Source organism: Nostoc sp. KVJ20, from assembly GCF_001712795.1.
Classification (GTDB): domain Bacteria; phylum Cyanobacteriota; class Cyanobacteriia; order Cyanobacteriales; family Nostocaceae; genus Nostoc.
Genome location: NZ_KV757583.1, coordinates 1 through 57,671, shown reverse-complemented (window position 1 = coordinate 57,671; position 57,671 = coordinate 1). Strand labels below are relative to the sequence as shown.

Here is a 57,671-nt window from a genome sequence, read left to right as displayed (position 1 = left end):
TATTATTGTTAGTATGCTGGTGTCAGTGGCGATCGCAGCCATCCTGGCTTTCTACACAAGTAAAATCATCGCCTATCCCATTAACGCGGTGACGAATATTGCCCAAAGAGTTACTCAAGAAGCTAATTTTGACTTGCAAGCACCTGTAATTACACAAGATGAAGTCGGAGCGTTAACTAGCTCCCTCAATCAGCTTATTCAACAGGTGAAGCACCTTTTAGAAGAACAACAAGCCGAATCCCAAATCCGACTCATTCAAAGTGAGAAAATGTCTAGTTTAGGAAGGATGCTGGCTGGTGTCGCCCACGAAATTAATAATCCAATAAATTTCATTTCTGGAAACCTCGTACACGCGAAAACCTATACTGAGGATCTATTAGCGCTACTGCAAACATACAAAGCCGAAGTTCCTCACCCTTCCCCTGCGGTGGAAACATTAGCAGAAGAAATTGATTTGGAATTTTTGGAAGCAGATTTGCCAAAACTCTTCAACTCAATGACAGTTGGCGCTGACCGCACGCGAGAAATTGTGCGGAGTTTGAAAGATTTCTCTCGTTTAGATGACGGGGAAGTGCAGTTAGTAGAGCTACACGCTTGTCTAGATAGTACACTGTTGATTCTGAACAATCGCCTGAAAAATGGGATTAGCCTTGTTCGCAATTATGGAGAGATTCCACCGATTCCAGGCTATACAGGTTTACTTTATCAGGTATTTATGAATCTTCTCAGCAATGCCATCGATGCATTAGAGGAAAAATTGGCTGAAAATCCCGAATTTTTACCCGAAGTTACCATTATCACAGAATGTTGGCAGAATGATTTAGCGATCGTGCGAATTGTGGATAATGGCCCTGGTATTTCACCAGAAAATCAGCAAAAGATATTTGAAACATTTTTTACAACCAAACCACGCGGTATTGGTACAGGTTTGGGGCTAGCGATCGCATATCAGATTGTGGTAGAAAAACATCAAGGTAAAATTACTTGCAAATCTGAGCTAAATCAAGGAACAGAATTTGCGTTGGCTTTACCAATTTCTCATCCTTAAGCTAGTAGCTTTCAAAATTTTATTCGTTCATTATGAAGCTTGCGTGTCTTAATGTTTTAGAATACTGACGCAAGTCTGCCTATACATAAAGACTCGAAGCTAGTTTTGGCATAGCTTTTTGAGAACAAAGGAAAAAACAAACTTATGGGACTTTTCGATCAAATTCTCGGTGCCGTCGCTAATCCCAATCAACAGGGCAGTTTAGGTCAGTTGGGAAGTATTGTTAACACTGTACAGCAGTTGAGCGATCGTACAGGTGCAGACCCATCTACCATCCAATCAGTTTTGTCAATTGTGGGTGGTCAAGTGCGTTCTGCTTTACAACAAAAGCAAGCCACAGATGGGAATGAAGCCGCACAAAGTATAGTGAATCAATATGCTGGGACTTCTCCTAACCCCCAAGCCGTCAACTCGCTATTTTCTCCTCAGATACAACAACAGGTAGCTCAGATTGCTGCCCAACGCACTGGGTTAGATGCGGGGATAGTTCAACAATTGCTACCTTTAGCCGTACCTTTGGTACTGAATTTTTTGCAATCAGGTGCTAATGCTCAAAATCCCCAAGCTGGCGGAAATTCTGTACTGAATTCCTTCTTAGATGCTGACGGTGATGGTGATGTCGATATTGCTGATGCCATCCAAATGGCTAGTCGATACATCAGACGGTAACACTTTTCTCTACTCCCCACTCCCCTCCAATAAGCCCCTTGTCATCAGACATCGGCAATTAGGCCTTGCTAGATTCTGAGCTAAGACATAGGCTGAGAAGATAGGAAATTTGCAAATATAAATCAGACAGTCTATGTCTAAAGTTTTTGACTGTATTACTGAGGAAATGCAAGCCTTTATTGCTGCCCAACACCTTTTCTTTGTTGGCTCTGCACCTTTGAGTCCTACGGGCCATATTAACCTGTCTCCTAAAGGTCTGGATTGCTTTCGCATTTTCTCTCCCAACCGAGTAGGTTACGTAGACCTCACAGGTAATGCTAACGAAACATCCGCCCATTTGGAAGAAAATGGGCGGATAACCTTTATGTTTTGCGCCTTTGAGGAACCTCCCTGTATCCTGCGTCTTTACGGTCAAGGAAGCACGATTCTACCGAATTCTCCAGACTGGAACTCTCTTTACTCTCAGTTTTTGCCGATACCTGGAACTCGTCAAATTATCGTTGCTGATATTGAAAAAATACAAATATCCTGTGGTTTTGGTGTACCACTCTATGAATATCGAGGTCAGCGCCAGACTCTAGTAAACTGGGCTAATAAAAAAGGCGAAGACGGAGTTAGAGAATATCAACAGCAGAAAAATCTCGTCAGCATTGACGGTTTAGCAACACCACTGAGTAAATTAACCTAAATTTGCCTTATGGATTATTCAGATTTTAGAGTGAACATTATCATGCCCAACTTACGAATTACTTAAACCGATGCCTCCTTTAGCGAATTCTTCAACAGTTTTTTGTGAAAATTCATGAGTTGCGATCGCTTGCAACATTGCCAGTGGTAAAGTCAAATGATGCGCCCCGGCTTGCAATGACGCTGCTGCTTCTTCAGGAGATTTGATACTAGCTGCCAAGATTTCCGTATCACTGCCTTTGAGTACGCTAGCCATATCCCGCACCAAAGCAATACCATCACCCAATAACCGAGTAGCTCGATTTACATAAGCTATGGCAATTTTAGCTCCTGCTTCCCGTGCTACTGCTGCCTGTGCTGCACTGTAAATCGCTGTCACTGAACAGGTAATTTCTGGTGATAGACTCGCCACCACTTCAAAACCTAACGGTGTTGCGGGAATCTTTAAAATCGTTTGTGAACCAATAATCTCGAAAGCTTTTCTACCTTCAGCTAGCATCCCAGCTTTATCAGATGCCATAAGTTGATAGTATAACGGGCCATTCGTCAAGCGAACCAATTTTTTCAGCGTGGTTTCTGGTGGAGTATCGCTTTGAGACAACAGCGTGGGATTTGTGGTAATACCTTTCACCCATCCCCAAAGTTTAACAACTTCAGCTTCCGATGCGATCGCTGAATCCAGATATAGTGCCATAATTTTTCCTGAATCGATTGTTAAAATTAATTTACCAGATGTGCAACTTAAACTTTCTTACCTATCAAAATATTCTGTCTTATTTCCTAGCCCGTAGCATACTATAGGAATCCGCTTTAATTTCTGAACTAATTTGCGTAGGCAGGCAATAGGCAATAGGCAATAGGCAACAGTCAAGAAGGCTTCTTAGTTGTACTGATTTTTTAAAAAACAACGTACAACTCAAAAAGCCTATTTTTCGCCAACGCAAGTAAGTTCAAAAATCAAACCGGATTCCTATATTGATTCAGGACTGCCATCCGAAACTAGTTCATGAGCAAGATATTTTCATTAATTATGGCTGCTTAATTTATTCTTGACTATTACTGTTCCCTGTTGGGGAAATTTTATAGTGAAACTTGTTCCACCTCCTATCTCAGTATCTACATAAATTTCTCCATGATGTATTTCTAAACATTTTTTCACCACAGCCAGTCCTAGTCCACTACCAACAATCTTGCCTACATTATTAGCACGATGAAAAGGCTCAAACAAATGCTGATGAAATTCTGAAGGAATTCCTATCCCATTATCTTTGACTTGGAAAATTATTGCGTGTGGTTCACAACTAAGAATTAAAAAAATATTTCCCTCTGGAGGTGAATATTTCATTGCATTTGAGAGTAAATTAGTCAAAATCGAATACAGTATATTTTCATCTAATTTGGCATGAGTACAGTTACCTTGACTGATAAATTTAATAGTATGCTGTTGTTGATTACAAAATTGGAGGTCTTCTATTAAATTAATGCAAAATGCTTCTAAATCCATCAGTTCTGGATTAAATTCCAATTTACCAGCTTCTGCCCTAGTCAAAGTTAAAATATCGGTTAGTAACTGGTTCATTGACCTAGCTGAAGATTGAATGCGATACAGATTTTTAAGTTTCTTCTCTTCTGTCCACTGCTGATTACTTTGAGCCAATAGTTGAGCAGACCCTAAGATAATACTCAATGGTGTACGAAATTCATGGGATACCATTGAAAAAAAGCGCAATTTCAATTCACTAAGTTCTTTTTCTTGAGCTAGAGTTTTTTGAATAGTTTCTGCTTGCTGGCGCTTAACTAATTGTTGATAAAGCAAGGCATAAACCCCTAGTAAAATAGCAAAACTCAAGAAAGTACCGAGGAATTCAATTAACATCCGGTTGCGGATATTATCTTGAGAATCTCTAACCGAAATTTGCAATAACTGTTCCTCCCTAGCTTGCATTTGGGTAAGTATTTCACGGATTTGATTCCGGTTTTGATTGCCTTGAATAATTAGAGGTGCTTGAATAGCAAAGCTTGATTTACCTGTTTCTTTGAGATTAATTGACTGTTTAGATAACTCAACTCTTTGAGTAATGAAGAATTTTAGCTTCGTTAGTTGCTGCTGTTGAGAGGAGTCATCAGCAATTTGTTGCTGCAACTTTTGGACTTTAGTATCTAGGCTTTGCATTGCCTGATAGTAACGTTTTAGTTCTGATTGCTCTCCATATAGGATATAACCCCTACGTCCTGCTTCTGCATCGGTTAGTGTAGCAAAAATGTCGATAATATTTTTCATTACCTCATGCGTATCCTTCACTTGATTGCTACTTGCAATTAACTGAGTAGCATTTTGGTAAGAAATGAGACTAGCTGTACCCATTAATAATAAACACAAGCCAAAACCAGAGGCAATCCATTTTCTTTCCAGCGACCATTTCATAGAAACAATCAATTAATCGTTCAGAGTCCACATCTTATCCAAGACCTTATATCAAAGTAAATATTTTCCAACAGAAGCCTAGTACCGCAAGGTGGAATTAAAAATTAAAAATGAAGACAGCATAAGGGTTTTGTTGATTGGGAATGGGTGGTTTATTTCCGCCGTGCTGTACTAGTTCAGAATTACTTTTATGACTAACCGATTTCTACCCGATTTTTGCCTTTTATCTCCACAACTAGTTGTTAAAATTTTATACAAAATCAATCTCCTTGCACTAAAATGTCTCCAAATAAATTTAATTGTTTGTTTGGAGAATTTTAATTTTATCAAACAGAATTCAGGAGTCAGGAGCCAGAATTCAGGATGAATAAATGGGTTTAAGACCCCCACCAAATTGAAAATTTGGTAGTCTACAATGAGTGGCGGGTCAGAATCACTCTTGTGGGGGATTCTGACCGGAGCTAACGGAAACGTCTCCGGCTCCGCTCCTGAATTCCGGCTTCTGAATTCTTCTTCAAATATTTCCTCGTCCTAAATCAAATTGAAAGTATTAAAGTATTAAGGTTAGATATTGGGATTCATCCTAGTTTTTAATTCACAAATATTCTAACAATGCGGATTTTGGTAGTTGAAGATGATGTACAGCTAGCAGAAATGCTGATGGAAGCCCTAATTGATCGTCAATATGTGGTAGATGTGGCTCAAGATGGAGAACAAGCGTGGGATTGCATCAAAGTCTTGGAATATGATTTATTGGTGCTAGATATTACCTTACCCAAGTTAGATGGTGTGAGTTTTTGTCAACGCTTGCGATCGCCTATTGGGGAGCGGAGCATGTCGCGCAATCGCACAATACCTGTACTCATGTTAACAGCACGCGATACCCTTGGTGACAAAATTACCGGGTTGGATGCTGGGGCAGATGATTATATGGTCAAACCTTTTGAAATGTCAGAGTTAATGGCTCGTGTTCGCGCACTGTTGCGCCGTAATAATGCCACCACATCTTTCCTAGACTTTGGTTGGGGTAATCTGCGTTTAAATCCTAGCACTTATGAAGTCACCTATGCTGGCCAGTCCTTACACCTAACACCCAAAGAATTTGCTCTTTTAGAACTAATGGTTTCGAGCGGTCGGCGGGTGCTAAGTCGAGCCGGAATTATTGAGCGTATTTGGTCACTGGATGATCCACCCAGCGAAGAAACTGTTAAGTCTCACATTAAGAGTTTACGGTATAAACTTAAAGACGTAGGTGCTGCCGATGATTTTATTGAGACAGTTCATGGATTGGGCTATCGCTTAAAGCAGCTTTAGAAAACTAACCGATTTCTACCTTATATTTGCCCATTATCTCCACAATTGATTGTTAAACTGCAATTAAATTACTGAAATTAACCTCATTACACTACCAGTTCTCCAAATCGATTTAATTATTGACTTGGAGAATTTTAATTTTGACCTCCGCTAACCTGGATTTATCACAAGTGAGAAATCCAAGGAGTGTGGGGAGATAGAAAAAAGCAACAAACCTCACACACCTCCCACACTATGAGTGAGAAATCCGGGGCTAACACACCACAACTTTAGGATGCTGCATTCTCCTATCGCTAACATACTCTAAGTGGATTTAAAAAATAAAATATTAGTCCTAATATAGAGATTTATTTAGATAACATTACTTTTCTAATCACTGATTTTTCCCCCATTACTAACCGATCTTTCAACTTTTCAAGCGTAATATATCAGAACAAAACTACGTTGGGAAGTTTATATTTCCTAGAAGGTTTTTACACGTTTATTTGGATGATAGGTAACTTGTAAAATTAGAATCTTTACTACAAGTATCTCATTTGTGAAATTTTGTGTCCTTTACAAGGAAATTTTAATTATGAATACTCTTGCCTCTTTAAATTTAGTTAAATCTCTAGAAAATTCTGCTCCAGAAGCGCCAAATTCTCAACCCCAAAATTCTCAACCCCCAAATTCTCAACCCATATATGCGCTAATTTCAGTTCATGGCGACCCTACAGCTGAAATTGGCAAAGAAGGGGCAGGTGGTCAAAATGTCTACGTGCGAGAATTGGGGTTAGCATTAGCAAAACGCGGCTGTCAGGTTGATATGTTTACCCGACGCGAACACCTCAATCAAGAAGAAATTGTGGAATTAGCACCAGGATGTCGCACTATTCGTCTAAATGCTGGGCCAGCAGAATTCATTTCTAGAAATAATTTATTTGAATATCTACCGGAATTTGTAGAAGCTTGGCTGAATTTTCAAAACCGAACAGGGCACAGCTATGCATTGATTCACACTAATTATTGGCTTTCTGGTTGGGTAGGATTGGAACTTAAATCTCGATTGGAATTACCTCAAGTTCATACCTATCACTCTATAGGGGCAGTTAAATACCGCAATGTGGAGAATCCGCCGCAGATTGCTGCAATTCGTGATTGTGTGGAGAAAGCTACTTTAGAACAAGCAGATTATGTCATATCCACTAGCCCTCAAGAAGTAGAAGACTTACGTCAGTTAATTTCGCAACATGGACGTATTAAAGTTATTCCGTGCGGAATTGATACCGAACACTTTGGTTCTGTAAGTCAAGAAGTTGCTCGCCAACAGTTAGGAATTGCTCCAGATTCTCAGATTATCTTGTATGTAGGACGCTTTGACCCCCGCAAGGGAGTTGAAACCCTAGTAAAAGCCTGCGCCACTTTGCCTGATTCATTTCAACTCTATCTAGTTGGTGGTAGCCGCGAAGATGGAGCAGACTTCCAAGAACAGCAACGCATTCAAACTTTGGTGAACGAACTGGGATTGAAAGCAGTTACAGTTTTTACGGGACGAATTTCTCAAGCGCTCTTACCTACTTACTATACCACTGGGGATATCTGCGTTGTACCGAGTTACTACGAACCTTTTGGTTTAGTTGCGATTGAAGCAATGGCAGCCGGAACACCTGTAATTGCTAGTAATGTGGGAGGATTGCAGCATACAGTGGTGCATGGTGAAACCGGACTTTTAGTTCCTCCTTGTGATTCTAAGGCATTGGCGATCGCTATTCATAGTCTGCTAAAAAATCCGACCCTAAAACAGAGCTATGGCAATGCTGCACAAAATTGGGTTCAGTCCCGCTTTAGCACTCAGGGAGTTGCCGCTCAAGTTCAGGAGCTTTATCAATCTTTAACACTGGATACATTTATTCAAGAAATTATTCAAACTAAAAAGTTAACTCCAGATTTGGAAAAGCAAATACAAAATTTGTTAAAGTCGAAAGCTTTGAAATCAAATGAAATTAAAGCTTTAGAAAAATTAATTGACTCTTTTTCTAATGGCATTGTCCAGTGGGCAAGCAGTTAGGGACTTCAAACTAAAAAAATATCCCATCGCTTTCGCAAGCAGGGGAGGAAGAATCTAATGCCCAAATCTTGATTTTTGGAAAAAATAAGGTGCGTTAGCTCTCTTCATAACGCACCTTCTATTAGCGGTTGCAGATTAATAAATCCACATTCCTTATTCTTCTGGCTCTAAATCAACTTCATCCTCTTCATCTTCTTCACTGGCTTTAGCTACGGAGTTAGCAGAAACAACAGCGCCTTTATCTAACTTTTCCCGCACCAGTTTCTTAATTTCTTCAGCAAATTCCGGCTTTTCTTCTAGATACTTAATGGCGTTGTCTCGTCCTTGGGAGATATTATCGCCGTTGTAACTATACCAAGCTCCTTTGCGGATAATAATGCCAGTTTCTTCTGCTAGGTCAACAACACAACCCAAGGTAGAAATACCTTTACCAAAAATAATGTCAAATTCCGCTATTCTGAAAGGCGGCGCTACTTTATTTTTGGCGACTTTGACTTTAACCCGATTACCATATTCATCTGTACCTTTTTTCAAGGTTTGAATCCGACGAATATCCAAGCGCACCGAGGCATAAAATTTCAATGCGTTACCGCCAGTAGTAGTTTCTGGGCTACCGTAAGTAACACCGATTTTTTGCCGCAACTGGTTGATGAAAATTACTGTACAGCCAGATTTACCAATGTTGCCAGTAATTTTACGTAGAGCTTGGCTCATTAACCGTGCTTGCAGACCAACGTGGGCGTCACCCATATCGCCTTCAATTTCAGCACGAGGAACCAGTGCTGCTACTGAGTCAATGACTACAATATCAACCGCAGCAGAGCGCACAAGCTGATCAACAATTTCCAAAGCTGATTCACCAGTGTCAGGTTGGGAAATCAGCAAATTGTCAATATCTACACCCAATGCCGCAGCATAAGTAGGATCAAGGGCGTGTTCTGCATCAACAAAGGCAGCAATACCGCCATTTCTTTGCACTTCGGCGAGTGCATGTAGCGCTACTGTGGTTTTACCAGAACTTTCCGGCCCATAAATTTCAATTACCCGCCCCTTGGGTAAACCACCACCCAATGCTAAATCTAGGGTAAGCGCTCCACTAGAAATTGTTTCCACCCGCATCCGGGTAGCATCGCCCAGGCGCATGATTGCCCCTTTACCAAAGCTGCGCTCAATCTGGTTTAGCACCATAGTCAGTGCTTTTTGCTTGCCGGAAGTATCGGTGTTGATAGCCATTTCTGCCTCTAATGCCTCTAAATATATGGTTTTAAGGAGTGTTGATTTCGGAGTTTGAGTAGAACAGATATACTATTTTAACCAGAAAATTCTGGAATAGGACTTCTCAAATCAAAAAAGGGGTGTGACAAGATCGTAACTCGATCGCTACCAAATTAGGGTAGCTCTGCACAATGATACCAACTTGCATTCAGAGATAGCTTTTTTTGGCTGGGTAAGCAAGGGATTTTCAAAGAAAAATTATTTAAACAACACTTTCAGCAGAACCGTACTCGTGAGCATTTGCGGAGGTTGGTAAATTAGGAGCGATCGCCCATACCAATTAGCATATCATCTCCCCAAGAGTAGCAGTTTTTTGCGCCCAGTTGAAAAAAAACCTTACAACTATGCACTTTTTAGCGTTTTTTTTCTGCGTCACTTTTTTGAAAACAGAAAAAAGTGACGCAGTTTTGACGCACTTATTATCAGAAATATTTCCTAATAATGCATATTTCAATTTAAAAATTGTCAACTCTTTACACTATCTACTTTAAAGCCTATTTTTTCTACTTGTTTATTGAGAATACCTACCTTACCGCGATCGCACTCAACCACCAAAGCAAAACCCCACAGCTAGAGACGCGCTACGGGGTGAGAATTGGGATAACGGGGGAATGAGTGGGGTGGGTTTCTGGGTGGTGTAGGAGTTAGTTAGTTATACTTGGCGTTCATTTCACGCTTTAAAGATTTAAATTCTTCTAAATTAGCTACATTTTCTAATTCTCTAATTTGCTGTATTAAATCACTTTGAAGCTAACTATTTTTCCGTCTTCTAGGACAACTACAATCGTTTGGTTAGCTCCCTGAGTGGGTTTTGTAGGGGACTTTCCATTCTTTACTCGTAACTCATAGCTGAAACCTTTTATTAGTTCTTCACCTTCTTCTATTGTTTTGCCGTATAGATCATCGAATTTCAAAATACCACTCATGGGAATACCTCAATTAATAGTCCTAGTATTCCTTTATTACTTATCAGAACTGTAGTTGTCAACGTTTCCTCATAGAGAGCGCTAATGGTGTAGTAAGGGTAAAAAATTCCGGTTAATCGGGTGTCAAATCTTTGCAGGCTATAGCTTACAGGTTCAGACGTGCTACTGGGTATGAAGGGGATTGTGGGGGAATGGGTTCATGGATTGGATGCGGTGGCGTTAGCAGGGCTGATTCATTCCCTAAATAGCTAGAAAAATCAAGGGTTCTAGCAATTTTAAATTGGTTATTTTGTTACCAGCGTGCCGATAAAATGAACTATTTTACTGATATTTAAGTGCTTAAATGTTCATCTCTTCGTCACGCTTACTTACAATTTTCTCGCTAACCATCTTGACAAATCCTGTTTGAAATGGAATGAATCAGCCCTGGGTGGCGTTAGGGGGGTTTTTTAAGCGGTGTGTTTTTGCCGTTATGCAGAATATGTGAGCAGAATATGTGAAATTATGTTGACACAAGCACTTAAAAATATTTTGTGCTATGACATTGATAACAAATGCAACGGAGTTTATTAAAATGAGTAACCACAATATACAAAAATATACGATTGCAGAATTACAGCAAATGGAGAAATTAGAGCGGGAAAGTATTTTAAAAAATGGAATAACCGTTGGAGAATTTCATCTTTATTACCAACCAAGCAATTTAACTATTCAAATTGATAAAATATCAAAAACTGGTTTACGAAGCACGAGAAGAGAAGTGGATTTAGAGCTATGCTCAACTTCAAGTGATGTTTTAGAAGATATTTATTGTTTACATAATTTAGCGGACTCTACTGGTGAATTATTAGCTGCTTTTTTAACATTGTTTAGTGTTGCTTGCATCGAAAATTTTGGGGGGGGGAATCATGAAGTCTTTTTTAGAAACCCTGAAAAATTAAACTGGAAAAAATAATATCACTTTCATAAATCAATCCTATGTGATTTACGTATTTTACCTCCTCAATCGGATGCCTAAGCCTGGAAGTCACCAGTTGGAAAATTTTAGGAAATATCGGAATAAACACATTTAAATTATAGGGATTTTTCTACTTTATTCATCTGATCCAGTATATCCTCTTTTTTCCATCGCCTCGGCAACAATTTCATCAACAATTTCTGTAACATCAGCATATAATCCCATTAAGGGATCGTTCTTTTTCTGAACTTCTGATAAACGTTCAATTACGTGACTAATCAATTCCGATAAAGTTGATTGATTGACTATTGCCAGAGTTTTTGCTCGCTCAAAAGTGAGTCTGTCTAGTTCAATTTCTATTTTTTCCATTATACTTTTAAACTCTGTTTAGTGATTGATTTAAGTCTAATATGCTTTTAAACTCTATTTAGTGATTAATTTAAGTCTAATAGATTTTTTGGATATTTTCAGTTTGATTATTCAACAAAATAGCTATCAATTAACGTTATTTGCTAAAATTTGATTAGGCTTTTGCTTTCGTATATCTTTGATGACTTTCGACCTTCCCGACTCTCTGATTCTCGATACAGCGCTTTCGGTATCTGGATTAACTGACTATATCCGCTTGCTGTTAGAGCAAGATGAACAATTGCGGCAAGTTTGGGTAACTGGCGAAGTTTCCAGCGCTAACCACCATCGGAGTGGGTTATTTTTTACACTGCAAGATACCGATCGCACCGCCGGAATTAAGTGTGTGGTATGGAATAGCCAATTGCCAAAACTCGCCCAAATGCCTGTTCCCGGTGAGCAGATAATCATTTTGGGTAGTATTCGCGTGTATCCGCAACGGGGAGAGTATCAGTTATCAGTTTGGCAAACTCTACCTGCTGGCGTTGGTTTACAGGCGCTACGCTATCAACAACTAAAAAATCGTTTGCTGGCTGAGGGATTATTCGACGCGCAAAGAAAGCGATCGCTCCCCATCCACCCCCAAACGATCGCTGTCGTCACTTCACCAACGGCTGCTGCTTGGGGTGATATTCAAAAAACTCTCAAGCAAAGGTATCCAGGTTTACACGTTTTATTTTCTCCCGCCACAGTACAAGGTGAGCAAGCACCGGAATCTATCGTGAAAGCAATTGAGCGGGTGGAAAGAGATGGACGCGCCGAAGTGCTAATTTTATCGCGGGGTGGCGGCGCGGTGGAAGAGTTGGCTTGTTTTAATGATGAACGAGTGGTACGATCGCTGGCTAGTTGTTCCATTCCTGTAATTACTGGTATCGGCCATCAACGAGATGAATCTTTAGCAGATTTAGTTGCAGATGCTTGTGTGCATACACCCACTGCGGCGGCAGAAATGATTGTGCCAGCACTTTCAGAATTGTATACCGAGCATCGGGGGCGAGTTGTAGCTTTACATGAAGCGGTGCATGACTTTAGGGAAAATGCTGAGAATAAACTGCAAGGATTCCGAAACCGTTTGCGACGTTTGCGCTTAGATCGGCAAGTGCAGCAGGAAGTGGAAAAGTTAGCTTGGAAGCGTCAGCATTTAGTGCAAATTACGACGGGGCGATCGCAGCAAGCAACGCAACATCTAGAATTATTGCGGCAAAAGTTGGCTAGTCTTGACCCGAAAGCGGTGTTGCAGCGTGGTTATGCGGTGGTGAGAAGGGAAGATGGGGCGATCGCTCGTGATGCGGCAGAGTTGGCTGTGGGGCAAGAATTAGTAATCCAGTTAGGGCAGGGTGGGGTTAAAGTGAAGGTTATAGAAGTGAACGAACTGCAAAGGCGCAGAGGACGCAGAGAGGTTAATGGTTAAACGTAAGAGTGCTTCTAGTTCTGAGGAAGGTTGGAATTATGAGGCGAAGGTTGCTGAAATAGAGGGAATTATTACTCGCATCGAAGCGGGTGAGTTGGAGTTGGAAGCGGTATTTGAGCAATTTGCAAGTGCTGTTGAATATTTGCGCCAGTGTGAAAGTTTTTTGCAGCAACGACAGCAGCAGGTAGATTTGTTGATTGAAACTTTGAGTGATGATTGAAGAAGAATTCAGAAGTCAGAATTCAGGAGTCAGAATTCAGGAGTCAGAATAAAGACGCGACGCTCGCAGACTTGCTACCGCTCCGCTATCGTTCGCGTAGCGTGTCGTAGACAAGNNTCTACGAGACGCTAAAAGCGTAGCTTGCAACTCTTACAGAGTACGCTATCAGTCGGGGATTCAGACCGGCGCAGGAATTGTTGCACCACCAACTTGAAAATTTCGTGGGGGCTTAAGATTGGCAAATTGGAATTATGATGATGAATGTGGCTCCCTGCCCCAGTTCGGAAACGCACTGTAATTTGCCTTTGTGTTTTTCAGCCACAATCTGATAACTAATGGAAAGTCCCATTCCTGTGCCTTTACCGACAGGTTTTGTCGTAAAGAATGGATCAAATAATTTTTGCTTGAGATCAGCAGGAATTCCAGGGCCGTTATCTGTGATTTTAATGGCAACTTGTTTTCTTTCTACCAGGGTAGTGCAAATCGTAATGGTAGGAGTTAAGAGTTGGTGTTGATTGTTCGCTTCTTCTAGGGCATCAATGGCATTGCTCAAAAGATTCATAAACACTTGATTGAGTTGTCCGGCATAGCACTCGACTAGCGGTAACTCCCCATAAGCTTTGACAATCTCAATGCCTTGAGAATCAGGTTTAGCTTTCAGTCGATGTTGCAGAATCATCACTGTACTATCAATGCCGTCATGAATATCGACTTCTTTCATCTCGGCTTCATCCATGCGGGAGAAAGTGCGTAGAGAGACAACAATTTTTTGAATGCGTTCTGCTCCAATTCGCATGGAATAAATAAGTTTGGGTAAGTCTTCTACTAAAAACTCCAAGTCCATCGTTTCGGCTTCTTCTTGAATCTCAGAATGGGCGTTTGGGTAATGTTTCTGATAAAGTTTCAGGAGTCTGAGAATATTTTTGGTGTATTCATTGGCATGGCTAAGATTGCCGAAGATAAAGTTGACTGGGTTGTTGATTTCATGGGCAACACCTGCCACCAGTTGTCCCAATCCTGACATTTTCTCAGCTTGGATCATCTGGGTTTGGGTGTGCTGGAGTTCTTGCAGAGTTTGCTCTAATTCTACTGTGCGCTGGTTTAATTGGGCTTCGGCACGTTTGCGATCGCTAATCTCAAAGCTTGTGCCAATAATCCGGTAAATCCGTCCCTCATTATTCTTGAGTGGGTTGAAATTGATCATCCACCAAGTTTCTTGCCCATCAAAGGTTAGGCACTGCTCATGATAAACGGGCATTTCCGTTCTAGCGCACTCAGTAAGCTGTTGTTGCATAATTTCAGCCTGTGCTGCCTCAAGCACTTCAGCGGGCGTTTTGCCTACGGCATCAGCACTACGAATTCCACACGCTCGTTCCGAAAGAGCATTCCATCCAGCGTAATAGAAGCGACGATCTTCCGACACATCCACAACAAAAATGCTCATTTCGGCTCCGTTGTAGATGCTGCTCAGAAACTCCTCTTTCTCTTGTAGTTGCTGCTCTGCCAGTTTGCGTAAACGAAGCTCGTCGTAGACATTGCTAATATCAATCACCACCCCATCCCACACAATCAAGCCATCAGCTTGCTGTTCTGGTCGAGAAACACATTGAATCCATTTGGTTTTGCCTGAAGGAGTCACAATTCGCCACTCGTGACTAAAAGGCGTTAACATTCGGGCAGAATCAGCAACTAACTGTCCCAGGGTTGAGAAATCGTCTGGATGCGCCATGAGGTGAATGTTATGTACCCCTGCTATGACTGCCTTTGGATCAACCTCATACAAGTCATAGCAACCTGAACTGACGTAGGGTGTCCAGAAAGAACCATCGGTAGCCAAACAGAATTGGAATACCATCCCTGGAATATTGTCAGCCACCTTTTGGAAGCGGGCTTCACTGGCACGCAGTTCTAGCAGTGTTTGTTGTGCCTGCTCATAAAGTCGGGCATTTTCTAGAGAAATGGCGGCTTGAGTACATAACAGGTTAAGCAGTTCGACGCGATCGCTAGTAAATGCTCCTGTCGTCAAGTTATTCTCCAAATACAGGATACCCGCGAATTCACCCCGATAGAGAATTGGACTACATAATATACTTTTTGGCTGTTGGCTCAAAATGTAACTATCACTGGCAAAGACTGGATGAGTAGTGGCATCTGCCAACACCAAAGGTTGTAAGGAATGTTTGACGTGATAAATCACTCTCAAAGGAATATCCTGGCTTTCCTCCACTGGAATTTTTTGCAGAACGATGGGTTGAGTATTAACGGTGATAGCCCCTTTAATCACCAAGCGATCGCTTTGCAGCAGCATTAACACGCATTTTTCTGCCCCAGCATTTTCAATCACTATCTGAAGCAGCATCATTAGGAGTTTTTCTAATTCAATTTCACTAGAAAGAGTTTGAGAGGCTTTGAGAACGGTTGTCAGGTCGAGCAATTCTGTAATATTGCTTGAGCTAGAGGTTTGAGTAGAATTAAAAGATGGGGCAAAAATTGTGTTAGATGGACTAAGTAATGGTTGCGGGTGTTGCACAATTGCGGTCAAAAGCTGAGGATAGCGCTGTTCCAAGTCGGTGATTTTGGCTTTAGCTCCCCAACGGGCATAGCAGTAGTACGCTTCTTGCATATATGCTTGGGCAAGTTTTTCTTTGCCCCAGTTGAGGTAAAATTTCCCTGCTAGTTCATTGCTGAGGGCTTCTTCTTGAATATATGCATTTGCTTTGGCGGATGCGATTGCGCGATCGTAGTAATCCATAGCTTCATACATCTGTCCCAACACCCGATACTGCTCTGCTTCCACCAAATAAAATTTGTGTAAATGGTTTGTAGGGGCGTGGTTTGCCCATTCTTTGAGCTTCTTCTGGTTGCTAACAACTTCCTGGGGCAGTGATTCCTTACCTTGGGCGTTGGGTAACACCGCCAAATGAGTCAATGAATCGTAAAAGTGAAACACCGGAATCATGAAACAGCCGGATACACCATGCAAATATTGTTTGGCATCAACTGCCACTTTCATTGCTTGTTCCCACTCATTGAACAAGTAACAAAGAATTAATTTATTAATATACAGTGTTCCCATTGCATAGAGATCGTTAGCCTGCTGATGCTTGGGCAACATCATTTCTTCGTCATAAACCACACCTTTAATTTCCCAAGGACACTTACTCTGTCCCAATAAATTTAAAACTGATTGGTAAAAGACTCTCAAATAATTGTGAGCAACTTCCTGTTTAAGTTGATCCAATGCCTGACTGTAAACCTTCATCTCTGGTTCTAAGATTGACAAATCTTTTCCGAGAAAATAGGACAGCGAACAATAATTGTAGGCACAGTAGGCAGCATATTCTAAAGTACCCATCTCCAGACCGCTATGGTATCCGTCAAGCAAAGGAGCGAGTGAATTTTGAATATGATGTTTCCAGGGCTTCACAAAGGGATAAACCATGTTAATCGTGCTGGCTTTAAATTCTCTACTCTCGAAGCGTGATAGTAGTCCCATTGCCAGTTCGCTAATGCGATCGCCTAAATCTATTTCTCCAATACCGCACAAAATTACTCCATACCAAGCATAAGCCTGTGCTGATACCGCAGCATTACCATAAACAACCGATAATCTAACCTGCTTGCACACAATTAACGGCAGTAATGCTGGAACCGCTTGATAGACTGCTGCTGTTACAGTCGCTAAAATTCGGATCACTGCCAGACCTCGGAGGTCTTTCATCTCCGGCAGTTCCAACAAATCTTCTAAATGTTTTTCTTTTAATACATCTTGAGTCTGTTGCAAACTTTCAGTAATCTCTGCGTTAGTCGGCTGCTCTGGAAACGACACTCCAAATAATTCCAAAGCAGAAAGAGCGGTTTTAATGGCTTTGGGTTGCTGACTCTGGGCTACATCAGCCAGAATTTTTACTTCATAGACTTTCACTTTATCTAATAATTGACGAGCATTTTGCACTACCTCGTCAACTATCTGCTCCATTTGCCTAAAGTAACCGCTCAGACAAGTTAATTCTGCGGCTAAATCATGCAGAGCTAACGTTAATTCATAGGATTGCTGCCAACAATTTGCTGTGAGAAGTTCTATGCCTTTAGTGGTGTATTCAATTGCCGCAACGTAAGCGGTTGCAGATTTTGCTTTTTGGGCAGCAACTAGATTTAGCTTCGCTAATATTTCCCGTTCAGATTCTAAGACAATTAAATCGGCTCCTTTATTTAATTGATTAACAATCTCAAAGATTTTTTCCTCTTTTTCCGTTTCGTTCATTACACTTAAAAGCAATTGCCCAATTTTTAAGTGCATCAGTTGTTTTTGGTTATCGGGAATGAGTGAATAAGCAGCTTGTTGGACGCGATCGTGCAGAAACTTGTAGAAAACAATCACTTTATTATCTGCTTCTATCTGTTCATTCTCCTCAATCAACAACTCTGATTTTGATTGATAAAACTTGTAAATATCATTGCTGGGAATTACTAATCCTTCCTGAAGGGCTTTCCATAAGTCAGTAGCAGTTTCAGCTTGAGACTTTTCATAGACAATTGCCAGTGTTGCTAATTCAAAAGAGTTACCAATGCACGCGGCTAGTTTCAGGGCATTTTGAGTGACAATTGGCAACTTCTGCAACTGCATTGCCATGAACTCTACCACGTCATCTCTCAGAGAGAGCAATTGCACATCACTAATATCACACTGCCAATGCCCAGCTTGAGGATCAAACTCAATTGCTCCCTCTTCATGTAATGCCTTGAGAAACTGTGTGCTGAAAAAGGGGTTTCCTTGAGTTTTTTGATAGACTAGCTGGGTTAAAGGTTGCGCGATCGCTGCCGGACATTGCAATGTATCTGTAACTAGCAAATTTAAACTTTCTTGACTCAAGGGAGCTAGTGTGATTGTATTGACTGTAGTGCCAGCTTTATTAATTTCTTCTAACGTTAATGTCAACGGATGAGCAGGTGAAACTTCATTATCACGATATGCACCAATCAATAACATGAAACCGCTTTCTCTTTGTCCCATCAACACCTGAATCAAGTTTAATGATGCTGAATCTGCCCACTGCAAATCATCCAAAAACATCACCAAGGGATGTGTAACTGTAGTAAATACTTGAATAAATTTTTGGAACAACAGATTAAAACGGTTCTGGGAAGCACTTCCTGAGAGTTCCACCACTGGAGATTGTTGCCCGATAATCTCCTCTAACTCAGGAATCACCTCAATAATTACTTGAGCATTTTCTCCCAAAGCTGTCAGAATCTTCTTCTTCCATTGCTTTAATTGGGTGTCATTTTCGCCTAACAACTGCCCCATTAAGTCACGAAAGGCTTGGACAAAGGCACTGAGGGGAATATTGCGATTGAACTGGTCATACTTGCCTTTAATAAAGTAGCCTCGTTGCCGGACAATGGGTTTATGTACTTCATTCACCACTGCCGTTTTACCAATGCCGGAGAATCCCGCCACTAACATGAACTCCGATGCCCCATTGGCAACCCGCTCGAATGCTTCTAGTAGTATTTTAACTTCTTGCTCCCTGCCATAGAGTTTTTCTGCCATTACGAAGCGATCGCTTATATCTCGCTTTCCAATCGAGAAATTCTCAATTTTCCTGATTTCGTTTAGTTGTTCTATACATAGATGCAAATCATGCTTTAGTCCCAACGCACTTTGGTAGCGGTCTTCGGCATTTTTCGCCATTAGCTTGTGAATAATGTCTCCCAGAACCAAAGGGATCTCAGAGTTGACATCGCACACATTCAGAGGAAGTTTTGCAATATGACAATGCACTAACTCCATCGGATCTTGAGAATCAAAAGGCACTTTTCCTGTCAGTAGCTCAAAGAAACTTACTCCCAATGAATAAAAATCACTGCGGTAATCAATCCCCCGATTCATGCGTCCTGTTTGTTCTGGTGATAGATAAGCCAGAGTCCCTTCCAGGACATTGGGATTTTGGATTTCAGTGGTTTCTCTCGGTAACAAGGAGGAAATGCTGAAGTCTATCAGCTTTAACACCAAGGTATCTGGATGAATCAGGATATTAGCGGGTTTAATGTCTTTATGAATCACCCGTTGTTGATGTAACTGGTGGAGAATCTCTGTTAGTTGTAGGGCTATAATTAGGAATTGGTCTAAGTGTTGCGGCTGTTCTTTTGTAAATTGTCGCAGTGATATGCCACCAAAATCTTCCATCACCAAAGCATAGCCATTATTATAGGGTTCTAGGCTATAGGGCTTAATAATCCCAGGAATATCTAGGTTTTTGGCTAAGGCATATTGGTTGCGAAACTGTACGAGTTCGCTAAAGGTGGGGTATTCCCGTTTTAAAAGCTTGATCACAACTGCTTGGTTATCTGCTTCTCTGACAGCTCGATACACGAGTGTGCGTGAACCTGAGTATAGTTGCTCTCTAATTTGGTAGCCTGCCAGTGTCACAGTTATATCCACTTTTGCGCTCATAACTTTTTCAGGGAATTTTTTTAGTCAGTTTAGAATTCCCCATAGAATATTTTGTGTAACAAACCTTGGCAATTCTTTACTTTTTGGATGTATCGCTTGTAAGTAAGTTGGTGGGAATAAATCAAACTATAGGAATCCGCTTTGATTTCTGAACGAATTTGCGTAGACAGGCAATAGGAAAGAAGGCTTCTTAGTTGTACTGAGTTTTTTCAGAAATCAAATATGAGTCCTATAGATTAAGAGGATGTTTAAAAAGTCCTCTTGTCGGTATCAAAAGTTTTAGATCCCCTTAAATCCCCCGATAAATTGGGGGACTTTGACTCCGGTTCCCCCTTTTTTAAGGCTACGGTGTACACACAAATCCTAAAAACCTAGCTTGATAAGCATTTNNTCGTTCCCAGTCTCCGACTGGGAATGCATTCACTGAGTCTCTGACTCAATATTTGACTAGAGGCAGAGCCTAGTGTGTTGACTTTGTAACTTTTTAGGGGTCAAAAATTCATGCACAATCCTTTCCAATCCAAGAGGAGTAAAATTTGCAGTGGGGAAAGTTATTCTTCGCGTTTTTTAAGTAATGAGTAATAAGTAATGAGTAAATACCCATTACTCATTACTCATTACTCATTTAATTTGAGCATAGGAACGAGATAAACGAAAGAACAATGAGAAATTGATCTTTTTTCAACTTGTGTCTACACTGTAGCCTTTGCAAGGGGGGATCTAAAGTGCCTAAATTCACAGCGAAACACTTCTCTACATTGTTTTTTGGTGCTACGTCTCTGTAGACATCGCTCAAATTTAAACATTAGCTGTCAAAATTTGAGCGTTTGCAGCTAATGCTCTTTCATGTATAAGAAAGGCTTAAGCATTTGCAGGAAATGTATAATTGATTGTTGAAAATGCTTAATACTTTGCAACAAATACTCTTCCATGTATAAGAAAGGCTTAAGCATTTGCAGGAAATGTATAATTAGTTGTTGGAAATGCTTAATGCTTTGCAACAAATACTCTTCCATGTATAAGAAAGGCTTAAGCATTTGCAACAATCATTGTAATGAGCTTATAAATTTATCGAGGAAGGCAGGAGGCAGAGGGCAGGGTGGAAATATATGAGTAAAGGGTAAAACCTAAACCTCGTCTACCTTGAAAACAGTAGTTTTGTAGGTTAGGTGCAGCGATTATTAGTGTCAACTTAAGCCAAAAATAGCGTACTGATTAGGTGTTGTTCACCCGCCAGGAAATATAATTAAGAGACTAATTGCTCAAGTCTACTGAAGTAGACTGAAAATTTTCGCACTCTTTAGTCCTCTTCAGAGGACTTTAGCTATGAGACAGGGATTTACAATCCCTGGCGGACGTGAAGTTTCGCGTTAAGTTGACACCAATGTGCATTTAGTCCTCTTCAGAGGACTTTAGCTATGAGACAGATTTACAATCCCTGGCGGACGTGAGGTTTCGCGTTAAGTTGACACCAATGTGCAGCGATCGCGTAACCCAACATAATAAGGTGGTAATGTTGGGTTGCGTTTCACTCCACCCAACCTACACAAATAATTCAGCAAATAAATCTCTTGCAAAATTCTCTTCGCGCGGTAGAATAACGAAATTTTGCAAGAGCTTTAATTATGAAACCATTTCTTTTTGTAACCGATTTAGATGACACCCTTGTATACCGCACCGTTGGCGATGACAGCGCTTTGCCAGAACTAAATCAACTGCTGAAGAGACATCGCCAAGAATATGGCACTAAAATTGTTTATTCTACCGGGCGATCGCCTGTACTTTATAAAGAACTCCAAGCCCAAAAAAATCTTTTACAACCTGATGCCCTCGTTCTTTCTGTCGGTACAGAAATTTACCTTGATGGTACTGATACTCCAGATTCAGATTGGTCAGAAATCCTCTCTCTGGGATGGGAACGGGAAACTGTATTATCTATTACCCAGAAATACCGCGAGTTAGTTCGGCAACCAGATTCAGAACAGCGTCCCTTCAAAGTGAGTTTTTTTCTAGAACAAGAAGTATCTGCGAATGTTCTACCACAACTTGAAGCAGAGTTGCAGAAATCTAAATTAAATGTAAAGTTAATCTACAGTAGCGGTATTGACCTTGACATTGTACCCCATAGCAGCGATAAAGGTCAGGCAATGCAGTTTTTACGCCAGAAGTGGAAATTTGCAGCAGAACAAACAGTTGTCTGTGGTGATTCAGGTAATGATATTGCTTTATTTGCTGTAGGCAACGAACGGGGAATCATTGTGGGGAATGCCCGAAAAGAGTTACTCCAATGGCACGATGAGTATCCCGTTGATCATCGCTACCTGGCAAAAGGTTTTTGTGCAGGTGGAATTATTGAAGGCTTAAATTATTTTGGTCTCTTGTAATGATTAGTTATCTAAAAGGTATAGTCGCTGGTATCCAAACAATTGGCGCTAATCGCGTGATTCTGACCCTGGAAGTGAATGGCTTGGGGTATGATTTGCAAGTTCCCCAACGCCTAGCAAACCAGTTACCAGAGTCGGGAGGAGTGGCGCAAATTTTTACCCATTTGCAAATTCGCGAAGAAGTGCCCTTTCTTTATGGCTTTGCTTCGCCATCTGAACGCGATTTATTTCGCCACTTGCTGACTGTCACAGGGATTGGTGCAGCCTTAGCGATCGCACTCCTGGACACTCTGGAACTACCAGATTTAGTCCAAGCAATTATCGCTGGCAATACACAAATCTTAATTCAGGCTCCAGGTGTCGGTAAAAAAATCGCTGAACGCATCTGTTTGGAACTGAAAAGCAAATTAGTCGAGTGGCGCAAATCAGCCGGGTTCTTCGTCGCCACAGGTGGGCCAGCACCAGGAATTCTCGAAGAGGTGCAAATGACTCTCTTCGCCTTGGGATATACTGCCCATGAGGTCAGTCACGCCCTCCATGTAGTCAGTGAAGATATTGGACTACCCAAAGATGCCTATGTCGAAGATTGGATTAAACAAGCGATCGCTCATCTCAGTAGCGAACAAGTTTAATTGTCATTTGTCATTTGTCATTAGTTATTAAGTTATTCTCTCTTCCAATGCCCAATTCCCAATGCCCAGTCCCCAATCCCCAGTCCCCAATCCCCAATCCCTAATCCCCAGCGATCCTTATGCTTGGCTAGAACAGTCCTTAGCAACAATTCATCGGGCAGACTGGTATCGTTCGGTACAACCTATCAATGGTCGTCCGGGTGCAATGGTGGTTTTAGCTGGGCAAAAGGTAATTAATTTTGCCAGTAATGACTATTTGGGATTGGCTGGGGATGAGCGGTTGATGGCAGCTGCAACTGCTGCGATCGCCGAATTTGGAACTGGTAGTACTGGTTCTAGATTACTCAGTGGGCATAGAGAATTACACAGGGAGTTAGAGGAAGCGATCGCATCTACCAAACAAACAGAAGATGCCTTGGTATTTAGTTCAGGGTATCTAGCAAATTTGGGTGCAATTACTGCCCTCGTTGGCAAGCGTGATTTAGTTTTCTCAGACCAGTACAATCATTCCAGTCTGAAAAACGGGGCGATTCTCAGTGGTGCAGCAGTTGTAGAATACCCGCACTGTGATATTGCAGTCCTAAAAACTCAGTTGAGTGAACAGCGGCAAAACTACCGACGCTGTTTGATTCTTACTGATAGCGTCTTTAGCATGGATGGCGATTTATGTCCATTACCTGCACTGTTGGATCTCGCTGATCAATTTAGCTGTATGCTGCTAGTCGATGAAGCCCATGCTACTGGGGTCATAGGAAAAACTGGCGCTGGGTGTGTCGAGCATTTTGGGTACACGGGAAAACAGTTAATTCAAGTCGGCACTTTGAGTAAAGCTTTGGGTAGTTTAGGCGGATACGTAGCGGGAAGTAGCGCCCTAATTGACTTTTTGCGAAACCGCTCACCCAGTTGGATTTATACCACTGGGCTTTCGCCTGCTGATACCGCAGCGGCCTTAGCAGCAATCAAGATAGTGCAACAAGAACCGCAACGCCGTGCCCAATTGTGGCAAAACGTACATTACTTGAAAAATTTACTGCAACAACAGTTACCTAACTTAAAATTACTGCCTTCTGAATCACCTATATTATGTTTTCAATTGCCCAGTGCTACAGATGCACTCAAAGCTGGAAAACAGCTAAGAGAGGCTGGTATTTTTGCCCCAGCAATTCGTCCTCCTACAGTGCCCACAAGCCGTATCAGAATATCTTTAATGGCAACTCATGAAGCAGCACATATTGAAAAATTGGTAGCAGTGCTGAAGAATATCAATGAGAGAATGTTTTAAAAGTTTTTGGCGAATAAAATTCACTACTATAGAAATCCGCTTTGATTTCTGAACGAATTTGCGTAGACAAGCAATAGGCAATCTTGCTACAGTCAACAGTCAAGAAGGCTTCTTAGTTGTACTGAGTTTTTTCAGAAATCAAATATGAGTCCTATACATAAATTAAGTCCATCTCTGTGGACTAATCAAAATCAATAGTTTAAAAGTATCACAGACAACAAAAGTTTTCTTAATCACCGCACTCAAGAAAACTTTTCGAGTTATTCAACACTGATAGGATTGATCTAAAGACTTGTGGAATCTGCTCTTCCTAAACAGACTGGACTTGCATAAATTACTGTCAACAATTTTTGACTCACATCATGAATCGCTTTACCTCTATTTTGCTCGCCGGCTTGATAGCATCTGCTTCAGCCTTGGCTATTTCTCCAAAAGCTGATGCTAATACACCAGTGTCTTATCTGGCTGAGTTAGATAGCTACAGCTACGATCGCAACGATGATGGTAACTACGAACGTCATAGTCGTCGTTACAGAAATGGTGATGATGACCGTCGGAACGACTTTCGCAACATTCGCGACAATAACCGTCGTTATGACCGGGACAATAATCGCCGCTATGACCGCGACAATAATCGCCGTTATGACCGCGATAATAATCGCCGCTATGACCGCGATAATAACCGCCGTTATGACTGGGACAATAATCGCCGTTATGACCGGGACAATAATCGCCGTTATGACCGGGACAATAATCGCCGTTATGACCGGGATAATAACCTTCGCAACATTCGTGATAATTACCGTCGCTATGAGCGCGATCGCAAATGGGGTCGTGATTAATCCGTTTGCCTATCTATTAAGCTTAGTTCCAAGTGAACTGAGCATTGATTCTACTTGGGGGTAGGAGAGACACAATCTCTTTTTCTACTCATTGCAATATCTGACTTTTTACTATTCTCTAGAAAACCTCGCTTCCATTCCCTAGTAATGAAGTTTGCTCAGGGCTTAGGTTTAGCATTAGCTTTTCTACATAACGTGAGAAGTCAGATTTTTATTAAATCAAGAATTTGTCAACAGCAGGATAAAGGGAAAAAGGAAAAAGGGCGATCACTTTTTAATTATGTGCAGATACATTTGTATAATTCGTAATTCGTAATTTATTTAGAAATAAAGGCTGTTTCTGCCCTTTCCTTGGTAGGAAAAGAGAAGGGGGTTAGGTTTTTATTAGTAAATCAGGAATCGCTACAGTTATCTTTTTATCGTCTGATAACTCAACCTAGCCAGAAATGGAATATTAATGTAAATATTACAGGAATTTAAAAAGATACGCTCAGAGTATAGTATTGAGCTTCCTTGAGCGATGGTGCGACGCCGTAAGCGTTGCGTTAGCGAGTCCGCGAGCGTCATAGCCCGTCGTAGACATCGGCTACTCAAACCACTGCACGAGATAATAACAATACCTCGTTCAATTGTTAGCGATCGCAAATGTCTTTTGATAACCTTTGCAAACTACTGTCCGAAAAACATCCTGCTACCTTTGCCAGTTGGGTTTTGGGTACACCACAAACAAGCGTCACAGTCCTCAAAACCGAATTGAGCATCGAACCAATTCGCGCTGATTATGTAACATTTTTACAACTACAAGGACGCATTCTCCATCTGGAATTTCAGACCAAACTAGAATCTACGCCACCCCTACCCCTGCGGATGCTAGATTATTGGGTACGCTTGTACCGTTTGTATCGTCTACCGATAACGCAAGTTGTCGTATTACTGCTTCCCCCTGCACCAGGAACAGTAATTGAAACTGTCTTCTGTGTCGAAACTACCCGTCATGAATATCGCGTGATTCGCTTATGGGAAGAAAATCCTGAACTATTCCTCAATGAGCCAGCTTTGTTACCATTAGCACCACTGACCGCAACCACGCAACCTCAAGCTTTGTTGCAACAAGTTGTGGGAAAAGTTAATCAACTTGAGCCAAGACAACGACCAGAAATTTCCGCGTATACCCAAATCTTAGCGGGGTTAAAATACAATCAAGACTTGATTCGACAATTATTTCGGGAGGGTATGATGCGCGAGTCAGTAATTTATCAAGAAATTCTCGCTGAAGGTGAACAACGCGGTGAACAACGCGGACGGGAAGAAGGACGAAAAGCAGAAGGGCAATTGCTCATTCTCCGTCAACTTACTCGACGGGTGGGAGAATTACCCCAAGAGATGCTAGACCGGATTGAAACTCTCTCCTTAGAACAATTAGAAAATCTCGGTGAAGCATTGTTGGATTTTCAGGCGATCGCGGATTTAGAAGCCTGGTTTGCCATATTAGAGTTTAATTAACTTGAATCCCCAAGGTTTGAGAGCCGCTAAAGCTATTTCTTCATTTACACCCTCATAAGCCTCCCATTCCAATGGATGCTCTTTGGGATGTCCGTCGCCGACATTACCTGCAACTTTAATTATCGGACAGTTGGCGATGCGATCGCGCTCCAGCCCTCTTGGAATTGCTAGTTGGATTTTATGCCCGACAAACTTCGCTGTACTATCATTAGCTACAGATTCACGGATTAAACAAATATCACCAGCAGTTCCCCAAGTAGTCTGGTAAATGTGGAGGAATGATATATAAGTTGCAGGTTTGATGGATCTTTTTAGAACGTGCATTATCTGTAATCCTTACACTATGAGTCAAAAATCATAAATCATATAAGTATTTTCTATCACGTTCGTAGGGAAGAATGTTCTTAAATCACATTTTGCACCTAGCCCAGGCGATTAGAAACCGCCTGGTGGAGGATGTGAAGCTTAAAACACGATAATCGCCCACATACTAACTCCCAAAGCGATCGCAGCTAGGTGTTGCCAAAGGAGCGATCGCACTGGTTGCTTGGCAATCTTTTGCGTTAATAATATAGTCATTAACACTGAGAAAATTATGGTTGCACCTTGCAAGAAGGCAATCACTGCCGGGTGAGCAACTAATATTGGCAATTGTTCACCACTCAAACCAAGAGTAGCAAAAGTGACAGGTAAAATCCGCCCACCTTCACCCAAGCCCAAACGCAAATAGTGAGCTAAATTTCCCCCCAAAACTAATGGTAGGTAGCCGTATGCAAGCTCTACAAATGATCGAGGCTTACGGTTAAAGTTGAACACTTGGAGCAAGCCATAAGCCGCAAAAGTAAGAATCGCTGGGATAATTAACACTAGCAGCGATAATCCCAAATGTTGCCAAAACTGACTTAAATCCAGTTCTAACCCCAACCAAGACTGCAACTCTGGCAAGCGATGTAGATATATCCCACCCAAGAGCAAAAACAATAATGCTACTTCATAAGTGCGGGGTACATGAGTTGTCCACAGTTCAATACCAGGGGGACGCAAGTTAAATTCAACGGAACGATGGGGACAAGCTTTGAGGCAAGTCATACACAGTACGCAATCTCGGTTATCTTCTAACTGCGCTGGGTGGGAGTATAAAGGACATCCATTGGTTTCCAGCCCTTCCCCCTTTTGCGGCCCACCTTTATAACATTGATAAGTTGTGCAACTAGCAGAACAAATACCTTGCTGTGCCCGGAGTTCCGTCATTGAGAGTTTGGCAAATAAACCATTCATCCCGCCAATGGGGCAGAGATACCGACACCAAAATCGCCGCTCAAAAAGAGCCGAGAAAATCATCGCCCCAGAGGTAATTAACAATAGTAAACAAGCGCTGAGGTAGGCAGTATTTTCTAAATGCCAAAGTTCTTCCCATAAGAAAATTAGGGAGAACAAGCCAAAGAGGAACCATCCACCCCATTTCTCAGCTTGTTCTCTTGGCCAGCGTTTGAGTTTTCGAGGCCACAGCCATAAAGATAACTTTTGGGTAATTTCCCCGTAAATCATGAAGGGACAAACAGAACACCAGACACGACCCAAAAAGGGAAAGAGAAATAAGAAGAAAGGCCACCACCAAGCCCAAAATAGATTTAATACGAAATTGCGATCGCGGGTTTGTGGCCCAATAAATAATACTGCAACTGTGATCGCAAAAGCCGTTGCAGTAAAACCATAGTTAATGCGATCGGGCCACCAGGGACTACGTAAAAACCGCCGTAAAGAGGGATAGGCATTTAACAGATTCACCCGAAATCGTTTTTTCTTAGTTTCGGCTGGCCAGAAAATTTCTTCTGTTAATTCATTGGCACCCTCAGCCTGCACGATCGCCCTTTCAACCAGATTTTTCAATTCTTTGAGGTTGCCAGGAAAATCATAAGACTGGAGGCGACGCAAAGCTTCTGGGGTAATGTGGGGTTTTGGAACGCCTCTAGACCGAATGTAGAGACTGGTATAATATTCAACTTGTGTCTGAATATCGGCTTTCCGCACCCGTAGCGGTGGTACTTTAATAATATGACCAACAGAGCGTTCAATTGTCGGCTGAGTTTTTTCTGAAACAATCAGAATTCTGGCTTTACTGGGGCGAGGTTCGGCTACTGAATCTCCAGAACGACTGACGGGAGTATACGTACCAGTTTTGAGCAACTCCGTCACGGCAGGTAATAATTCTTCGGGCAATTCTTGAATATTGTTGAGAACTAGAGTGCCTTCTCCCAACCATTCCAACAATCCTGGTTTACCACCAGCGCGACCGAATAAATCTGCACCGCTCGTTTGGAGAATACCACAATTTACTTTAATAATTGGTTCTCGCCGTTTTGGAGAACCAAAGTGGATGAGGGCTGCTATATTGTCTTTTTCTAACCCTGGTTCTCCGAAAATATCCACAGATTTGCGATCGGCAGCCGATAAACGAATTTGCTCCCGCAGCCGAACAGCATAGCGACTTGTACCGACAATTCCCCGTTGCGCCTTGGTGACTAAATATGGCCGCAAAGCTACGGAACGCTCTTGTTCATAGCCAAGTGCAGATGTAACCTGAGCTAATTCTTGAGCCAATTGACGCGAAAAAGCTTGAGCAATTTCGGGGTATTGGGTGGCTAACTCACGAAATTTAGCAGCAGGCACAACCCACAAGTGACATTCCGTTACTGTAGTAATTGTGAATGGAGTTAATTCATCCAACAGCAATTCTTTGAGTTCAATCACTGCTCCTGGAAGGAATCCACAAGCTAAAGCTGGGTTGGTTTCATTGGTGCTATTGCTTTCGAGTTGACCTTCTACAAGAATATAAAGGGCTTCTGGAGGAGTGCCTTCGCTAACTAAGTCAGTTTCGGCACTCACTACTTGTTCTTCAATTTGTTGAGCGATCGCATTCAACACTTCCGGCGAGAGAATTCCTAAACTCGTGCGTTCTTGTAGCCATATAACCGTTTCTGGAGATGTCATATTAATTTCTCCGTGTAGGCTGCTGTATAAGAAGGATTATCCCTTGAAAGCTGCTTCAAAAATTCAGAATTTAGAACGAAGTTTATATCTGACTACACTTTACCTTTTCCCTTAACTTCTCTAGTAAGTTCCAAGACCTTTTTTCATTCTCCGAGATCAACAGAGGAAGTCAGTAGACAGCTTTTTGAATCAACATTAGTCCTTACGTATTGAGAGTAAAGACCAAATATCAATGTTTTGAAAAACCACATCTGCTGTAGGGGTAATTCATGAATTGCACCTACGGCGTTGATCTACTCACCATAAAAGAATAATTAATAAAACCCTAAAAAAAACTATTTTGGTAAGTGGATACCGCAATTATTTTTTACAGTTAGTAAGTTCTAAACTTATTACTATCATTATTTAAATCTTCAATCAATTTTACTACCGACTTAAATCCAAGTTTAGGAATTGCTAAAAGTCTTAGAGGGTGTTTGAAAAGTCTAAATTATTACTTGCCTCTGCGACTAGAAGTCGCTGCTACACATACAAAACCCGCCTACGCGGGTTATAAAACTCTTTGAAATGGCGCAAAAAGCTCGGAATACAATTCTTTTGACTTCCATCTTGCGGTACTAGGAGAATTGATCGCATTAGTACAGGACAGCCACGTTGCTAAAGGCAGAACCTCAAACAAAATTACCTTCCCTACTAGAAGCAGCGAAGGAGGAAAAAATATCGGAGTAGGGTTTTAGGCTTAGGTTGACACGAATGCCCAGCTATATGGTAATATTTCATGGCATTATGCTAAAAAACTTTGCCTAGAATCAAAGAGTAGCCAACCCATGAGTTTAGCTGTGATTAAGTTCTCTTCAGAAGAATGCGGCATCTGCCACAAAATGTCTTTTTATGACAAAAAGGTGGTAGAAGAACTGGGTTTAGAATTTATCGATGTAAAGATGCAAGATACAACTGCTTACCGCAAGTATCGCAAGATTTTATTAACTCAATATCCCGATAAATCAGAAATGGGATGGCCTACTTATATCCTCTGCAATTCTCCAGACGGGGAATTTAAGATTGTGGGTGAGGTAAAAGGAGGTCATCCCAAAGGGGAGTTTAGAAGCCGTCTGCAAGAGGTTCTGAATTCTACAGCTAATCAGAACTAATTACCTCAAAAGATTTGACCTCCAAGACAGGGCCAATCATGGCAGTAGTCATGATATCTTCGCGCACCTTTCCTTTAACTTTTGTCTTTTGTCCGGCTTTGAGTAAGTCTTTGTCAGCCCCTCTGAGGATTTCGTAAGTAACACCCTCTTCTGTGACTAACGCCCATGCGCCTGTGCCAATATCACGGCGTTCGATTGTACCTGTAAGTGTAATGCTCATAAGAGTGCTGAGTGGGAGGGAGTAGGGAGTAGGGAGTAGGGAGTTAGGAGTTAGGAGTTAGGAGTTAGGAGTTAGGAGTTAGGAGTTATAAAAATTGATTCCTCATGCGCTATGCCCAATGCCCCATGCCCAATGCCCCATTCCCCATTCCCCACTCCCCACTCCCCATTTATGCTATTTTTTCTTCGTTTTTCAATGCTAAACGAACAAGTCCATAACAAATTAGGGCATTAACAATTAGGAAGAGGCGTGCTAAGTTACCACTTCCTAATCCCCAAACTGCCGGATCTAAAAACGCACTTATAGTTAAGCACGCTGCTACACCTAAAGTTGAACCAATGGCAAACCATTTCCAACTCGGATGTCCCAGCAGCAATGCCATTAACACAATGGGAATCAGTACACTAGCAAATAGGGGATTCAAGGCATCAGTTCCCTGGAGGGTATTTCCTAGTTCGGGAATGGAACTGCCCAAAACCCGGAAAGGCCATTGGGGAAGATCAAAAATATAGATTCCCTTGAGGAAGAATAACCCAGAACTGCCAGCTATTAGTCCACTAGATAAAGACCAACTCCAAGTGAAGGGGAAGTAAACCCGTAAAAACCAAGCCAACAGATAGGAACCAACTACCATTAAAATCTTTGGTATTAGTGCGATCGCACCACCATCAATCCAAAAGCCTGGGTTAAGATAGCCACTATCCCGTAACCACCGAAAGAAATCTGGGAAACTGATTTGTCCGCTAAAGGCTAGTTTGACTGCTGCTTCTGCATTGAGTTGTCCAGCGCCATAATAGTTCAAACCATCATCCTGAATCACTCGTGCGGACTGCTTGAGGACTTTTAAAACTTCATCTGGTTCTTGAATGCCAGCAGCTTTGATTAATGCCGCAACACCAGCAACGTGGGGAGCAGCCATGCTTGTACCCTGGAAGCCCAGAAATACGCCTTCGCCCTTTTCATCGATGGTTTCTTGGAGAATCTTACCAGCTTCACTACCACCAGGAGCAGAGATATCTACCCCTGCACCAAAGTTAGAATAGGGCGCTCTTTCGCCATCTGGGCCAATTGCCGAAACGCCGATGACGTATGGGTATCTGGCTGGATAGCTTGCCCCATTAGCGTTTTCATTCCCGGCTGCGGCAATAATAACTACACCTTTTCTATGGGCATACTCGATCGCTTGTTTCATCAACTGGCTTTCACCGCTACCGCCCAAGCTCATATTAATCACATCTGCGCCTTTATCAGCAGCAAATTTAATCGCTTCGGCAATATCGGCAATGGTACCACCGCCATAAGAACTGAGTACCTTCAGCGGCATCAGACTGGCTTCGTAAGCAATTCCAGCTACGCCATATTTGTTATTTGTGGCTTGGGCAATAGTTCCGGCAACATGAGTACCGTGGCCATTATCGTCTGTGGCTTCTTCTCGATCGTTAACAAAATCATAGCCCTTGACGAATTTTGTCTCATACAAGTCGCGAACCTTGGTAATCCCGGTGTCAATCACTGCAACTGTGATGCCACTACCTTTGGTTTGACTCCATGCGCCTTCAATACCGATTTTGTGCAAGTTCCACTGCTTGCTGTAATATTGGTCATTGGGGCCAGTCAATGAAGGACTTGCTTCTTCATTTTCTTGGGGTCTTAAAAATTCTCCTAGCCAAGCGGCTTCACCTGGTTGAGGAATCTTGCTGTAGATATAGTTTGGTTCAATGAATTCTGTAGCTTGGGCAAACTGAGATTTTTTCAGTTCTTGGAGCCGTTGGCGATCGCCCTTGATAATATACACATTATCTTTTTTGGAAAACTTGTTGTCTAATTGGGGTGTAACGTTATATTGTTTGGCGATCGCTTGCAAATTCTGTTCCACCACAGATGATGGAATATCTTCCCGAAAATCAAGCAAAATCGTCTCAAACTCTCCTTTAGCTGCCAATCCCTGAAAATTCAGGAAACCAAATATGGCAGATCCCAGCCCAATGACAAACAAGCACAATAATATAAGTTTTCTCATATTAACTCATCACCGCTTTTTGCCAGTTTGCTCACTACCATAACTTATCTGCATCACTTGTTGGTGGATTTTGCACTTTTAGTTACAAGTTTCACTCAGGACTGAGGATTTTTTTAAACGATGGAACGTGGTCTTTTGTGGTTGCCCCTATTAGTAATGTTTTTCTGGTTGGCTTGGCAAGGCTCGAAGGAGTATCAAAAAGTTGAAGCCTATCGCGCCTGGGCAGAGCAATTTGAACGAGCTAAGTATGATATTTATTCCGTACTAGGTCAAAAAGGCAATAATCTAACTTGGGGAAAACCCACGCCTAAAGGGCCGATTAAACTAGAAACATTCTCTTTGCTTGATATCAAACAAATCCAGTTTTTAGTTGATGACAAATCAGTAGATGTAGAGAATCCACCGGAAAAAGGTCGTTCTATAGAATTAGAATTTCTATTTTCCGAATCTACTAACTCAGTGCGGGTTCCGTTTACAGAAATCCCTTTGGCGGCGGAATGGGGTAAATTTTTGCAGGGAGTATTAGAAGACTTGCGATCGCAACCACAGTTGTAACTGGAGCATCCCAATACTGCTCTGCTCGGATAAGCATTTGTGTGCTGATGTAGCTGTCGCTTTGCAACAACCCTTAGAACGTATTTCCCTGGAGATGGTTTTCCGCAGTTTATACTTTTTTAATCGCGCACGATGCCTACGGCGGGCTACGCCTACGCAAAACCCACAACTACATATTCCTTGGTTAGTAGAGCATCAGCGTTCTATAGGACTCATATTTGATTTTTGAAAAAAATTCGGTACACCTTAATCTTCTGAAATCCTATTGCCTATTGCCTATTGCCTACCTACGCAAATGCTTTCAGTAATCAAACCGGATTCCTATATGAGCTTGGTTAAAGCTATTCGCCGACGACACCGACGCAATGCCGCAAGGTCTCTTGACATCTGGGCTGAGGCTTTAACTTGACACCAATGGCAAGATGCCTACCCCACAAGAGTATTTAAGACAGAATCAAACTGCTGTAAGTCTTTTTAGTAAGGCTGGGGAGTGTGGAAATAGAAAAAGCGATCGCATCCTCGCTTTCCGAAATTCCTTAGTGTTACACTGTAGTCAATATCAAACCTCATCACAACTCCAACGAGATAGCACAAATGAAGTAGTACCAAACACCTGTTGCACCAAAGCAACAAATGTCAACGAAGAATAAACGCAACTAGTTTGACAGGGTTACTTCACATAGTCATGCACTAAAAATATTGTCATCATTCATATCTACAATAAACCGATTGACAAGTGTCTACGGCTACTTTTTTGTGTCTAATCTACCCGCAGATTTTGGAAAAATGCGGGTGATAATTTGCGAATTGAGGTTTGAGAAGAATGCCGAAAAAATCAATATTGGTAGCTGAGAATTTAGCCTATAATCTCAGCTTAGATAGAACTTTGTTTCAAGGAGTTCATGTGAGTATCGAGGCGGGCGATCGCATTGCTTTAGTCGGTCGCAACGGTGTAGGAAAATCAACCCTACTCAAGATAATTACAGGTCAAATTAGCCCTAATACAGGCTCAGTTTGGCGTAATGATGTTGTCTATTATTTGCCACAAATCAGCACTATCAGACAAGAAATAACAGCAGATACAGTACTTAATTTTTTGATTTCTACCTCTGATGAATGGTGGAAGATTGAGGAGATTTTACAAACACAATTCCACACAGCACTTGACTTATCTTTACCAATTACTAACTTGAGCGGTGGAGAAATTACTAAACTATTTCTGGCAATCGGTTTAGCTCAAGAACCAAACTTGCTATTACTTGATGAGCCAACAAATCACATGGATTTGGAAGCGCTAGAAAGCTTAAAGCAGTTTCTTCAAGATTTTCCCGGTGCTTTTGTAATTGTCTCACATAAGCCTTTTTTCCTAGATCAAGTGACAGATGTAACCTGGGAACTTACACCTGCTGGCGTGAAAGTATATGGCGGTAATTTCTCACACTATCGAGAACAGAAAGAAATCGAGTTAGAGGTAGCATTGCGATCGCACGAAGCCGCTAGAAAGGAACTCAAACGTACCCAAGCCACAGCTATGCAAGAACAGCAACGCGCAGCCCAATCTAACCGTAACGGTCGCGCCAAGTTCCTTAATGGTAGTATTGATAGAATGGCAGCCGGACTAATTAAAACTAAAGCTGAAGCGTCTACCGGAACTGCGAAGAAGAAACATGAAGCAGCAGTAGCAAAGGCTAATCAAAAGGTTGCAGAGACAAAGGTCAAAACTACCAAAGTCACGAGTATTCAACTAGAAGAAAAAAATCAAAAGCGCCGAAATCTAATTAATATCCAGGGTGCAAATCTGAGGATATCAGAACGTTTATTGATTCAAAATATTCAACTGCATATATCATCTGGCGATCGCATAGCTATTATCGGCGCAAACGGTTCTGGTAAATCGAGTTTGGTCAAAGCAATTTTGGGGATAGAAAACCAAACAGCAGTTTTGGAGTCAGGTGAGGTTTTGCTCACACCAGCGATGAAAGCTGTATATCTCGATCAAACCTACGAATTGGTAAATCGCCAATACACACTTTTGGAAAATATGCAAGCTGCCAATCCTAATCTCAGCTATCAGCTTTTGCGTCAACAACTGGGACACTTCCTTTTTAAATATAATGACGTTCACAAAAGCGCTTCCATACTGAGTGGGGGTGAGTTGGCAAGGTTAGCGATCGCTATGATAAGTATCTCAGAAATCGATTTACTGATTCTCGATGAGCCAACTAATAACCTGGATATTGAAACTGTTGAACAAATGGTAGTAGGTATCAATGATTACCAAGGAGCGCTTTGGGTAATTTCCCACGATATCGATTTCCTCAGCCGGATTAACATTACCCAAGGGTTCAAATTGAAGGAACAAACTTTGCAAATGACGACTTATTTACCGAGTACACCAGAGCAATATTATCGAGAGTTGCTGGAATGCCATCAATAAAGCGATCGCCAACGCCAAATTTCTAGCTCTACAATAGAAGCCGCAAAGCATACAGGCAAGTTATAATTCTCTTGCGGTGCAACGTAACAAAAATTTATGAGTAATCCCCTTGTGCAAGCCTTTTTCGTAGGCAGAGCGGTGGCAGAAGTAGTTAATGAGCGTTTAGAGGTCGCCTTGACCGATGCTTTGAGCGATCTGGGCAAATTTGATGCAGAAGCTAGAGAGCAACTGCGCCAGTTTACAGAAGAAGTCCTAGAACGGGCAAATCGGGCAGCAGAATCAGCTAATGCTGGTCAATCTACTACAGGTACTAGACAAACCAGTTCTGATTCCGGTGACTTGCAAGCAGATATTGACGAATTAAGAGCAGAAATTGCCCTGTTACGAACAGAATTGCAGCATTATCGCCGAACTTCTGCATAAATTTTAGTCATTAGTCATTGGTTATTAGTCATTGGTCAAAAATTATGTACAAATGACAAATGACAAAGGACACTTAAGAAAAAAACAGTTTAGGAATCAGAGTGTCTTTTCTTCCAAGTGATTCGGTCGCAAACCAACGGTAAACAAAGTATATGGAACAAGGTTATTCAGAGAAGGCATACCGTTGGAATCGGGAAAAATACTCTAGCAGACGGCGTTTTGTGGACATTTGGTCTTTTGTCTTGACCTTATTGTTCAAACTTTGGCTATACAACAAATCTTGGAGTTATCCGGGTGGTGTGAGTGACGCAAAGCAAGCTGCAAGACGCAAAACCCAAGCGGTTTGGATTCGCAATACCCTACTTGATTTAGGCCCAACCTTCATCAAAGTTGGGCAACTTTTTTCTACCCGTGCTGATATATTCCCTGGTGAATATGTAGAAGAACTAGCCAAGTTACAAGACAAAGTACCGGCATTTAGCTATGAGCAAGTAGAAGCGACCATTGAGAAAGAACTAGGCAAAAAAATTCCTGAACTCTTCCATAATTTTGAACCGATTCCCTTAGCTGCCGCTAGCTTGGGGCAAGTGCACAAAGCTGTGCTACATACTGGGGAATCGGTTGTTGTCAAGGTGCAACGTCCTGGACTAAAGAAGTTATTTGAAATAGATTTACAGATTCTCAAGGGAATTACCCGCTACTTTCAAAACCATCCCAAATGGGGACGGGGGAGAGATTGGTTGGGTATTTACGAAGAATGTTGCCGCATTCTTTGGGAAGAAATTGATTATCTTAACGAAGGTCGTAACGCCGATACTTTTCGCCGGAACTTTCGCGGCTACGATTGGGTGAATGTCCCCAGAATATACTGGCGTTACGCCACTTCCAGAGTACTGACTTTGGAATATCTTCCTGGAATTAAAATTAGCCAATACGAAGCTTTAGAAGCAGCGGGTTTGGATCGAAAAGCGATCGCTCGTCAAGGCGCTCAAGCCTACTTACTACAATTACTCAATAGTGGCTTTTTCCACGCCGATCCTCACCCAGGCAATATTGCCGTCAGTGCAAATGGCGCTCTCATATTCTACGATTTCGGGATGATGGGGCGGATTAAGTCCAACATCCGCGAAGGACTGATGCAAACACTGTTTGGCATTGCCCAAAAAGATGGCGATCGCGTTGTGCAGTCTCTCATCGATTTAGGTGCGATCGCCCCAACCGATGACATGGGGCCAGTCCGGCGTTCCGTCCAGTATATGCTGGACAATTTCATGGATAAGCCCTTTGAAAACCAATCAGTCGCGGCAATCAGTGACGACCTTTACGAAATAGCTTATAATCAGCCATTTAGATTTCCTGCAACTTTCACTTTTGTGATGCGAGCCTTTTCTACCCTAGAAGGGGTAGGCAAGGGTTTAGATCCAGAATTTAACTTTATGGAAGTTGCCAAACCGTATGCAATGCAACTTATGACCGATATGAATGGTTCTGAGGGGAATAGCTTTCTGAACGAATTAAGTCGCCAAGCAGCTCAGGTAAGTAGTACCGCCTTTGGTCTACCACGTAGATTAGAGGATACACTGGAGAAGCTAGAGCAGGGAGATATGCGCTTGCGCGTTCGATCTATAGAAACCGAACGCCTGCTACGACGACAGAGCAGTATTCAACTCTCAATAAGTTATGCTCTGTTAATCAGTGGTTTCACACTTTCAGCTACGATTTTAGTGGTTAGCAATTATGTATGGTGGGCACTAGTGCCTGGTTTAATTGTAGCGGCGCTCTCAGTGATCCTGATCCGACTACTTTTACGCCTAGACCGTTACGATCGTATGTATTAATTGTTGCAAAAAAAATTATGAAACTCAATTTCACGGGTTTTAGCGATCCGGGACTTATTCGTTCTACTAATCAGGATGCTTACTATATCGACCCAGAAGGTCGGTTTTTCGTCGTCGCCGATGGAATGGGTGGTCATGCCGGAGGTGAGGAAGCAAGTCGCATTGCTACTGGAGAAATTCAGGCGTATTTGGTAGCAAATTGGGAATCTTCTAAATCTTCTCAAGAATTGCTAGAGCAAGCTTTGTGGGGAGCCAATGAAGCGATTTTGCGGGATCAGCAAAACCATCCCGAACGCGCCGACATGGGGACAACGGTTGTAGCAGTGATTTTTCGCGCTCCAGAGTCGCCTTGGTGCGCTCATGTTGGCGATTCGCGGCTGTATCGCTTGCGGGAGTCGCACTTAGAACAGGTAACAGAAGACCACACTTGGGTAGCACGAGCAATCAAAATCGGTGACATCACCTTAGATGAAGCACGATTACATCCTTTTCGTCATGTATTATCCCGCTGTTTGGGACGTGAAGACTTACATCAGATTGATGTACAACCACTAGATGTCAAAGCTGGCGATCGCTTGCTGTTATGTAGTGATGGTCTTACAGAAGAACTTGTTGAGCAAAAGATTGCTAGCTGTTTGCAAGATAGTCCTTGGCTTGATAAAGCTGCCATCTCTCTAATTGAGGCTGCCAAAGACCACGGAGGGCACGATAACATTACAGTTGTCATCGTCTCACTCGAAGAAAATAGTCATTAGTTATTGCTCTTTTTCCAAGGACAAAGGACAAATCCGGTAAATATACTCAGTAATTTGTTCAGTGTGAGCATTTTTCCTTTTTACAATTTGATACAAATATTTTTAGCCTCTAAAATGACCTAAAGAGGCTAGATTTGCATAAATTGGTTAATTGACATCTTGCACGCAATAAGGTAGAGCGACTATAATTCACGCTTATTACCATTAATTCCCCAACCTCCTTAAAATCTCCGCCCTCCGAAGCTTCCTCCATACTGGAGGAGAAAGCATCTTAGGTTTTTTTAACAGAAAAACTAAGACGTTTAAGCATAGCACCTGATCTTCTCCTCAAAGGAGAATTGTGCGAAGCAGGAAGGAATCAGGGAGGTAGTTATACTTATCCGAGGCTAAATAGAGCCTATTTTCCGGAATATGGTTCAAATAACTTGGGTGGTATATCAGTAGGATTAGGTGCAAGATATCAGAGCAGAAAAAGTCCACATTTCGGATGTGGGCAATCTGTCAAACAATTGTTATCTTTCGTAATACGGAGGAACAAATGTTGGACAGATATGAGTCCAAATCTTATCCCATTTGGACTTCTGTGAGCGATATCACCTTTACGCGTTGTTTTTTCGGAGTTAACTATGAATCAACCCATGAAACTATCTTTGGAACAGCAATTCAGCATCTGCTCATTTGCTACTCAGGTACAAAATATGAGCCACGACCAAGCTAAAGACTTTTTAGTTAAGCTCTATGAGCAAATGGTTGTGCGCGAGGCAACTTATCAAGAGCTTCTTAAGCACCAGTGGGGCTTAGATTCCGGTTCCACTATGGCATAGAGTCGTTCTGATGTCGCAGTGGGCGACCTCCTTCTCTTGCTTGGTTCCAAGGAGGAAAAGAGCTGGGGATGTCGGGGCGTCAACTTCGATAAGTAATTCCACAAGAGCTATGCAAAAGTTCAATCCACGAAATTAACTAAGAATGAGTAACATTTTCTACGGCATATCTGTTGGAGTCTAGACTTAATTTCAGCTTTGTAGACTAAAATTTCTGTTTACTTTAGCCAAACTTCTTCTTGTTTCGTCTAGTCTGAGAATCACACCTGCGTAAATTGACAATTTACTGGAATGTATACAGAGGAATATTCAGAGAGAATTTAGACAGCACTAATTGAGCAGCTAGTGATTTCACTCTTTATACATATAACTAGAACTTACATCTTTATATATATTTTGTTTATAAAAGTTTACATTATTTGAGTGACGACCCCTTAGTTACATCTAAAACAGGTAACATTAAGAAATTATTCCTAGTAGTCTCTCAAGGCAAGTTTGCTTTATTTAAAATTCTCCGCGTCTCTGTGTCAGTCCTAAGCCGTCAAATTTGGATTGACAGACCACTAGCTGGAAAGATCGTATGGAGAATCTGTATCAATACTTTCTAGTTTTGTTAGAATTTGAGGCTTAATCTTTTCATACTCGCTTTTGAGTAAGCTTTTACTGATTTGTGGGTCAGCAGAGGACATTAAGGTGTTGCTCATTGCGACCCACTCTTGTAATCGCTGGCGTTGGGCAGAAGCAACGCTGGAAAGTAAGATATGGGTACAGCGATTTGGTGTTTCTCGTGCAAAGAATAACAAGCGGTAGTAACCTGTGTGCTGGAGTAATCTGGCAATTTCTTGACCAAGACTGCTTTTGAAATCAAGGTAATAAGGCAACCATTTAGCACCATGCTTGCGGTTATAGATGACAGTAATCCATAGCAACATGGGATGAGGAATCGAGATGAAAAGAAATTGGTTATAGCGGGTACAGAGTAAGCGCTTTTGAATTTCTGCTTGTGGTAGCATCACCCATAGGGCTGGTAGAATCTCCCCATTGGTTTGAATGGTCTGGGGAAAGACAATATCGGCAATTGGTTTATTTTGGGGCCAGGAAATGGCACGAGCGATTTCATCGTTTGACCAGGATACCCGCAAATCGGCTTTAGTCTTTTGTTCAAGCTCAGGGCTAGCTGTACTAGAAGGAACTAGAGCATGGCTGTCTTGCTGAATTTTGCGTGTATGCTCAGGCTTTTCTAGAGATGCTAAAACTCTGAGAATTTCAGTGATGCTTTGGGGGCGATCGCGTGCTAGTTTAGCTAGACAACTCATCACCAAATTTTCAATTTCTTTTGGTAGTTCTAATCCAGGCACAACCTCAGCAAAAGAACGTGGTTTTTGATAGTGATGTGTTTTATACCATGCTCCAAAAGAGTGAGTTGGTGCTACCAGTGGCATTTTGCCTGTGAGCATCTCAAACATCATGACGCCCAAACTATAAATATCAGCACGGTTGTCTAATTCCTTACCCTCCATCTGTTCGGGAGAAGAATAAGCCAATGTCCCTAAATAGAATTTTGTATGGTCACCATCTGACTGTAATAATTTAGCAATACCAAAATCTAGAACCTTGACCAATTCTCCAAAACTGGGATCTTGAATCACCAGCATATTACTTGGCTTGACATCACGATGGATAATTGGGCAAATAGTACCATCAACTGGGATGCCATCATGGGCACACTGTAATCCTAGGCTGAGTTGACGCGCCATACTCAGGAATCTTGGTAAAGGCAGTCGTTGCTTGCGAATAATATTGTTCAGGCTTTGTCCTTGTAGATATTCCATGACGTAGAACGGGGTGTTATTGTCATCTACGCCATAATCCATAACTCGGACAATATGGATGCTTTTTTGCCCTAGTAAAGCACAGGTTTTTGCTTCTCGCTCAAAGCGGTCTTGCAATCGCATCTTTTCATTTTGGATTGAGAGAGCCAGAAACTTAACCGCAACAGGTACACCTCCCAACAAAGTATCTTTAGCACGATAAACCCGACCCATTGCTCCAGTACCGATTAACTCCTGGAGTTGGTAGCGTTTGCTGAGTAAGCGACCAATGTTGGGGTCTGACATAGAAAATTTGAATCCAAAAGCAGGTTGTAAGTGTTTGGGAGGAAAAAGTTATTGCGTCTAGAAATGACTTTCTACGCTCGTACCGCAAGCTAGAAGTCGGAAGTCAAAAGGCAAAAAGCTTATAGGATAGGCTTTTGTGCGATTTTCAATCGTTGCTCTATTTGGGCGGTGCTGTACTAGCTTTTTCAGTCGTCTTTTAGAGGATTGAAACCATAATCTAGCAGTTTGTAACCAAGACGGTTATTACAACTGGTGCAATATGCTAAATCAAACAAGCAGAAAAGGTAGATTTATAATGATGCTTTGTACCATTTTGCACTTTAATTGTGGTGTAGTTTTAGTTTGCCCAATTTTGACTAAATAGATAACTCTGGGGTATGCCAAAAACTTTAATTAGGAAGTACCACACTCACCACAGAGTTCTGAAAATTGAGTAATGAGTGCAGAGTGCAGTCTCTTCTATACGAGAGGCTGCACTACACGCTAGAGCGTCTCCCCTTCGGTGCGAGACGAGCTTTCTATATTCGGAGAAGACCGCACTGGCCTGACTACACAGACAAAACTCACCTCCGCAGGTCATCAAACCCTTGAATTGGTATGCTTTCCACGGAGGCAGACTTTGCTTATGTAGTAGCTAATCATAGTCGCCCAATACTCTTAAAAAATCCTCTTATGGCCTGACCATATTTTTGACCTTTAGGCTCATTATAAAACTATGTAATGATGCCTTTTTATTAATAAAACTGTCATAGCTACTAATTGGTAGTTTTTCGTTTTTTTTGTATATTAGGATAAATGTCAAAACTTGATTTATTACCCATTACATAGTATTGAAATCGACGCTCGATAATTTTGTTCAATCGGGAAATAAAATCATAAAGAAAGCCTGGATTGTTCCTAATTTCTGTCAATGCTGTGATCAATTTCCCTTGTTTTATTGGCTCTACAACTTGAAGGTAAGCTACATTTTTCTTATAGACTGCAAGATTATAAGACAGAGCGTGCATTAAAGCTGGATTCTTTTTCACAATCTCTTGTTGCATGAAAGAATTAGTAGCTTTGCAGTATTGATTTAGACGTGGTAATTGGCTTTGATATACAAGAGAGCCAGAGCGCGAACGGTAGAAATAATAAGGTTTTGGTTCAAGAAAAAAGCGAGATCCTTTGATTAAGCATTTCATATCCAGCCAAAAGTCTTGACCCATTCTGATGTCTTCATCATATTCGATGCCGTGCTTAACCAAAAATTCTCGTTTGAATAGAGGCTTGCTTAAACCAAGATGCAACCCTGGTTGCCCATAGACATCAGTTTCTACAAAATAAACAATATCAATTTGGAGAGTTTTATCTATACTTTCTCCACTTTCTTCAATTAATGTGCTCCAAGGGGATGTTTCACCATCCTTGATTAAATAAACATCATCAGCAATCATGTCTGCATTTATTTCATTTGCCCGCGACACAAGCTTTTCTAATCTTTCTGGAGCATACCAATCATCTGAATCAAGCACAGCAATCCATTCTCCTTGGGCTGCTCTAAGGGCACGATTTCGTGCAGCAGCAGCCCCAAGATTTTGTTGATTAACTATTACTTTGAGACGTTGGTCTTTAAAACTTTTAGCGACTTCGACAGTTTTATCACTTGAAGCATCATCGACTATAATAACTTCAATATCAGTAAGTGTTTGCTCTAAAGCTGATTCTATTGACTTCGCAATATAAGCTTCAGTATTGTAAGCAGGGATAATGACAGAGACTTTAGGATTCATAAAACTGGACTCTAGACTACAAGATTCGGTAAAAATACTAAAAGTCTGACGATAATTTGATAATTTATTTTTTAGTATACAACTCAGTAGTTAAGTGAGAATAAATGATGATTCCTTAAGCTCGTGGGGAGTGTGGGGAGGAATTGAGAATGGGCAAACATTGAGCGCTTTGTGCAACGACACCTCCCACACCTCCCCCACACTCCACACTATCCGACTCTATGAGTGAGAAATTCGGGTTAGGTTGGCTGACGCTCTAGACTAGCTTCCATTGTGTTAGTTAAAAAATGACCAGCCAAGATGCCACTACTGAGGTAATATGTATCTTCCGAAATCCGGTGTAGGGTTTCAAAGCCGCTACGACGCTGACGATCGCCTAGTACCCAGTAACGCTGTACGATAGTATCTAGACCAATCCAGCCTTCGCCTTCAACCTGCCCCAAAATATTATGTTGTAGTAAAAAAGTATACTGACGCTCTCCATCATGTAGCCGCCCCTTGTATTGTAGAGAGATTTCTGAGCGATCGCTACCTGGGAATATCAGTTTTGTAGCCATAGTAAACCAGTTATCTCGATTCCAAGCTACCAAGGTCATACCCTTGACACTGATTGGCATACCATTACGTTCTAGCCAATTTCCTTGCATTGTCCAGCGTCCTGGTTCCAATAAAAAAGTATGAGCCACCTTTTATATTCCCTGCCTTGATCGAGTACCGCCAAGACTACAGTTATAGCAGTACTAAGTTGTGTTAGCGATAGCGGGGCGTTTAGCCCGTGAAGATTGAAGGAGGCAGGAGGCAGGAGGCAGGAGGCAGGAGGCAGAAGGTTTTTTTTCACTTATGGGATTCAAACCCCTCCTGAAAAAGAGCCACCAAATTAAAAATTTGGAGTTCTTGTCTTAAACCCAAGACCCTATGCGGGCTGTTACAGATAGCGCAGCGGTAGCTCAGGAAAGGAGCGTCGGGCAGTTTTCCTCTACTCTTGACTGCCCGACGCTCGCGGACTCGCTAACGCTGCGCTATCTGCCTCCAACATCCTCGATAAAGAAATTTTTTTGTCTTGTTATAAGAAGAATTCAGAACTCAGGAGTCAGAATTCAGAATTGAATTGGAGTCCGACTGGGTAATTAATATTGGTTTAAAATCTTGCCCGCAAGTGGCGCGAAAAAATTAAAATATTCTCGCCTTAAAACTCTATCCCTTTATGGGTAGAGTATTCACCAATTCTGAATTCTGAATTCTGAATTCTGACTCCTGTTTTATTGTTCCTGTTTTAGGACTCAGGACTGACTTTGATGTATTTCTCCCAAAAGTACTTCTTGAGGTGCTCCAGTGGCAGTAGGTAAGTTGCCAGGGATACCCAAATGTCGCCAGTAGGCTAAAACTGCAAAGGCGATCGCTTCTTTAAAATCTGCACTCAATCCGACTTCATCTGTAGTCCAGACTGGTATTGATGTCAATAATAACTGTAATCTTTGTTTCAAATAGAGATTTCGACTACCACCGCCACATAATAGTACCCGTTGTGGCATTTCCGGCAAAAAAGTGCGGTAACTGTGAACAATTGAAGCAGCTGTAAGTTCGGTAAGGGTTGCCAGTATGTCAGCAGGATTAAGTTGGTATGCTTGGGCATCTTTTAAACACTGATGCAGGTAAGTCACACCAAATAACTCTCGTCCAGTCGATTTGGGCGGCGGTAGATGAAAGTAGTCTTGGTTGAGCCATTGTTCTACCAAAGGATGGCAAGGAGTACCACTCGCTGCCCAATTGCCATCTTCATCGTAAGTTTTAGCACCAGCGCTTAAATGCTCTACCGCCAGATCCAACAGACTATTTCCTGGGCCAGTATCCCAAGCGCGAATTTTTGAGAGCCAGTCGCCATGTCGAGGTGGAATATAAGCAACATTGCCAATACCACCGATGTTTTGAATACAACGCCCTTCCTGGGGATGACTGAGTAAATAGGCATCTACTCTGGGTACGAGAGGCGCACCATGACCACCAATAGCGATATCAGCAACACGGAAATTGCTCACAGTTGTAATGCCCGTAAGATGGGCAATTAATTCACCGCGCCCTATTTGCAGACTATAACCGAGTGGGGAATAAGGAGTGGTTTTCTTTTCTATTTCCCTATCCGCAGGTGGTCGATGATAAACTGTCTGACCGTGGGAACCAATGAGAGTTGCTGGCTGATGATCAATTTGAATATTTTGAGCGGCTTGGGCAAAGACAATGGCGATCGCATCATCTATTTCTGCCAATTCTGCCATTGAAATGGCAACGCCTGCACCAACCGCCAATATTTTTTCTCTGAGTTCGGCTGGATAAGGATATGTTGCGCCCGCTAGCAACTCAACTTTGAGATCCAATTCTGTACCGGAAATCTCTACCAAAGCAGCGTCTATGCCATCTACGGACGTGCCACTAATTAAACCGATAACGCGAGTAGGGACAGCAGCTTCTTCAGTCGGATGCATTGATAAAGATTCTTTTGTTGATTAGCAAGAGGTAGTTTAATTCATGTTACTAGCTATGTCAAAAAAACATCAGATGGCATAGTTAACTATCCCCAGGCTCTACGTTTGCGTAGTGTGCCGTAACCTGGATTTAAAAAGTTCCATTGAAAAGTCAACATTCAATAAAAATTAGGGCGAGCTTACTTAAGCTCGCCCTAATTTTTTTCCCATTCATTTTATGATCAGCGGCTCTACAACACTTAGATAATGCCCGAATTGCTTCCTGCTTAGAGGTGTGGGCATTGTCCACAGGCTTAACTTGGGATAGAAATGATCCTAAAACCCAGGTCTTAAGAATCGATATGATAGAAAAGTAGATAAAACTTAAAAAATATTTATCGAATGGTGCTTCAATCATCTGGCTTGTCCAAGATCAAAGACTCACTAACACAAAAAATCTTTTTGGGTAATGAACCCAATGCTGAGTTGATTGCAATTCTCACCGTTTACTTTGTCCAAGGAATTTTAGGGTTATCACGTCTAGCCGTGAGCTTTTTCCTCAAAGATGAACTGCTGCTGAGTCCAGTCGAGGTGTCGGCGCTATTGGGAATTGTCTTCCTACCTTGGATGATCAAGCCGGTGTTTGGTTTTATCTCTGATGGTTTGCCTATATTTGGCTATCGTCGGCGTCCTTACTTGATTTTATCCGGGATACTGGGAACTGCTTCCTGGGTGAGTTTGGCCACAATAGTTCATACTAGCTGGGCAGCTACCTTAGCGATCGCTCTTGGTTCTCTGTCTGTCGCCATGAGTGATGTGATAGTTGACTCGCTGGTTGTAGAACGAGCCAGAGGCGAATCCCAAGCGAAAGCTGGTTCACTACAATCTCTGTGTTGGGGTGCTTCTGCGATCGGAGGTTTAATCACAGCATACTTCAGTGGTCTGCTGCTCCAATACTGTACTACCCGTACTGTCTTTGGAATTACCGCCCTCTTCCCTCTCATTGTCTCAGGGGTAGCTTGGTTAATTGCTGAGTCCCCTGTCAGCAAAGATGCTAAAGATAGTAATCACACCAACCCTTTAGCAATCAAAGATCAACTGAAGCAGCTACGTCAAGCCATTACCCAAAAAAGAATTTGGCTACCAACGGCCTTTGTCTTCATCTGGCAAGCTACCCCAAATGCTGACTCAGCCTTTTTCTACTTCGCTACCAACGAACTCCACTTTGAACCAGAATTTTTGGGGCGGGTAAACTTGGTGGGAAGTTTCGCTTCTTTGGCAGGTGTTTGGATTTTTCAACGTTTCCTCAAGAGCATCCCTTTTCGGGTGATTTTTGCTTGGAGTACTGTGCTTTCCTCAATTTTGGGGATGACGATGCTGTTGTTAGTGACTCATACAAACAGGCTATTGGGTATAGATGACCACTGGTTTAGTTTGGGTGATAGCCTGATTCTCACTGTGATGGGGAAAATTGCCTTTATGCAAGTGATGGTTCTAGCAGCAAGGCTTTGTCCCCCTGGTGTGGAAGCGACATTATTTGCCTTGTTAATGTCGGTGTTTAATTCAGCAGCAACGGTTTCCCATGCATTCGGGGCATTAATCACCTATTGGCTGGGGATCACTGCAACAAACTTTGAGTCACTTTGGTTATTGGTGGTAATTACTAACCTCAGCACGCTGTTGCCCTTACCATTTATCAACTGGCTACCTGCTGCTGAGGAACAAACTGAGACACCCAAAGATGGAGAACAACCGTTTTTGCCAGATTTGATGTCTGAGTTGGTACTGAGAGAATCAGAGTCGAAAATAGTGGAATAGTGTAAGAAATCTCATGCAAATTCAAGCCAGTCTACTGCTTTGCTGTTGTAGTAACTGGCGGCGTAAAGTTGCAAATAACTTAATTTTAGCAGCTACATCTTTTTGTTCAAGATAACAATAATAAACCAAGTATATGCAGAGTTTTAAAAGTCAAGAGAGCTTAGTTACAGAAAAATCCTACACCCGTGCAGACTGGCAAGGAGGATATCAATCTCTCACCCAAGAATTTGATTATTGGATTGATGATATAGAAGGGCAAATTCCTACAGAATTACAAGGTACGCTGTTTAGAAATGGCCCTGGTTTACTGGATGTGAATGGGCAATCTCTTCATCACCCATTTGATGGGGACGGGATGATTAGCAAAATTACCTTTACTAATGGTCGTGCCCATTTTCGCAACCGCTTTGTCCGTACAACTGGCTATTTGGCAGAGCAAAAGGCGGGAAAAATTCTCTATCGCGGTACTTTTGGTACTCAAAAACCTGGTGGTTGGCTAGCTAATATATTTGACTTTAAACTCAAAAATATTGCTAATACAAATGTTATCCATTGGGGTGGTAAACTGCTAGCACTCTGGGAAGGATCTGAAGCACATCGCCTCGATCCCTACACTCTTGAAACCTTGGGGAATGAATATTTTAATGGTGTTTTGTCAGCAGGTGAAGCTTTCGCTGCACATCCCCGTTTGGAAAAAAATTGCGATCAAGATGGAGGTGCATCTTGCCTGGTAAATTTCTCAATTAAGCCAGGATTATCTACCACAATTACTATTTTTGAGCTAAACCCAACCGGTGAAATTATCAGACGGCACGCTCATAAGGTTCCAGGTTTCTGTTTTATTCACGATTTCGTAATTACTCCCAATTACTGTATATTCTTTCAAAATCCTGTCACCTTCAATCCCATACCTTTCGCCTTGGGAATACGTGCGGCAGGAGAATGTATTAAATTTCAGCAAAATCAGCCTACTCAAATTCTAATTATTCCCCGCTTCCCTAAAGAAGGGCAAGAAGAGATGAAAATTCTGGAAACTCAATCGGGTTTCGTCTTCCACCACGTTAATGCTTTTGAAGTGGGAGAGGAAGTTTTGATTGACTCCATTTGCTATCAAGATTTGCCAGAAGTGGAACCTAAAAGCGATTTTCGGGACGTTGATTTTGAGGCGCTTTCACCTGGACAACTTTGGCGATTTTATCTGAATCTCAAGAATGGAACAGTCCGACGGGAATTGATTGATGGCCGCTGTTGTGAATTTCCTAGCATACATCCGGCGAATGTAGGACATCTTTATCGATATCTATATATAGGTGCGGCTCATGCTGAGACTGGTAATGCTCCCTTACAAGCATTGCTGAAAATTGATTTAGAGTCTGGAGAAAGACAAATATGGAGTGCTGCACCCCGTGGTTTTGTGGGTGAACCGATTTTTGTCCCGCGCCCAGGTTCCGAAAAGGAAGATGATGGTTGGGTATTAGCTTTGGTTTATGATGCTACCCATCACCGCTCAGATTTGGTAATTTTGGATGCTAGTGATTTCTCTAAAGGAGCGATCGCGCGACTAAATTTGAAACATCATATCCCCTATGGTCTGCATGGGAGCTTTACTTCTGAGGTTTTTGGGGAAATTTGATTCCTTATTTGGGTGAAACCATTTTTTCGCTGGCAATAATATGTAAATCGATATTTTTGAGCAAGCGCACTAATTTTTGCGTCAAAGATCCTTTTATGAGCATTTGCCAGCGCGATCGCTGACTCTCTCCAATTACAATTTGGGTAATCCGATATTTCTCGGCGACTTCTGCGATCGCATTAGCTATGTTACCGTTGGTAACACGAATGAAAGTACCTTCAAATTCTTTACAGAGTTTCTCACATGTGTGGATGTGTAAGCTTTCCTCTTTGCTAAGGAAACGTTCTGGATCGGCAACGAATAAGGTATAAAGTGGCGCGTTCATATAGTTAGCCAGTCTCGCACCCCGGCGCAACAGTTGCACTGAATTGGGATAGGTGGATACACACACCAAAACCCGCTCGTGAATATTACAAAATTGCCCGTTGGGGATAGTGGCGATCGCATTTTCTTCCACGTTGTCTGCTACTTCCCGCAAAGCCAACTCCCGCAAAGCAATCAGGTTACGGCGTTGGAAAAAGTTATCGAGGGATTGTTGAATTTTTTGCGATTCATAAATCTTTCCTTCTAACAACCGTTCTTGCAGTGTTTCCGGTGTGACATCCACTACTACTATTTCGTCTGCATCATCCAGAATCCTATCAGGAACACGCTCACGGACTATCACGCTTGTAATTCTGGCTACTAAGTCATTAAGACTTTCCAAATGTTGGACATTCATTGTGGAGTAGACATCAATACCTGCTGCTAAAACTACTTCTACATCTTCGTAGCGTTTTTCACGTGGGGAACCAGGGACATTGGTATGAGCAAGTTCATCAATTAAGACTAATTGAGGCGATCGCTTTAAAATAGCATCTGTATCCATATCCGTTAGCGTCAACTCACCGCGAGGATATTGCTTACGGGGTAAAATCTCCAGTCCCTCTGCTTTTTCAGCCGTCTCTTTCCGTCCGTGAGTTTCTAAAAGCCCAACAACGACATCAATTCCTTCCTGTTTGAGTGCATGTCCCTCTTCCAGCATTCGGTAAGTTTTACCTACCCCAGGAGCCATGCCAATAAATATTTTATGCTTTCCCCGTCGTCGTGCCGGATAAAGCGAGTAACTTCCAGAATTTAAAGGTGCAGTGCCAGCAGAACTAGCATTACTATTGTCTGACATTTCATTCTTGGTATTTGTATGGCAATCCTATTTCATCAGAAAACGGCACTTTACCTATGCCCAATGCCCCATTCACTTTTATTAATTTTGCTGACGATTAATATCTTGCAAGTCAAGAGCATAATTCAATCGGAGAACATTGACCCCTGGCTCACCAAAAATCCATAAAAATCTGCCATCAGTATACTTATTAATTAAAGGTAGAATCTCATCTTCTTTTACTCCCCGCGCACCAGCAACCCGTGTCAATTGTTGCCGTGCTGCTCTGAAGGAAATATGTGGATCTAAACCGGAAGCAGAGGTATAAATTATATCGGCGATTGGTTGAAGATTTTCGTCTCGCAATTGATTGGACTGTTCTAGAATCCGCTTTAGTAGCTCTGGATTGCTAGCAGCGAGATTGCTAGCTCCAGATATGCCAGTTGGCCTAGCTCTTTTGCCTTGGCTATATCTAATAGTACTGGGACGAGGATGGAAATATCGCTCAGATGTGAACAGCTGACCAATCAAAGCCGAACCAATGGGTTCATTATTTAGATTCAGCATGATGCTGCCATTAGCTTGATAAGGCAAAAAGACTTGACCCACTACAAGGATTATCAGAGGATAGATAATTGCAGTCAACAACCAAAGCATTAGAGTTATAAAAATTGCTCTGATGGTTTCTCGAATAATAGCCATAAAAACTTTTCCAATTGCTCCTAGAATTTAATTTTTAATTTTTAATTTTTTAATTCTTTTGCCCACGCAGTAGAACGTTTCAGGGTGCTGTTAGCAACAGCATAAACAACTGGGGCAGTTACCACATTCAAGCACAGCAGGATAAAAATAGCGAGTGATAGGTGTTGTTTATGCCATTGCGACCAAACAAAGGACATAGCCGAAGCAGTGCTGAGTGAAAACGATGTTTATTCATATTCTTCTTGTTCTCCCTCTCAACAGGTAAAAGTAAAAATGTTTATTATTTTACTTTGTTCAAGATGTGCTAGTTTCACAGCGTCTTGACTTTTGCTGTCCTTAAGCCAAGCCTATAACTGTAATCAGTATATCGATCAGCTTAATAGCGATAAACGGTGCAATCACACCACCTAAGCCGTAAATTAAGATATTGCGTTGGAGTAGCTGATTAGCTGTCAGCGGTCTAAACCGCACACCCTTTAATGCCAAGGGAATCAACGCAGGAATAATCAAAGCATTATAAATTAGCGCTGATAGTACAGCAGATTTAGGGCTAGTCAAATTCATAATATTCAAGCTTTGCAGGTTAGCAGCGACAAATATCACTGGAATAATTGCAAAGTATTTAGCAATATCATTAGCGATAGAAAATGTCGTTAATGCTCCACGAGTAATCAACAATTGTTTGCCAATATTAATGATATCGATCAGCTTTGTGGGATCGGAGTCTAAATCGACCATGTTGGCGGCTTCTTTGGCAGCTTGCGTTCCTGTATTCATGGCAACACCGACGTTAGCTTGGGCTAAAGCTGGAGCATCATTAGTCCCATCTCCTGTCATGGCAACCAGTTTGCCTGCTGCTTGTTCCTTTTTAATGACGCTGATTTTGTCTTCTGGTGTGGCTTCGGCAATGAAGTCATCAACCCCAGCTTCTCTGGCAATGACAGAAGCTGTAATTCGGTTATCGCCAGTTAGCATGATCGTACTCACTCCCATCCGTCGCAGTTGCTCAAAGCGATCGCGGATACCAGGTTTAACTATATCTTTGAGATAAATAATTCCATAGATTTCGTTATCGAGGCTAACTGCTAAAGGTGTACCTCCCAGGCGAGAAACTCGTTCATAGGCAGCATCTAATTCTGGCGTATCGCGTCCGTTGCGGGAACGGACAAATCCTTTAATGGCTTCTACTGCTCCCTTCCTCGCCTCATACCCACCAGGTAAATTAGTACCACTCATGCGTGTTTTGGCAGAAAAATCGACTGCTTCTGCCTGACTGGAGTCGAAATCAAACCGTGCTACTAACTTTTCTGCCAGTCGGACAATGGATTTACCTTCTGGTGTATTGTCAAAGACACTAGCCGCCCAGGCAACATTAGCAATTTCCGACATTGAATGACCGTTGATAGGAATAAATTCTTCCGCTAAACGGTTGCCGATGGTAATTGTACCTGTCTTATCGAGAATTAAAGTGTTGACATCACCACATGCTTCAACTGCTCGTCCGGAAGTAGCAATGACGTTAAATTGAGCAACTCGATCCATACCAGCAATGCCGATGGTACTTAGCAAGCCGCCAATGGTTGTAGGAATCAATGCCACTAATAGGGCAATCAAAATTGGCACGCTGACTGGACTATTGACATAGTATGCAAGTGCGGGCAGAGTTACCACGACTAATAAAAATACTAAGCTCAGAACTGCCAGCAATACTGTCAGGGCAATTTCATTGGGTGTTTTACTCCGTTCTGCCCCTTCCACCAAGGCAATCATCCGGTCAATAAAGCCTTTGCCTGGGTCAGATGTAATGCGGATAATTAGTTCATCTGAGATAATCCGCGTCCCGCCAGTGATGGAACTAGAAACGTCGGAGCCTGATTCTTTTAATACTGGTGCAGATTCCCCAGTAATTGCCGATTCATCCACTGAGGCGACACCCATAACTACTTCGCCATCGGCGGGGATGATATCGCCAGCAACGACGTAGATGGTATCGCCCTGTTTGAGACTGGTGGATGAAACTTCACTAATTGTGCCGTCGGGAGCAAGTTTTTTAGCGATCGTTTCTGATTTCGTTAACCGCAAGGCATCGGCTTGGGCTTTACCCCGTCCTTCTGCCAATGCTTCGGCAAAATTGGCAAACCAAACTGTAAAGAATAAAATCCCCGATAACAAACCGTTGAAAAGTTGCGGGTTCTTTTGCAGGGCTGGGCCAAATAGGTTGGGATCGATTGTCAGCAATAGGGTGATGATTGTCCCCACCCAAACCACAAACATCACTGGATTTTTAATTGCATACTTAGGGTTGAGCTTGACAAAAGCATCTCTAATTGCCCTTAAGTACAGCCACTTATTACTTGCCCTGGCCTTTTTACGTCCTTGGCGGCGATCGCCAGAACGAGAATTTGGGCGTCTAGCTTTGGAGTTAGTTGCCACTGGATTAATAAATAAAGTTAGGAGTTAGAAGTTAGGAGTTAGGAGTTAGGGGTTAGCCCGGATTTCTCACTCATAGTGTGGAGGGTGTGGGAGGTGTGGGAGGTTAGGAGTAGCGCTGCCAGGGTGAGTCTTGTATTCATTACTAGCTCAGAACTTGGAAGTTGAGCTTCTGAAGTCGGAATTTTCAAAATTCTAAAAGAACAAGTGAAAATTTTGTTTGAATGAATATGAAATTCAAGCTACACATTACCTTGACATGCTTAGAGTTAGGAGTTATTAGGAACTTCCAATGAAAAAAGATCCAACCTGTAGAATGCCTAATGCACCATCTGATGAAGGTGCATGACGTTATCGCTAACACCGCAACGCGCTGGCTCTCCTACGAAACCGGATAATTTATTTTTTGGTATTCTCTTAATTGCAAACTAATAACTAATAACTCATAAATTTTCTAACTGCCAGATGCTAGTTTTAAACCCTCTGCTATGGGGCCTAAAGCTAGAACGGGAAAGAAAGTTAACACTCCTAAAACCAGTGTCACTCCAGCCGTGATACCGGTAAATACCAGAGAATCTGTTCTTAGGGTAGCAGGGGTTTCGGGGACTGGTTGTTTGCGAGACATGCCATCAGCTAAGAGTAGAATGGCAATTATCGGAATGTAGCGTCCTCCTATTAAGCTAACTAAAGTACTCAAGTTCCACCATAGGGTGTTATCTCGCAACCCCTCTAAGCCGGAGCCATTATTTGCTGCTGCTGAGGCGTATTCATAAACTACTTGGGAAATGCCGTGATAGCCAGGGTTGCTAATTCCAGATAGGGAGATGGGATAAGCCAAGGCGATCGCACTGGGAATCAAAACTAGAATTGGATGAATTAACAGCACTACGCTAGCAAGGACGATTTCCCGCTTCTCAATTTTGCGTCCTAAAAACTCTGGGGTGCGTCCTGCCATTAGTCCAGTTAGGAACACTGTGAGAATTAAGTAAATAAATAGGTAAGCTGTTCCAGTTCCCTGACCGCCCCAGATAACCTGGATAAACAAGTTGAAGAGGGTCGAAAATAATCCTGGTGGCATCAAAGAATCATGCATCCCATTCACCGCACCAGACATAGTAGCGGTAGTCATCACTGCCCAAAATGACGTTTGTAACCAGCCAAATCGAACTTCTTTACCCTCTAAATTGGGCTGTTCTAATCCAAAGGCGTTATTAACCAGGGGATTACCTTGCAGTTCTCCCACGGCTGTCACTCCCACCAAAACGACAAAAATCACAAACACCATCCAAAAAAGTAGCCAAGCTTGTTTGATGTTGTTAGCAAATATACCGTAGGTGTAAATCAAGGCGGCGGGTATAGAAATCATGGCGATCATTTCTATCAAGTTAGAAGCGCCATTAGGATTTTCAAAGGGGTGAGCTGAGTTTACGCCAAAAAAACCTCCGCCGTTCTCGCCCAAAAGTTTGATCATTTCAAAGGATGCCACCGGGCCTCTGGCAAGATATTGCGTCCCGCCTTCTAAGGTTGTCACATCCATAGTCTTGGCTAATGTTTGTGGTACACCTGCTACAAGCAAGGCGATCGCGCCAATAATCGAAATCGGTAGCAATATTCGCGTAATTCCACGCACGATATCGACGTAAAAGTTACCCAACTTTCTACCAGTCAACCCGCGAATAAAGGCAATTCCCACAGATAAACCGGTAGCTGCGGAGGTGAACATCAAAAAGCCTAAAGCCGCTACCTGGCTAAAATAGCTCAAGGTTGTTTCACCAGCATAATGTTGCTGGTCGGTATTGGTAACAAATGAAATCGTTGTGTGTAGCAATACATCCCAGGTGGGCGCACCGAAGCCGTTTGGATTCCAGGGTAAGACTCTCTGAAAATAGATCAAAAAATATACTGAAATCCCCATGACAAGGTTAGTAACAAGTACAGCCCGGATATACTGCGAACCTGTCATATCATCCTTCCTCCGGACACCCGCAAGTACGAACATACTTCGCTCTATGGGGTTCATTAAAAAATCAAGCAGTGTTCTTTCTCCCAAGAAGACACGTGCTATGTATTTTCCGAATAGTGGAGTGATTGCTATCACAATACACAGCGTTAAGCTAATTTGCAAAAAACCTTGTCCCATATATCTTGCGCTAAATTAAATTTAAGTGCTAGCAAGCCAATTCTTAGAAATAACAGATTGAAGTATTTACTATTTTCAGTTATTACTATTTTCCAGATACTTGTTAAAGTTTTTGTTAAGAATATTTAATTTTTACTCTTAATTCATCTATCTCAACTAGTTAGGATTATTTGTTTATACAATACATTTTCAAAGTTTGCTACTTTCAAAGAATATAGCAATCCGATTTGATTTCTGAATCACTCGTAGAGGTAAGGGACTGGGGATTGGGGACTGGGGACTGGGAAGAAAGAATAAAGGTGTACTGAGTTTTGTTCAAAAATCAAATATGAGTCCTATATAAATATCCTAGAGGATTTTCTTAATGGGATTAGGGATTAGGAAGATTGTGGTATGTACCCCACTCCTTGTAGGCAAATACCCAGTCCCCAGTTCCCATTCACCTTTCCTGCATCTGGATAATCGTAATTTTCGGGTTAATTCTCAAAGTTGGCGTTTGCAGATATAGATTACAGATAGATCATAATTGGTGAATTAAATAGTTATGCAGATTGTATAGTCACGATTTTTTAGTAAATCATAAATGACGATGTTAAGTCGATTATTGACTATGAAAGAACCTATAAATGAACGTAGGGAGATATATGGGCTAATAGCGATCGCCTTTGCGATCGTTATAGTCTTGGAATATTTGACACCACCTGAGTACGTATTTGGCTACCTCTACACAGGGACGATTTTGTTAGCAGATTCTCGATTGAATCGGAAAGCAGTATTGGGGATCACTCTTGCCGCTACAGGATTAACATTGTTGAATTTGCTTGTCCCCGGAGGAGAAATGATTCATCTCCCAGCGTTAGCAAATCGGCTGATTGCAGTATTGGCGTTGATGGTAACAGGTTGGTTAAGCGATCGCAACCACCGCAATGAAGAAGCGATCGCTTATACCCAAGCACAATTACGCTCCCAAGAACAACTAGCTACCATGCGTGAAGATTTTGTTTCCACCCTAACGCATGATTTGAAAACACCCCTATTAGGAGCAATTGAAACGCTGAAATATTTTCAAAATGAGCAATTTGGTGAAATCACACCAATACAAGCAAAAGTCCTACAAACAATGGCTCGTAGTCATCGCAGTACACTGCAATTAGTCCAAACACTTTTAGACGTATACCGCAATGATACTGAAGGGCTGAAACTACAGATATCACCAGTTAACTTGGTGACTGTGGCGGAGGAAATCATCGCTACCCTGACTGAACTAGCGAAAACACGCCAGGTTTATATTTCTCTGCACTATGGCGAATCAGATTTTCGGAGCTTTCTTTGGGTAAATGGCGATTCTTTGCAACTTGGGCGAGTTTTTACTAATCTCCTGAGTAATGGCATTAACCATACCCCTCGTGGCGGTAAAGTGGAAGTAGTATTTGAAGGTTATTCTAGCGATCAAGTGGTAAAAATACTCGATACTGGTTCCGGCATTACCGAAAAAGAGTTACCCCACTTATTTGAGAGATTTTATCAAGGAAATAGCGATCGCCACGTTTCCGGATCTGGGCTAGGGCTTTATTTGACCAGACAAATTATTACTGCTCATGGGGGTACAATTTGGGCAGAGAATCGCTCACCACGAGGCGCACTATTTGGTTTTCGACTCCCAGCTTGTCCACCACCGGGGAGTTGAGGAGTGAGCAGGGGAGGCAGGGGAGCAGAGGGAGCAGGGGAGCAGAGGAGCAGAGGGAGCAGGGGGAGAATAATAA

General features: G+C 42.0%; 42 protein-coding genes (1 of these 42 running past the window's edge). 24 read left to right on the top strand and 18 right to left on the bottom strand.

Going from position 1 to position 57,671, the window contains the following annotated elements:
• The 3 genes from A4S05_RS08525 to A4S05_RS08515 form a co-directional block, all read left to right on the top strand.
• Positions 1-1,048: the 3' portion of a sensor histidine kinase gene (locus A4S05_RS08525; RefSeq protein WP_069069400.1), read on the top strand. 653 nt of this gene lie to the left of the window's left edge; 1,048 of the gene's 1,701 nt are visible here — the last part of the coding sequence; its start codon lies beyond the left edge, outside the window; it ends in the stop codon at positions 1,046-1,048.
• A gap of 144 nt (positions 1,049-1,192) precedes the next feature.
• On the top strand, positions 1,193-1,717 hold the full coding sequence (locus tag A4S05_RS08520) for a DUF937 domain-containing protein (RefSeq protein WP_069069399.1): 525 nt from the start codon (positions 1,193-1,195) through the stop codon (positions 1,715-1,717).
• A 133-nt stretch (positions 1,718-1,850) separates the two neighbouring features.
• Positions 1,851-2,405, top strand: coding sequence for a pyridoxamine 5'-phosphate oxidase family protein (locus tag A4S05_RS08515; RefSeq protein WP_069069398.1), 555 nt, complete (start codon positions 1,851-1,853; stop codon positions 2,403-2,405).
• A 51-nt stretch (positions 2,406-2,456) separates the two neighbouring features.
• Here A4S05_RS08515 and A4S05_RS08510 read toward each other — a convergent pair whose 3' ends face one another.
• Together A4S05_RS08510 and A4S05_RS08505 are read right to left on the bottom strand one after the other, a co-directional pair.
• Positions 2,457-3,098: a transaldolase family protein gene (locus tag A4S05_RS08510; RefSeq protein ID WP_069069397.1), complete on the bottom strand. Its 642-nt coding sequence runs from the start codon at positions 3,096-3,098 to the stop codon at positions 2,457-2,459.
• A gap of 330 nt (positions 3,099-3,428) precedes the next feature.
• Positions 3,429-4,829 carry a sensor histidine kinase gene (locus tag A4S05_RS08505; RefSeq protein ID WP_069069396.1) on the bottom strand — a complete coding sequence of 467 codons (1,401 nt, stop codon included), beginning with the start codon at positions 4,827-4,829 and terminating at the stop codon, positions 3,429-3,431.
• 612 nt (positions 4,830-5,441) lie between these two features.
• Here A4S05_RS08505 and A4S05_RS08500 point away from each other — a divergent pair.
• On the top strand, positions 5,442-6,143 hold the full coding sequence (locus A4S05_RS08500; RefSeq protein WP_069069395.1) for a response regulator transcription factor: 702 nt from the start codon (positions 5,442-5,444) through the stop codon (positions 6,141-6,143).
• Between the two features lie 574 nt (positions 6,144-6,717).
• Complete coding sequence (locus A4S05_RS08495; RefSeq protein ID WP_069069394.1) at positions 6,718-8,190, top strand: glycosyltransferase; 1,473 nt, start codon at positions 6,718-6,720, stop codon at positions 8,188-8,190.
• Positions 8,191-8,343: 153 nt separating this feature from the next.
• Here the strand turns inward: A4S05_RS08495 and recA are convergent, their stop codons facing one another.
• The gene (recA, locus tag A4S05_RS08490) at positions 8,344-9,423 is read right to left on the bottom strand and encodes a recombinase RecA (protein WP_069069393.1); all 1,080 of its coding nucleotides are present in this window, start codon (positions 9,421-9,423) and stop codon (positions 8,344-8,346) included.
• A 776-nt stretch (positions 9,424-10,199) separates the two neighbouring features.
• Positions 10,200-10,391: a hypothetical protein gene (locus A4S05_RS08485; protein ID WP_069069392.1), complete on the bottom strand. Its 192-nt coding sequence runs from the start codon at positions 10,389-10,391 to the stop codon at positions 10,200-10,202.
• A 574-nt stretch (positions 10,392-10,965) separates the two neighbouring features.
• Between A4S05_RS08485 and A4S05_RS08480 the strand changes: the two genes are divergently transcribed.
• Entirely contained in the window at positions 10,966-11,346 is a 381-nt protein-coding gene (locus A4S05_RS08480; protein WP_069069391.1) for a hypothetical protein, read from the top strand.
• A 138-nt stretch (positions 11,347-11,484) separates the two neighbouring features.
• On the opposite strand, the gene A4S05_RS08475 is transcribed toward A4S05_RS08480, so the two are convergent.
• Complete coding sequence (locus tag A4S05_RS08475; protein ID WP_069069390.1) at positions 11,485-11,718, bottom strand: hypothetical protein; 234 nt, start codon at positions 11,716-11,718, stop codon at positions 11,485-11,487.
• A 181-nt stretch (positions 11,719-11,899) separates the two neighbouring features.
• Between A4S05_RS08475 and xseA the strand changes: the two genes are divergently transcribed.
• Positions 11,900-13,168: an exodeoxyribonuclease VII large subunit gene (xseA, locus tag A4S05_RS08470; RefSeq protein ID WP_069069389.1), complete on the top strand. Its 1,269-nt coding sequence runs from the start codon at positions 11,900-11,902 to the stop codon at positions 13,166-13,168.
• The gene (xseB, locus tag A4S05_RS08465; protein WP_069069388.1) at positions 13,161-13,388 is read left to right on the top strand and encodes an exodeoxyribonuclease VII small subunit; all 228 of its coding nucleotides are present in this window, start codon (positions 13,161-13,163) and stop codon (positions 13,386-13,388) included. The genes xseA and xseB overlap by 8 nt, the downstream gene beginning before the upstream one ends.
• A 229-nt stretch (positions 13,389-13,617) precedes the next feature.
• On the opposite strand, the gene A4S05_RS08460 is transcribed toward xseB, so the two are convergent.
• Entirely contained in the window at positions 13,618-19,845 is a 6,228-nt protein-coding gene (locus A4S05_RS08460; RefSeq protein ID WP_069069387.1) for an ATP-binding sensor histidine kinase, read from the bottom strand.
• A gap of 1,625 nt (positions 19,846-21,470) precedes the next feature.
• On the opposite strand from A4S05_RS08460, the gene A4S05_RS08450 reads away from it, so the two are divergent.
• From A4S05_RS08450 to A4S05_RS08430, 5 genes are all read left to right on the top strand, one after another.
• Positions 21,471-22,229, top strand: coding sequence for a sucrose-phosphate phosphatase (locus A4S05_RS08450; RefSeq protein ID WP_069069385.1), 759 nt, complete (start codon positions 21,471-21,473; stop codon positions 22,227-22,229).
• On the top strand, positions 22,229-22,861 hold the full coding sequence (gene ruvA / locus A4S05_RS08445; protein WP_069069384.1) for a Holliday junction branch migration protein RuvA: 633 nt from the start codon (positions 22,229-22,231) through the stop codon (positions 22,859-22,861). Before A4S05_RS08450 ends, ruvA begins: the two co-directional genes overlap by 1 nt.
• Before the next feature lie 61 nt (positions 22,862-22,922).
• Positions 22,923-24,143 (top strand): 8-amino-7-oxononanoate synthase, encoded by a 1,221-nt coding sequence (gene bioF, locus A4S05_RS08440; protein ID WP_176726952.1) that lies wholly within the window; start codon positions 22,923-22,925, stop codon positions 24,141-24,143.
• Positions 24,144-24,505: 362 nt separating this feature from the next.
• Entirely contained in the window at positions 24,506-24,985 is a 480-nt protein-coding gene (locus A4S05_RS08435) for a hypothetical protein (protein ID WP_256090874.1), read from the top strand.
• A gap of 645 nt (positions 24,986-25,630) precedes the next feature.
• Positions 25,631-26,488 (top strand): DUF4351 domain-containing protein, encoded by an 858-nt coding sequence (locus A4S05_RS08430; protein WP_069069383.1) that lies wholly within the window; start codon positions 25,631-25,633, stop codon positions 26,486-26,488.
• On the opposite strand, the gene A4S05_RS08425 is transcribed toward A4S05_RS08430, so the two are convergent.
• Both A4S05_RS08425 and A4S05_RS08420 read right to left on the bottom strand, forming a co-directional pair.
• On the bottom strand, positions 26,474-26,812 hold the full coding sequence (locus A4S05_RS08425; RefSeq protein ID WP_069069382.1) for a hypothetical protein: 339 nt from the start codon (positions 26,810-26,812) through the stop codon (positions 26,474-26,476). The genes A4S05_RS08430 and A4S05_RS08425 overlap by 15 nt on opposite strands.
• Before the next feature lie 141 nt (positions 26,813-26,953).
• A complete protein-coding gene (locus A4S05_RS08420; protein WP_069069381.1) occupies positions 26,954-29,479 on the bottom strand; it encodes an AAA-type ATPase lid domain-containing protein in 2,526 nt (841 codons plus the stop codon).
• Between the two features lie 827 nt (positions 29,480-30,306).
• On the opposite strand from A4S05_RS08420, the gene A4S05_RS08415 reads away from it, so the two are divergent.
• On the top strand, positions 30,307-30,630 hold the full coding sequence (locus A4S05_RS08415) for a hypothetical protein (RefSeq protein ID WP_069069380.1): 324 nt from the start codon (positions 30,307-30,309) through the stop codon (positions 30,628-30,630).
• Here A4S05_RS08415 and A4S05_RS08410 read toward each other — a convergent pair.
• Both A4S05_RS08410 and A4S05_RS08405 read right to left on the bottom strand, forming a co-directional pair.
• Complete coding sequence (locus A4S05_RS08410; protein ID WP_069069379.1) at positions 30,617-30,850, bottom strand: hypothetical protein; 234 nt, start codon at positions 30,848-30,850, stop codon at positions 30,617-30,619. The two genes, A4S05_RS08415 and A4S05_RS08410, sit on opposite strands and share 14 nt — an antisense overlap.
• Positions 30,851-31,019: 169 nt before the next feature.
• Positions 31,020-32,870 carry a S8 family peptidase gene (locus A4S05_RS08405; RefSeq protein WP_069069378.1) on the bottom strand — a complete coding sequence of 617 codons (1,851 nt, stop codon included), beginning with the start codon at positions 32,868-32,870 and terminating at the stop codon, positions 31,020-31,022.
• A 120-nt stretch (positions 32,871-32,990) separates the two neighbouring features.
• Between A4S05_RS08405 and A4S05_RS08400 the strand changes: the two genes are divergently transcribed.
• The 7 genes from A4S05_RS08400 (at position 32,991) to A4S05_RS08375 (ending at position 39,702) form a co-directional block, all read left to right on the top strand.
• Positions 32,991-33,425 (top strand): hypothetical protein, encoded by a 435-nt coding sequence (locus A4S05_RS08400; protein ID WP_069069377.1) that lies wholly within the window; start codon positions 32,991-32,993, stop codon positions 33,423-33,425.
• A 422-nt stretch (positions 33,426-33,847) separates the two neighbouring features.
• Positions 33,848-34,075: a hypothetical protein gene (locus A4S05_RS40120; RefSeq protein ID WP_141699674.1), complete on the top strand. Its 228-nt coding sequence runs from the start codon at positions 33,848-33,850 to the stop codon at positions 34,073-34,075.
• Positions 34,076-34,248: 173 nt separating this feature from the next.
• Positions 34,249-35,862: a ribosomal protection-like ABC-F family protein gene (gene abc-f / locus A4S05_RS38680; RefSeq protein ID WP_084227032.1), complete on the top strand. Its 1,614-nt coding sequence runs from the start codon at positions 34,249-34,251 to the stop codon at positions 35,860-35,862.
• A gap of 96 nt (positions 35,863-35,958) precedes the next feature.
• The gene (locus A4S05_RS08390) at positions 35,959-36,285 is read left to right on the top strand and encodes a DUF6825 family protein (RefSeq protein WP_069069376.1); all 327 of its coding nucleotides are present in this window, start codon (positions 35,959-35,961) and stop codon (positions 36,283-36,285) included.
• A gap of 152 nt (positions 36,286-36,437) precedes the next feature.
• The gene (locus A4S05_RS08385; RefSeq protein ID WP_069069375.1) at positions 36,438-38,123 is read left to right on the top strand and encodes an ABC1 kinase family protein; all 1,686 of its coding nucleotides are present in this window, start codon (positions 36,438-36,440) and stop codon (positions 38,121-38,123) included.
• Between the two features lie 17 nt (positions 38,124-38,140).
• Positions 38,141-38,878 carry a Stp1/IreP family PP2C-type Ser/Thr phosphatase gene (locus A4S05_RS08380; protein WP_069069374.1) on the top strand — a complete coding sequence of 246 codons (738 nt, stop codon included), beginning with the start codon at positions 38,141-38,143 and terminating at the stop codon, positions 38,876-38,878.
• A gap of 626 nt (positions 38,879-39,504) precedes the next feature.
• Entirely contained in the window at positions 39,505-39,702 is a 198-nt protein-coding gene (locus A4S05_RS08375) for an NblA/ycf18 family protein (RefSeq protein ID WP_041565841.1), read from the top strand.
• Between the two features lie 560 nt (positions 39,703-40,262).
• Here A4S05_RS08375 and A4S05_RS08370 read toward each other — a convergent pair.
• From A4S05_RS08370 to A4S05_RS08355, 4 genes are all read right to left on the bottom strand, one after another.
• Positions 40,263-41,816, bottom strand: a complete 1,554-nt coding sequence (locus tag A4S05_RS08370) for a serine/threonine-protein kinase (protein ID WP_069069373.1) — start codon at positions 41,814-41,816, stop codon at positions 40,263-40,265.
• Between the two features lie 755 nt (positions 41,817-42,571).
• The gene (locus tag A4S05_RS08365; protein WP_069069372.1) at positions 42,572-43,585 is read right to left on the bottom strand and encodes a glycosyltransferase family 2 protein; all 1,014 of its coding nucleotides are present in this window, start codon (positions 43,583-43,585) and stop codon (positions 42,572-42,574) included.
• 239 nt (positions 43,586-43,824) lie between these two features.
• A complete protein-coding gene (locus A4S05_RS08360; RefSeq protein WP_069069371.1) occupies positions 43,825-44,271 on the bottom strand; it encodes a hypothetical protein in 447 nt (148 codons plus the stop codon).
• Between the two features lie 594 nt (positions 44,272-44,865).
• Positions 44,866-46,065 (bottom strand): anhydro-N-acetylmuramic acid kinase, encoded by a 1,200-nt coding sequence (locus A4S05_RS08355; RefSeq protein ID WP_069069370.1) that lies wholly within the window; start codon positions 46,063-46,065, stop codon positions 44,866-44,868.
• A gap of 381 nt (positions 46,066-46,446) precedes the next feature.
• On the opposite strand from A4S05_RS08355, the gene A4S05_RS08350 reads away from it, so the two are divergent.
• The gene (locus A4S05_RS08350) at positions 46,447-47,862 is read left to right on the top strand and encodes a folate/biopterin family MFS transporter (RefSeq protein WP_069069369.1); all 1,416 of its coding nucleotides are present in this window, start codon (positions 46,447-46,449) and stop codon (positions 47,860-47,862) included.
• Between the two features lie 133 nt (positions 47,863-47,995).
• Positions 47,996-49,495, top strand: a complete 1,500-nt coding sequence (locus A4S05_RS08345) for a carotenoid oxygenase family protein (protein ID WP_069069368.1) — start codon at positions 47,996-47,998, stop codon at positions 49,493-49,495.
• A gap of 4 nt (positions 49,496-49,499) precedes the next feature.
• On the opposite strand, the gene A4S05_RS08340 is transcribed toward A4S05_RS08345, so the two are convergent.
• The 4 genes from A4S05_RS08340 to kdpA all read right to left on the bottom strand — a co-directional run bounded on the left by A4S05_RS08340 (position 49,500) and on the right by kdpA (position 55,908).
• Complete coding sequence (locus tag A4S05_RS08340; RefSeq protein ID WP_069069367.1) at positions 49,500-50,657, bottom strand: universal stress protein; 1,158 nt, start codon at positions 50,655-50,657, stop codon at positions 49,500-49,502.
• A gap of 81 nt (positions 50,658-50,738) precedes the next feature.
• Positions 50,739-51,338, bottom strand: coding sequence for a K(+)-transporting ATPase subunit C (gene kdpC / locus A4S05_RS08335; RefSeq protein WP_069069366.1), 600 nt, complete (start codon positions 51,336-51,338; stop codon positions 50,739-50,741).
• Between the two features lie 336 nt (positions 51,339-51,674).
• Entirely contained in the window at positions 51,675-53,780 is a 2,106-nt protein-coding gene (gene kdpB, locus A4S05_RS08330; RefSeq protein ID WP_069069365.1) for a potassium-transporting ATPase subunit KdpB, read from the bottom strand.
• Positions 53,781-54,222: 442 nt separating this feature from the next.
• Complete coding sequence (gene kdpA / locus A4S05_RS08325; protein ID WP_069069364.1) at positions 54,223-55,908, bottom strand: potassium-transporting ATPase subunit KdpA; 1,686 nt, start codon at positions 55,906-55,908, stop codon at positions 54,223-54,225.
• Positions 55,909-56,497: 589 nt separating this feature from the next.
• Between kdpA and A4S05_RS08320 the strand changes: the two genes are divergently transcribed.
• Complete coding sequence (locus A4S05_RS08320; RefSeq protein ID WP_069069402.1) at positions 56,498-57,595, top strand: sensor histidine kinase; 1,098 nt, start codon at positions 56,498-56,500, stop codon at positions 57,593-57,595.
• Positions 57,596-57,671 lie beyond the last annotated feature (76 nt).

What these genes read in the sequence shown, in the direction of transcription:
- A4S05_RS08370 (WP_069069373.1), bottom strand. Translation starts at nt 41,816, where the DNA reads ATGTCAGACCCCAACATTGGTCGCTTACTCAGCAAACGCTACCAACTC.
- kdpA (WP_069069364.1), bottom strand. Translation starts at nt 55,908, where the DNA reads ATGGGACAAGGTTTTTTGCAAATTAGCTTAACGCTGTGTATTGTGATA.
- A4S05_RS08500 (WP_069069395.1), top strand. Translation starts at nt 5,442, where the DNA reads ATGCGGATTTTGGTAGTTGAAGATGATGTACAGCTAGCAGAAATGCTG.
- A4S05_RS08415 (WP_069069380.1), top strand. Translation starts at nt 30,307, where the DNA reads ATGAGTTTAGCTGTGATTAAGTTCTCTTCAGAAGAATGCGGCATCTGC.
- A4S05_RS08340 (WP_069069367.1), bottom strand. Translation starts at nt 50,657, where the DNA reads ATGTCAGACAATAGTAATGCTAGTTCTGCTGGCACTGCACCTTTAAAT.
- A4S05_RS08480 (WP_069069391.1), top strand. Translation starts at nt 10,966, where the DNA reads ATGAGTAACCACAATATACAAAAATATACGATTGCAGAATTACAGCAA.
- A4S05_RS08320 (WP_069069402.1), top strand. Translation starts at nt 56,498, where the DNA reads ATGTTAAGTCGATTATTGACTATGAAAGAACCTATAAATGAACGTAGG.
- xseA (WP_069069389.1), top strand. Translation starts at nt 11,900, where the DNA reads ATGACTTTCGACCTTCCCGACTCTCTGATTCTCGATACAGCGCTTTCG.
- A4S05_RS08400 (WP_069069377.1), top strand. Translation starts at nt 32,991, where the DNA reads ATGGAACGTGGTCTTTTGTGGTTGCCCCTATTAGTAATGTTTTTCTGG.
- A4S05_RS08475 (WP_069069390.1), bottom strand. Translation starts at nt 11,718, where the DNA reads ATGGAAAAAATAGAAATTGAACTAGACAGACTCACTTTTGAGCGAGCA.
- A4S05_RS08430 (WP_069069383.1), top strand. Translation starts at nt 25,631, where the DNA reads ATGTCTTTTGATAACCTTTGCAAACTACTGTCCGAAAAACATCCTGCT.
- A4S05_RS08365 (WP_069069372.1), bottom strand. Translation starts at nt 43,585, where the DNA reads ATGAATCCTAAAGTCTCTGTCATTATCCCTGCTTACAATACTGAAGCT.
- A4S05_RS08390 (WP_069069376.1), top strand. Translation starts at nt 35,959, where the DNA reads ATGAGTAATCCCCTTGTGCAAGCCTTTTTCGTAGGCAGAGCGGTGGCA.
- A4S05_RS08515 (WP_069069398.1), top strand. Translation starts at nt 1,851, where the DNA reads ATGTCTAAAGTTTTTGACTGTATTACTGAGGAAATGCAAGCCTTTATT.
- A4S05_RS08355 (WP_069069370.1), bottom strand. Translation starts at nt 46,065, where the DNA reads ATGCATCCGACTGAAGAAGCTGCTGTCCCTACTCGCGTTATCGGTTTA.
- A4S05_RS08450 (WP_069069385.1), top strand. Translation starts at nt 21,471, where the DNA reads ATGAAACCATTTCTTTTTGTAACCGATTTAGATGACACCCTTGTATAC.
- xseB (WP_069069388.1), top strand. Translation starts at nt 13,161, where the DNA reads ATGGTTAAACGTAAGAGTGCTTCTAGTTCTGAGGAAGGTTGGAATTAT.
- A4S05_RS08345 (WP_069069368.1), top strand. Translation starts at nt 47,996, where the DNA reads ATGCAGAGTTTTAAAAGTCAAGAGAGCTTAGTTACAGAAAAATCCTAC.
- bioF (WP_176726952.1), top strand. Translation starts at nt 22,923, where the DNA reads ATGCCCAGTCCCCAATCCCCAGTCCCCAATCCCCAATCCCTAATCCCC.
- A4S05_RS08385 (WP_069069375.1), top strand. Translation starts at nt 36,438, where the DNA reads ATGGAACAAGGTTATTCAGAGAAGGCATACCGTTGGAATCGGGAAAAA.
- A4S05_RS08405 (WP_069069378.1), bottom strand. Translation starts at nt 32,870, where the DNA reads ATGAGAAAACTTATATTATTGTGCTTGTTTGTCATTGGGCTGGGATCT.
- A4S05_RS08425 (WP_069069382.1), bottom strand. Translation starts at nt 26,812, where the DNA reads ATGCACGTTCTAAAAAGATCCATCAAACCTGCAACTTATATATCATTC.
- A4S05_RS08420 (WP_069069381.1), bottom strand. Translation starts at nt 29,479, where the DNA reads ATGACATCTCCAGAAACGGTTATATGGCTACAAGAACGCACGAGTTTA.
- A4S05_RS08495 (WP_069069394.1), top strand. Translation starts at nt 6,718, where the DNA reads ATGAATACTCTTGCCTCTTTAAATTTAGTTAAATCTCTAGAAAATTCT.
- A4S05_RS08350 (WP_069069369.1), top strand. Translation starts at nt 46,447, where the DNA reads ATGGTGCTTCAATCATCTGGCTTGTCCAAGATCAAAGACTCACTAACA.
- A4S05_RS08410 (WP_069069379.1), bottom strand. Translation starts at nt 30,850, where the DNA reads ATGAGCATTACACTTACAGGTACAATCGAACGCCGTGATATTGGCACA.
- recA (WP_069069393.1), bottom strand. Translation starts at nt 9,423, where the DNA reads ATGGCTATCAACACCGATACTTCCGGCAAGCAAAAAGCACTGACTATG.
- A4S05_RS08485 (WP_069069392.1), bottom strand. Translation starts at nt 10,391, where the DNA reads ATGAGTGGTATTTTGAAATTCGATGATCTATACGGCAAAACAATAGAA.
- abc-f (WP_084227032.1), top strand. Translation starts at nt 34,249, where the DNA reads ATGCCGAAAAAATCAATATTGGTAGCTGAGAATTTAGCCTATAATCTC.
- A4S05_RS40120 (WP_141699674.1), top strand. Translation starts at nt 33,848, where the DNA reads ATGCCTACCCCACAAGAGTATTTAAGACAGAATCAAACTGCTGTAAGT.
- ruvA (WP_069069384.1), top strand. Translation starts at nt 22,229, where the DNA reads ATGATTAGTTATCTAAAAGGTATAGTCGCTGGTATCCAAACAATTGGC.
- A4S05_RS08510 (WP_069069397.1), bottom strand. Translation starts at nt 3,098, where the DNA reads ATGGCACTATATCTGGATTCAGCGATCGCATCGGAAGCTGAAGTTGTT.
- A4S05_RS08520 (WP_069069399.1), top strand. Translation starts at nt 1,193, where the DNA reads ATGGGACTTTTCGATCAAATTCTCGGTGCCGTCGCTAATCCCAATCAA.
- A4S05_RS08435 (WP_256090874.1), top strand. Translation starts at nt 24,506, where the DNA reads ATGAATCGCTTTACCTCTATTTTGCTCGCCGGCTTGATAGCATCTGCT.
- A4S05_RS08380 (WP_069069374.1), top strand. Translation starts at nt 38,141, where the DNA reads ATGAAACTCAATTTCACGGGTTTTAGCGATCCGGGACTTATTCGTTCT.
- A4S05_RS08375 (WP_041565841.1), top strand. Translation starts at nt 39,505, where the DNA reads ATGAATCAACCCATGAAACTATCTTTGGAACAGCAATTCAGCATCTGC.
- A4S05_RS08460 (WP_069069387.1), bottom strand. Translation starts at nt 19,845, where the DNA reads ATGAGCGCAAAAGTGGATATAACTGTGACACTGGCAGGCTACCAAATT.
- kdpC (WP_069069366.1), bottom strand. Translation starts at nt 51,338, where the DNA reads ATGGCTATTATTCGAGAAACCATCAGAGCAATTTTTATAACTCTAATG.
- A4S05_RS08505 (WP_069069396.1), bottom strand. Translation starts at nt 4,829, where the DNA reads ATGAAATGGTCGCTGGAAAGAAAATGGATTGCCTCTGGTTTTGGCTTG.